Origin of the sequence: Enterobacter cloacae complex sp. 277I4 (assembly GCF_050031465.1) — a bacterium.
In the GTDB taxonomy this organism is placed as follows: domain Bacteria; phylum Pseudomonadota; class Gammaproteobacteria; order Enterobacterales; family Enterobacteriaceae; genus Enterobacter; species Enterobacter cloacae.
Genome location: NZ_JBLGWC010000001.1, coordinates 2969289 through 3026959, shown reverse-complemented (window position 1 = coordinate 3026959; position 57671 = coordinate 2969289). Strand labels below are relative to the sequence as shown.

General features: G+C 54.8%; 56 protein-coding genes and 1 pseudogene (2 of these 57 cut by a window edge). 32 read left to right on the top strand and 25 right to left on the bottom strand.

Annotated features, from left to right (window positions below):
- On the bottom strand, positions 1-363 hold the start of the coding sequence (yebS, locus tag ACQG19_RS14680) for a membrane integrity lipid transport subunit YebS (protein ID WP_038984489.1). The gene continues 921 nt to the left of window position 1, outside the view; 363 of the gene's 1284 nt are visible here — the first part of the coding sequence; the start codon lies at positions 361-363; its stop codon lies beyond the left edge, outside the window.
- Between the two features lie 132 nt (positions 364-495).
- Here yebS and ACQG19_RS14675 point away from each other — a divergent pair, with 132 nt between their 5' ends.
- The 4 genes from ACQG19_RS14675 (at position 496) to htpX (ending at position 4924) form a co-directional block, all read left to right on the top strand.
- Positions 496-993 (top strand): GAF domain-containing protein, encoded by a 498-nt coding sequence (locus ACQG19_RS14675; protein ID WP_013096117.1) that lies wholly within the window; start codon positions 496-498, stop codon positions 991-993.
- A gap of 96 nt (positions 994-1089) precedes the next feature.
- Positions 1090-1776 carry an RNA chaperone ProQ gene (gene proQ, locus ACQG19_RS14670; protein ID WP_020690828.1) on the top strand — a complete coding sequence of 229 codons (687 nt, stop codon included), beginning with the start codon at positions 1090-1092 and terminating at the stop codon, positions 1774-1776.
- A gap of 19 nt (positions 1777-1795) precedes the next feature.
- Positions 1796-3844 (top strand): carboxy terminal-processing peptidase, encoded by a 2049-nt coding sequence (gene prc, locus ACQG19_RS14665; RefSeq protein ID WP_013096119.1) that lies wholly within the window; start codon positions 1796-1798, stop codon positions 3842-3844.
- 192 nt (positions 3845-4036) lie between these two features.
- Complete coding sequence (gene htpX, locus ACQG19_RS14660) at positions 4037-4924, top strand: protease HtpX (RefSeq protein WP_426725928.1); 888 nt, start codon at positions 4037-4039, stop codon at positions 4922-4924.
- A gap of 44 nt (positions 4925-4968) precedes the next feature.
- Here htpX and ACQG19_RS14655 read toward each other — a convergent pair whose 3' ends face one another.
- Positions 4969-6342 carry an MFS transporter gene (locus ACQG19_RS14655; protein WP_246932670.1) on the bottom strand — a complete coding sequence of 458 codons (1374 nt, stop codon included), beginning with the start codon at positions 6340-6342 and terminating at the stop codon, positions 4969-4971.
- Positions 6343-6520: 178 nt separating this feature from the next.
- Between ACQG19_RS14655 and kdgR the strand changes: the two genes are divergently transcribed.
- Complete coding sequence (gene kdgR, locus ACQG19_RS14650; RefSeq protein ID WP_013096122.1) at positions 6521-7312, top strand: DNA-binding transcriptional regulator KdgR; 792 nt, start codon at positions 6521-6523, stop codon at positions 7310-7312.
- A 66-nt stretch (positions 7313-7378) separates the two neighbouring features.
- On the opposite strand, the gene ACQG19_RS14645 is transcribed toward kdgR, so the two are convergent.
- On the bottom strand, positions 7379-7618 hold the full coding sequence (locus ACQG19_RS14645) for a YobH family protein (protein WP_013096123.1): 240 nt from the start codon (positions 7616-7618) through the stop codon (positions 7379-7381).
- A gap of 159 nt (positions 7619-7777) precedes the next feature.
- Between ACQG19_RS14645 and mgrB the strand changes: the two genes are divergently transcribed.
- The 7 genes and pseudogenes from mgrB (at position 7778) to rlmA (ending at position 13011) form a co-directional block, all read left to right on the top strand.
- Complete coding sequence (mgrB, locus tag ACQG19_RS14640; RefSeq protein WP_013096124.1) at positions 7778-7921, top strand: PhoP/PhoQ regulator MgrB; 144 nt, start codon at positions 7778-7780, stop codon at positions 7919-7921.
- Between the two features lie 74 nt (positions 7922-7995).
- Positions 7996-8286: a YebO family protein gene (locus ACQG19_RS14635; RefSeq protein WP_023620462.1), complete on the top strand. Its 291-nt coding sequence runs from the start codon at positions 7996-7998 to the stop codon at positions 8284-8286.
- A gap of 23 nt (positions 8287-8309) precedes the next feature.
- Positions 8310-9299 carry an MBL fold metallo-hydrolase gene (locus ACQG19_RS14630; protein WP_075203482.1) on the top strand — a complete coding sequence of 330 codons (990 nt, stop codon included), beginning with the start codon at positions 8310-8312 and terminating at the stop codon, positions 9297-9299.
- A gap of 525 nt (positions 9300-9824) precedes the next feature.
- A pseudogene (locus tag ACQG19_RS14625) lies at positions 9825-9969 on the top strand (DUF2627 domain-containing protein).
- A gap of 12 nt (positions 9970-9981) precedes the next feature.
- Entirely contained in the window at positions 9982-10191 is a 210-nt protein-coding gene (gene cspE, locus ACQG19_RS14620) for a transcription antiterminator/RNA stability regulator CspE (protein WP_001062678.1), read from the top strand.
- A gap of 230 nt (positions 10192-10421) precedes the next feature.
- Positions 10422-12128 (top strand): peptidoglycan glycosyltransferase FtsI, encoded by a 1707-nt coding sequence (gene ftsI, locus ACQG19_RS14615; protein WP_072193823.1) that lies wholly within the window; start codon positions 10422-10424, stop codon positions 12126-12128.
- A 67-nt stretch (positions 12129-12195) separates the two neighbouring features.
- Complete coding sequence (rlmA, locus tag ACQG19_RS14610) at positions 12196-13011, top strand: 23S rRNA (guanine(745)-N(1))-methyltransferase (protein ID WP_129327374.1); 816 nt, start codon at positions 12196-12198, stop codon at positions 13009-13011.
- On the opposite strand, the gene mntP is transcribed toward rlmA, so the two are convergent.
- The 5 genes from mntP to manX form a co-directional block, all read right to left on the bottom strand.
- On the bottom strand, positions 13008-13574 hold the full coding sequence (mntP, locus tag ACQG19_RS14605; RefSeq protein ID WP_013096130.1) for a manganese efflux pump MntP: 567 nt from the start codon (positions 13572-13574) through the stop codon (positions 13008-13010). The genes rlmA and mntP overlap by 4 nt on opposite strands.
- Before the next feature lie 396 nt (positions 13575-13970).
- The gene (locus ACQG19_RS14600; RefSeq protein WP_129327375.1) at positions 13971-14429 is read right to left on the bottom strand and encodes a DUF986 family protein; all 459 of its coding nucleotides are present in this window, start codon (positions 14427-14429) and stop codon (positions 13971-13973) included.
- A gap of 54 nt (positions 14430-14483) precedes the next feature.
- Positions 14484-15335 (bottom strand): PTS mannose transporter subunit IID, encoded by an 852-nt coding sequence (locus ACQG19_RS14595; RefSeq protein WP_006175979.1) that lies wholly within the window; start codon positions 15333-15335, stop codon positions 14484-14486.
- 12 nt (positions 15336-15347) lie between these two features.
- Positions 15348-16148: a PTS mannose transporter subunit IIC gene (manY, locus tag ACQG19_RS14590; protein WP_003859914.1), complete on the bottom strand. Its 801-nt coding sequence runs from the start codon at positions 16146-16148 to the stop codon at positions 15348-15350.
- Positions 16149-16195: 47 nt separating this feature from the next.
- On the bottom strand, positions 16196-17161 hold the full coding sequence (gene manX / locus ACQG19_RS14585; protein WP_095450774.1) for a PTS mannose transporter subunit IIAB: 966 nt from the start codon (positions 17159-17161) through the stop codon (positions 16196-16198).
- Positions 17162-17425: 264 nt separating this feature from the next.
- Here manX and ACQG19_RS14580 point away from each other — a divergent pair, with 264 nt between their 5' ends.
- Together ACQG19_RS14580 and yoaE are read left to right on the top strand one after the other, a co-directional pair.
- Positions 17426-17635, top strand: coding sequence for a protein YoaL (locus tag ACQG19_RS14580; protein WP_071843273.1), 210 nt, complete (start codon positions 17426-17428; stop codon positions 17633-17635).
- Positions 17623-19182, top strand: a complete 1560-nt coding sequence (gene yoaE / locus ACQG19_RS14575) for a CNNM family cation transport protein YoaE (RefSeq protein WP_013096133.1) — start codon at positions 17623-17625, stop codon at positions 19180-19182. Before ACQG19_RS14580 ends, yoaE begins: the two co-directional genes overlap by 13 nt.
- 6 nt (positions 19183-19188) lie before the next feature.
- Here yoaE and ACQG19_RS14570 read toward each other — a convergent pair whose 3' ends face one another.
- The 4 genes from ACQG19_RS14570 to pabB form a co-directional block, all read right to left on the bottom strand.
- On the bottom strand, positions 19189-20787 hold the full coding sequence (locus tag ACQG19_RS14570) for an EAL domain-containing protein (RefSeq protein WP_246932668.1): 1599 nt from the start codon (positions 20785-20787) through the stop codon (positions 19189-19191).
- A gap of 130 nt (positions 20788-20917) precedes the next feature.
- Entirely contained in the window at positions 20918-22282 is a 1365-nt protein-coding gene (gene sdaA / locus ACQG19_RS14565; protein ID WP_038419892.1) for an L-serine ammonia-lyase, read from the bottom strand.
- Positions 22283-22466: 184 nt separating this feature from the next.
- Positions 22467-23045 carry a CoA pyrophosphatase gene (locus ACQG19_RS14560; protein WP_013096136.1) on the bottom strand — a complete coding sequence of 193 codons (579 nt, stop codon included), beginning with the start codon at positions 23043-23045 and terminating at the stop codon, positions 22467-22469.
- 3 nt (positions 23046-23048) lie between these two features.
- The gene (pabB, locus tag ACQG19_RS14555; protein WP_047023049.1) at positions 23049-24377 is read right to left on the bottom strand and encodes an aminodeoxychorismate synthase component 1; all 1329 of its coding nucleotides are present in this window, start codon (positions 24375-24377) and stop codon (positions 23049-23051) included.
- Positions 24378-24438: 61 nt separating this feature from the next.
- Here pabB and ACQG19_RS14550 point away from each other — a divergent pair, with 61 nt between their 5' ends.
- Positions 24439-24615 carry a YoaH family protein gene (locus ACQG19_RS14550; RefSeq protein ID WP_058678599.1) on the top strand — a complete coding sequence of 59 codons (177 nt, stop codon included), beginning with the start codon at positions 24439-24441 and terminating at the stop codon, positions 24613-24615.
- Positions 24616-24620: 5 nt separating this feature from the next.
- Here the strand turns inward: ACQG19_RS14550 and ACQG19_RS14545 are convergent, their stop codons facing one another.
- Positions 24621-24965, bottom strand: a complete 345-nt coding sequence (locus ACQG19_RS14545) for a RidA family protein (RefSeq protein ID WP_013096138.1) — start codon at positions 24963-24965, stop codon at positions 24621-24623.
- Positions 24966-25097: 132 nt separating this feature from the next.
- Here ACQG19_RS14545 and ACQG19_RS14540 point away from each other — a divergent pair, with 132 nt between their 5' ends.
- From ACQG19_RS14540 to rnd, 5 genes are all read left to right on the top strand, one after another.
- The gene (locus ACQG19_RS14540) at positions 25098-27008 is read left to right on the top strand and encodes an ATP-dependent DNA helicase (RefSeq protein ID WP_013096139.1); all 1911 of its coding nucleotides are present in this window, start codon (positions 25098-25100) and stop codon (positions 27006-27008) included.
- Between the two features lie 66 nt (positions 27009-27074).
- Positions 27075-27770 carry a tRNA (adenosine(37)-N6)-threonylcarbamoyltransferase complex dimerization subunit type 1 TsaB gene (gene tsaB / locus ACQG19_RS14535; protein ID WP_013096140.1) on the top strand — a complete coding sequence of 232 codons (696 nt, stop codon included), beginning with the start codon at positions 27075-27077 and terminating at the stop codon, positions 27768-27770.
- Between the two features lie 37 nt (positions 27771-27807).
- A complete protein-coding gene (locus ACQG19_RS14530; RefSeq protein WP_013096141.1) occupies positions 27808-28389 on the top strand; it encodes a Slp family lipoprotein in 582 nt (193 codons plus the stop codon).
- Between the two features lie 203 nt (positions 28390-28592).
- Positions 28593-30278 (top strand): long-chain-fatty-acid--CoA ligase FadD, encoded by a 1686-nt coding sequence (gene fadD, locus ACQG19_RS14525; RefSeq protein WP_072193822.1) that lies wholly within the window; start codon positions 28593-28595, stop codon positions 30276-30278.
- 71 nt (positions 30279-30349) lie between these two features.
- Complete coding sequence (gene rnd, locus ACQG19_RS14520; RefSeq protein ID WP_164987592.1) at positions 30350-31477, top strand: ribonuclease D; 1128 nt, start codon at positions 30350-30352, stop codon at positions 31475-31477.
- 73 nt (positions 31478-31550) lie between these two features.
- Here the strand turns inward: rnd and minE are convergent, their stop codons facing one another.
- The 3 genes from minE to minC are packed head-to-tail and all read right to left on the bottom strand — an operon-like array spanning position 31551 to position 33367.
- Positions 31551-31820 carry a cell division topological specificity factor MinE gene (minE, locus tag ACQG19_RS14515; protein ID WP_008500504.1) on the bottom strand — a complete coding sequence of 90 codons (270 nt, stop codon included), beginning with the start codon at positions 31818-31820 and terminating at the stop codon, positions 31551-31553.
- A 3-nt stretch (positions 31821-31823) separates the two neighbouring features.
- Positions 31824-32636 carry a septum site-determining protein MinD gene (minD, locus tag ACQG19_RS14510; RefSeq protein WP_013096144.1) on the bottom strand — a complete coding sequence of 271 codons (813 nt, stop codon included), beginning with the start codon at positions 32634-32636 and terminating at the stop codon, positions 31824-31826.
- A gap of 23 nt (positions 32637-32659) precedes the next feature.
- Entirely contained in the window at positions 32660-33367 is a 708-nt protein-coding gene (gene minC / locus ACQG19_RS14505; RefSeq protein WP_129327377.1) for a septum site-determining protein MinC, read from the bottom strand.
- A 123-nt stretch (positions 33368-33490) separates the two neighbouring features.
- Here minC and ACQG19_RS14500 point away from each other — a divergent pair, with 123 nt between their 5' ends.
- From ACQG19_RS14500 to ACQG19_RS14490, 3 genes are all read left to right on the top strand, one after another.
- On the top strand, positions 33491-33766 hold the full coding sequence (locus ACQG19_RS14500; RefSeq protein WP_013096146.1) for a YcgL domain-containing protein: 276 nt from the start codon (positions 33491-33493) through the stop codon (positions 33764-33766).
- Between the two features lie 47 nt (positions 33767-33813).
- The gene (locus tag ACQG19_RS14495) at positions 33814-34473 is read left to right on the top strand and encodes a fumarylacetoacetate hydrolase family protein (protein WP_038984664.1); all 660 of its coding nucleotides are present in this window, start codon (positions 33814-33816) and stop codon (positions 34471-34473) included.
- Between the two features lie 92 nt (positions 34474-34565).
- Complete coding sequence (locus ACQG19_RS14490) at positions 34566-35006, top strand: YcgN family cysteine cluster protein (RefSeq protein WP_014832353.1); 441 nt, start codon at positions 34566-34568, stop codon at positions 35004-35006.
- A 121-nt stretch (positions 35007-35127) separates the two neighbouring features.
- Here ACQG19_RS14490 and dsbB read toward each other — a convergent pair whose 3' ends face one another.
- Both dsbB and nhaB read right to left on the bottom strand, forming a co-directional pair.
- Positions 35128-35658 (bottom strand): disulfide bond formation protein DsbB, encoded by a 531-nt coding sequence (gene dsbB, locus ACQG19_RS14485; RefSeq protein ID WP_028028084.1) that lies wholly within the window; start codon positions 35656-35658, stop codon positions 35128-35130.
- Between the two features lie 46 nt (positions 35659-35704).
- Positions 35705-37243 (bottom strand): Na(+)/H(+) antiporter NhaB, encoded by a 1539-nt coding sequence (gene nhaB, locus ACQG19_RS14480; protein ID WP_246932666.1) that lies wholly within the window; start codon positions 37241-37243, stop codon positions 35705-35707.
- Between the two features lie 201 nt (positions 37244-37444).
- Here nhaB and fadR point away from each other — a divergent pair, with 201 nt between their 5' ends.
- On the top strand, positions 37445-38164 hold the full coding sequence (fadR, locus tag ACQG19_RS14475; RefSeq protein WP_013096152.1) for a fatty acid metabolism transcriptional regulator FadR: 720 nt from the start codon (positions 37445-37447) through the stop codon (positions 38162-38164).
- A gap of 81 nt (positions 38165-38245) precedes the next feature.
- Here the strand turns inward: fadR and ACQG19_RS14470 are convergent, their stop codons facing one another.
- Positions 38246-39778 (bottom strand): SpoVR family protein, encoded by a 1533-nt coding sequence (locus ACQG19_RS14470; RefSeq protein ID WP_149896324.1) that lies wholly within the window; start codon positions 39776-39778, stop codon positions 38246-38248.
- A 320-nt stretch (positions 39779-40098) separates the two neighbouring features.
- On the opposite strand from ACQG19_RS14470, the gene ACQG19_RS14465 reads away from it, so the two are divergent.
- Both ACQG19_RS14465 and dadX read left to right on the top strand, forming a co-directional pair.
- Entirely contained in the window at positions 40099-41397 is a 1299-nt protein-coding gene (locus ACQG19_RS14465; RefSeq protein WP_246932664.1) for a D-amino acid dehydrogenase, read from the top strand.
- A 9-nt stretch (positions 41398-41406) separates the two neighbouring features.
- Positions 41407-42477, top strand: a complete 1071-nt coding sequence (gene dadX, locus ACQG19_RS14460; protein ID WP_013096156.1) for a catabolic alanine racemase DadX — start codon at positions 41407-41409, stop codon at positions 42475-42477.
- Between the two features lie 47 nt (positions 42478-42524).
- Here the strand turns inward: dadX and ACQG19_RS14455 are convergent, their stop codons facing one another.
- Positions 42525-44258 carry a potassium/proton antiporter gene (locus ACQG19_RS14455; protein ID WP_246932662.1) on the bottom strand — a complete coding sequence of 578 codons (1734 nt, stop codon included), beginning with the start codon at positions 44256-44258 and terminating at the stop codon, positions 42525-42527.
- Between the two features lie 97 nt (positions 44259-44355).
- Positions 44356-45270: a muramoyltetrapeptide carboxypeptidase gene (ldcA, locus tag ACQG19_RS14450; protein WP_013096158.1), complete on the bottom strand. Its 915-nt coding sequence runs from the start codon at positions 45268-45270 to the stop codon at positions 44356-44358.
- A gap of 96 nt (positions 45271-45366) precedes the next feature.
- On the opposite strand from ldcA, the gene emtA reads away from it, so the two are divergent.
- The gene (emtA, locus tag ACQG19_RS14445; RefSeq protein ID WP_023621731.1) at positions 45367-45978 is read left to right on the top strand and encodes a membrane-bound lytic murein transglycosylase EmtA; all 612 of its coding nucleotides are present in this window, start codon (positions 45367-45369) and stop codon (positions 45976-45978) included.
- A 38-nt stretch (positions 45979-46016) separates the two neighbouring features.
- Here emtA and ycgR read toward each other — a convergent pair whose 3' ends face one another.
- Positions 46017-46748 (bottom strand): flagellar brake protein YcgR, encoded by a 732-nt coding sequence (gene ycgR, locus ACQG19_RS14440; protein ID WP_246932660.1) that lies wholly within the window; start codon positions 46746-46748, stop codon positions 46017-46019.
- Positions 46749-46954: 206 nt separating this feature from the next.
- Between ycgR and ACQG19_RS14435 the strand changes: the two genes are divergently transcribed.
- Together ACQG19_RS14435 and ACQG19_RS14430 are read left to right on the top strand one after the other, a co-directional pair.
- A complete protein-coding gene (locus tag ACQG19_RS14435) occupies positions 46955-47209 on the top strand; it encodes a GlsB/YeaQ/YmgE family stress response membrane protein (protein WP_426725927.1) in 255 nt (84 codons plus the stop codon).
- A 113-nt stretch (positions 47210-47322) separates the two neighbouring features.
- Positions 47323-49425, top strand: coding sequence for a TonB-dependent siderophore receptor (locus tag ACQG19_RS14430; protein WP_205919158.1), 2103 nt, complete (start codon positions 47323-47325; stop codon positions 49423-49425).
- Between the two features lie 67 nt (positions 49426-49492).
- On the opposite strand, the gene ACQG19_RS14425 is transcribed toward ACQG19_RS14430, so the two are convergent.
- Positions 49493-51178: an alpha,alpha-trehalase gene (locus ACQG19_RS14425; protein WP_246932658.1), complete on the bottom strand. Its 1686-nt coding sequence runs from the start codon at positions 51176-51178 to the stop codon at positions 49493-49495.
- 365 nt (positions 51179-51543) lie between these two features.
- Between ACQG19_RS14425 and ACQG19_RS14420 the strand changes: the two genes are divergently transcribed.
- Positions 51544-52902 (top strand): glycoside-pentoside-hexuronide (GPH):cation symporter, encoded by a 1359-nt coding sequence (locus ACQG19_RS14420; protein ID WP_246932656.1) that lies wholly within the window; start codon positions 51544-51546, stop codon positions 52900-52902.
- A gap of 94 nt (positions 52903-52996) precedes the next feature.
- Positions 52997-54376 (top strand): carbohydrate porin, encoded by a 1380-nt coding sequence (locus ACQG19_RS14415; RefSeq protein WP_214553094.1) that lies wholly within the window; start codon positions 52997-52999, stop codon positions 54374-54376.
- A 13-nt stretch (positions 54377-54389) separates the two neighbouring features.
- Here ACQG19_RS14415 and ACQG19_RS14410 read toward each other — a convergent pair whose 3' ends face one another.
- Positions 54390-55346 (bottom strand): AraC family transcriptional regulator, encoded by a 957-nt coding sequence (locus tag ACQG19_RS14410; protein WP_013096166.1) that lies wholly within the window; start codon positions 55344-55346, stop codon positions 54390-54392.
- 115 nt (positions 55347-55461) lie between these two features.
- On the opposite strand from ACQG19_RS14410, the gene ACQG19_RS14405 reads away from it, so the two are divergent.
- Complete coding sequence (locus tag ACQG19_RS14405; protein ID WP_013096167.1) at positions 55462-56649, top strand: MFS transporter; 1188 nt, start codon at positions 55462-55464, stop codon at positions 56647-56649.
- 41 nt (positions 56650-56690) lie between these two features.
- Here the strand turns inward: ACQG19_RS14405 and gap are convergent, their stop codons facing one another.
- On the bottom strand, positions 56691-57671 hold the 3' portion of the coding sequence (gene gap, locus ACQG19_RS14400; protein ID WP_020690860.1) for a type I glyceraldehyde-3-phosphate dehydrogenase. The gene runs 30 nt beyond the window's last position; 981 of the gene's 1011 nt are visible here — the last part of the coding sequence; its start codon lies off the right edge, out of view; its stop codon occupies positions 56691-56693.

Sequence of the window (57671 nt, the reverse complement as noted above, 5' to 3'; positions counted from 1 at the left end):
CACCATGGCTGCAGTCACCGGATCGCCCTGGCGCGTCATCTGCCAGATCCCCTGCAGCACGTTGGCATCAATGCGCACGCCGAGCAGGTAGAGCTTCAGCAGCGGCTCGCTCCAGGCAAAGGGCATCAACAGCAGCATGGTAACCGCCATGGCGGCGAGACGGGTTAATGACCAGTCCCGGCCATCACGAATTTTGGCGTCGCAGCGGGGACAAAAGGCGCTTTGGTGCGATTTCATCTTCGGCAACATAAAAAGCGTATCGCACTGGGGGCAACGCTGATAATGTGCACGAGGCAAAGCTGCGCTTACCGTATGGACAGTTATCTTTTTTGTCGGCGTGATTTTGGTTGTTTTTAAGGCCATCAGTTGCGCACAAATAGGTATTGTTGAAAGTTATAATAACTCATGAATGGATTCATCTTGAGCATGAGCGCATTTAATGCTTATTTTAATAGGCTATGCGGTAATTTTGTAAGACAACTAAGTGATTGAAGAATGAACAAAACAGAATTCTACGCGGACCTGAACCGCGATTTTAAGGCATTGATGGCGGGTGAGACCAGCTTCTTAGCCACTCTGGCAAATACTAGCGCATTGCTGTTTGAACGTCTCTCTGACGTGAACTGGGCCGGTTTTTATCTTCTGGAAGGTGAAACGCTGGTGCTGGGGCCGTTCCAGGGCAAACTGGCCTGTGTACGCATTCCGGTCGGCCGGGGTGTCTGCGGCACGGCAGTCGCCGAGAATCAGGTACAGCGTGTGGAAGATGTGCATGCGTTTGACGGGCACATTGCCTGTGATGCCGCCAGTAATTCTGAAATCGTGCTGCCGCTGGTGGTAAAAAATCAGATTATTGGCGTTCTGGACATCGACAGTACGGTCTTCAGTCGCTTTACAATCGAGGACGAACAGGGGCTGCGCGAGCTGGTGGCGAATCTGGAAAACGTTCTTGCAGCAACCGATTATCAAAAATTCTTTGCGAGCGTCGCAGGATAATCAACGGATAACGTAGCATTTACTGATAGCGTCATTATAATGACGCCTGTTCATGCCTGCGCTTGTTGGCAACGTCCGTTGTAATCAGGAAATTTCATGGAAAATCAACCTAAGTTGAATAGCAGTAAAGAAGTTATCGCATTTCTGGCCGAGCGTTTCCCACAGTGCTTCAGCGCTGAAGGCGAAGCTCGTCCCCTGAAAGTCGGTATTTTTCAGGATCTGGTAGCACGCGTTGAGGGGGAAATGAACCTCAGCAAAACTCAGCTGCGTTCCGCCTTACGTCTTTATACTTCGAGCTGGCGTTACCTGTACGGTATCAAACCGGGCGCGACTCGCGTGGATCTTGACGGCAACCCATGTGGTGAGCTGGACGAGCAGCACGTCGAGCATGCACGTAAGCAGCTTGAAGAAGCCAAAGCACGCGTTCAGGCACAACGTGCAGAACAGCAGGCGAAAAAACGTGAAGCCGCTGCGGCAAACGGCCAGGAAGAAGCGCCTCGCCGTGAGCGTAAACCGCGTCCTGCACCGCGTCGCACCGAAAATAACGATCGCAAACCGCGTGCTGACAAACCAGCAGCTAAAGCCCCGCGCGCGCCTCGTGAAGAGCAGCGCCACACTCCGGTTTCAGACATCAACGCCCTGAGCGTCGGTCAGGCACTGAAGGTAAAAGCGGGTAACAATGCAATGGACGCCACCGTTATGGAAATCACCAAAGATGGCGTTCGTGTACAGCTGACTTCTGGTATGTCAATGATTGTACGCGCAGAACACTTGTTGTTCTGAAACGGAGGCCAAGCCTGGCATGAACACTTTTTTTAAGCTCACCGCGCTGGCGGGCCTGTTTGCCATAACAGGCCATGCTTTCGCAGTGGACGATATTACGCGTGTTGATCAAATTCCGGTTCTCAAGGAAGAGACGCAGCACGCGACGGTGAGCGAGCGTGTGACGTCACGCTTCACCCGTTCGCACTATCGTCAGTTCGATCTCGATCAGGCCTTTTCGGCCAAAATCTTCGACCGCTATCTGAACTTGCTGGATTACAGCCATAACGTACTGCTCGCCAGCGATGTCGAGCAGTTCGCCAAACGTAAATCCGACGTCGGTGATGAGCTGCGTTCCGGCAAGCTGGATCTGTTCTACGATCTGTATAACCTGGCACAAAAGCGCCGCTTTGAACGTTATCAATATGCGCTGAAAGTGCTGGAACGTCCGATGGACTTCACCGGCAATGACACCTTTAATCTGGACCGCAGTAAAGCGCCCTGGCCGAAAGACGAAGCCGAGCTGAACGCCCTGTGGGACAGCAAAGTGAAGTACGACGAACTGAGTCTCAAGCTCACTGGCAAAGATGAGAAAGAGATCCGTGACACGCTGACGCGCCGTTACAAGTTTGCCATTCGTCGTCTGGCACAAACCAACAGCGAAGATGTTTTCTCGCTGGCAATGACTGCCTTTGCCCACGAAATCGACCCGCATACGAACTATCTCTCCCCGCGTAACACCGAACAGTTCAATACCGAAATGAGCCTGTCTCTGGAAGGTATCGGCGCGGTGCTGCAGATGGACGACGATTACACGGTGATCAACTCCATGGTTGCGGGTGGCCCGGCATCAAAAAGCAAAGCGATAAGCGTAGGCGATCGCATTGTCGGTGTAGGCCAAACCGGGCAGAACATGGTTGATGTCATCGGCTGGCGTCTGGACGATGTGGTTGCGCTGATCAAAGGTCCGAAAGGCAGCAAAGTTCGTCTTGAAATTCTGCCTGCCGGGAAAGGCACCAAAACCCGTATCGTTACCCTGACCCGTGAGCGTATTCGTCTTGAAGACCGCGCGGTGAAAATGTCGGTGAAAACCGTCGGTAAAGAGAAGGTGGGTGTACTTGATATCCCTGGCTTCTACGTAGGGCTGACCGATGACGTAAAAGTGCAGCTGCAGAAGCTTGAGAAGCAGAACGTCAGCAGCGTGATCATCGATCTGCGCAGCAACGGCGGTGGTGCACTGACAGAAGCCGTTTCTCTGTCTGGCCTGTTTATCCCGTCTGGTCCGGTCGTGCAGGTGCGCGATAACAACGGTAAAGTGCGTGAAGATGCCGACAATGATGGCGTGGTTTACTACAAAGGCCCGCTGGTGGTGCTGGTCGATCGCTTCAGTGCGTCAGCGTCAGAAATCTTTGCCGCTGCAATGCAGGACTATGGCCGCGCGCTGATCGTGGGTGAGCCGACGTTCGGTAAAGGTACCGTCCAGCAGTATCGTTCTCTGAATCGTATTTATGATCAGATGCTGCGTCCGGAATGGCCTGCGCTGGGGTCTGTTCAGTACACCATTCAGAAATTCTATCGTGTGAACGGCGGCAGTACGCAGCGTAAGGGCGTGACGCCAGACATCATGATGCCGACAGGCACGGAAGAGACGGAAACCGGTGAGAAGTTTGAAGATAACGCGTTGCCGTGGGATAGCATCAATGCCGCGACTTACGTGAAAGCCGGTGATATGACCCAGTTTGGTCCGGAGCTACTGAAAGACCACAACGAACGCATCGCGAAAGATCCTGAATTCCAGTACATCATGAAGGACATTGCCCGCTTTAATGCCCTGAAAGAAAAACGGAATATTGTTTCTCTGAACTACGCTCAGCGTGAGAAAGAGAACAATGAGGATGACGCAACGCGTCTGGCGCGTATCAACGATCGCTTCAAACGTGAAGGTAAACCGTTGCTCAAGAAACTGGACGATCTGCCAAAAGATTACCAGGAGCCGGATCCGTACCTGGACGAGACGGTACATATCGCTCTTGACCTGGCGAAACTCGAAAAAGCCAGGCCCGCCGAGCAACCCGCTCCGGCAAAATAATCCCCAACAGGCACAAGAAATTGTGCCTGTTTCTTTTTGTTCTGCATCCTTCCGTCAGGCAGATTTCCAATTGTGTAAAGTTGTGTCTTTCTGGTGACTTACGCCCTTCGTATGCTTGAAAATAGCCACAATACCCATACGATGTGGGTAATCGCATAGTGCGTTTTGTTAAACTGAGGTTAAAAGAAAATTATGATGCGAATCGCGCTCTTCCTGCTCACCAACCTGGCGGTAATGGTGGTATTCGGGCTGGTGCTAAGCCTGACAGGAATTCAGTCGAGTAGCGTTCAGGGTCTGTTGATTATGGCGCTGCTGTTTGGTTTTGGTGGCTCTTTTATTTCACTTCTGATGTCGAAGTGGATGGCGCTGAAATCGGTAGGTGGTGAGGTCATTGAACAGCCGCGCAACGATATGGAGCAGTGGCTGATGAATACGGTGGCGCAGCAAGCTAAGCAGGCGGGGATCGCCATGCCGCAGGTTGCCATTTACCATGCGCCGGACATCAATGCCTTTGCTACGGGTGCCCGTCGCGATGCGTCGCTGGTTGCCGTAAGTACCGGGCTGCTGCAGAACATGAGCCGTGACGAAGCCGAAGCGGTTATCGCGCACGAAATCAGCCATATTGCGAACGGTGACATGGTAACCATGACGCTGATTCAGGGCGTGGTGAACACCTTTGTGATCTTTATTTCCCGTATTCTGGCGCAGATCGCCGCTGGCTTTATGGGTGGAAACCGCGATGAAGGTGAAGAGAGCAACGGTAACCCGCTGATCTACTTCGCGGTATCAATGGTTCTGGAACTGGTGTTCGGCATTCTGGCCAGCATCATCATCATGTGGTTCTCCCGTCACCGTGAATTCCATGCGGATGCCGGCTCTGCGAAACTGGTTGGTCGTGAGAAGATGATTGCTGCCCTGCAGCGTCTGAAAACCAGCTACGAGCCGCAGGAAGCTAACAGCATGATGGCATTCTGCATCAACGGAAAATCAAAATCGTTGAGCGAGCTGTTTATGTCTCACCCGCCACTGGATAAACGTATTGAAGCGCTGCGCAGCGGGGAATACCTGAAGAAACGCTGAAGATACAGTCTCCCCCGGGCGGAGGTAACTCCGCCCGGCTTTTTTTACGCCTGTACGCTGGGCTGCGTGACGCGCAGGCCGCTGACGATCGCGGCAAGGGTGGCAAGTGCGCCTGCGGTGAGGAGCGCAAGGTGATTACCATTCTGCCCGGCGAGGTTGAACATCAGGGCGACCAAGGCCGCACCGGTGCTTTGCCCCAGCAGGCGCGCGGTACCCAACATGCCACTGGCTCCTCCACTGCGGTGGCGCGGTGCGGAGGTGATAATGGTGTGGTTGTTCGGCGACTGGAACAGGCCAAAACCGGCACCGCAGAGGATCATGCGCCAGATAATATCCAGGTCCGTAGGTTGCGAGGGAAGCAGCGCCAGCGCAAACAGACCCGCCGCCATGACTGCCAGCCCCAGCGCGCCCAGTAATCCGGCATGCACGCGCTCTATGAGATAACCTGCCAGCGGTGCCATCACCATCGTTGCCAGCGGCCATGGGGTCAGCAGCAGTCCGGTCTCTACTTCCGAACGTCCTATTACGCTCTGCAGGAAAAAGGGCAGAGAGACGAGGGCGAGCATCTGGGCGCAGAACGAACAGATGGAGGTGCATATTGAGAGCGAAAAAAGTGGAATACGCAGCAGATCCACCGGCAGTAACGGCACAGGCAAAGCGAGCTGGCGGCGAACAAAGAAGTAGCCAATGATCAGCAGAGCAGCAACCTCTGCGACGGTCAGCAGGAGTGATTGACCCTGCGCAAAGCCGCTCAGGGCCGTAATCAACAGGCCAAAGGTCAGCGCATTCATCACCGCACTGGCGATATCAAAACGAGGCATGGTGCTTTTGGGGCCGTTCCCCGGCAGATAGCGCAGGGCAAAGAAAATGGCCACCATACCCAGCGGCACATTGATGGCGAACAACCATTGCCATGAGGCGACAGACAGTATAGCCGCCGCAATGGTGGGCCCGGCGGCCGAGGATACCGCCACAATAAAGGAGTTTATTCCCATTCCGCGCCCCAAATGGCGCTGAGGATAAATTAAGCGAATCAACGCGGTATTCACGCTCATCAACGCCGCGCCGCCAAAACCCTGCGCAATGCGGGCCAGCGTCAGCATATGCAGCGAATCAGAGAGGGCGCAGAACAGGGAGGTTAAGGTAAACACAGCCAGACCGCACTGATATACCCGCCGGTAGCCAAACATATCGCCCAGAAACGAGAACGAGAGCAGTGAAATCACGATCGCTATCTGATAAGCGTTAACAATCCAGATTGAGCTGGCGGGTGAGGCATGCAGATCGCTGGCAATGGTGGGCAGGGCAACATTGGCAATCGCGCCGTCGAGTACGGCCATTGAAATACCGATGATAATCGTAGCGATAGCGCCATACCGCTGGCGTAAAGGCAGGCCATCGGACAGTTTTTTTTCCATGTGGGATGAATAGCTCAGTGTGAAATTATTCTCAGGGTAACTATTTTAGCACTGTTACAACCGCTTTATGTCGCAGATTTGTAACGAAGTAAACGCGGATTGATTGCAGCAGGCATGACGGGAATTTATAATAAAAACCGGTTCTGATTTTTATAAAACACTCTCTATGAGGTGATGAATGGCAATTGCAGATTTGGATAAACAACCCGATTCTGTTTCTTCCGTGCTGAAGGTGTTTGGCATCCTGCAGGCGCTCGGAGAAGAGCGTGAAATTGGTATTACAGAATTGTCGCAGCGTGTGATGATGTCGAAAAGCACCGTTTATCGCTTTTTGCAAACCATGAAGTCACTGGGGTATGTCGCGCAGGAAGGCGAGTCTGAAAAATATTCTCTGACGCTGAAACTGTTCGAATTAGGTGCCCGTGCGCTGCAAAACGTTGACCTGGTGCGTAGTGCAGATATCCAGATGCGTGAGCTCTCTCGTCTGACCAAAGAAACCATTCACCTGGGTGCTCTGGATGAAGACAGCATTGTTTACATCCATAAAATTGACTCTATGTATAACCTGCGCATGTACTCTCGCATCGGGCGTCGCAATCCGTTATACAGCACGGCTATCGGCAAAGTTCTGCTGGCCTGGCGCGACCGTGAAGAAGTGAAGCAGATTCTGGATGGGGTGGAGTACAAACGCAGTACCCAGCGTACCATCACCAGCACGGACGAACTGCTGACGGTGCTTGATAAGGTACGTGAGCAGGGCTATGGCGAAGATAACGAAGAGCAGGAAGAAGGGCTGCGCTGCATTGGTGTGCCGGTATTTGACCGCTTTGGTGTGGTGATTGCGGGCTTGAGTATCTCCTTCCCGACGCTGCGCTTCTCAGAAGAACGTCTGCATGAGTATGTTGCTATTCTTCATACCGCCGCGCGTAAGATTTCTGAGCAGATGGGCTATAACGCGTATCCGTTTTAACCCCTCTCAGCATAAAAAAACGCCGCAGACATTGCGGCGTTTTTTATCGGTCGTAAAAAAGGGTAATTAACCGTTATCAATGACGACGGAAGTTTTACGCAGGACCGGGCAGTTGGTTAACCCGATGATCCCGCTATCAGAATGCAGGTACTGGGCGGTGCTCATTCCCTGGGCAGTCAGGTATTTACACTGGATACCTAATCCAGCTGCGTTTTCGGTGCTCCCCACAAGCACGCCATATCCGGTTAATAAAAGGCCAATCCATACTACGGCCAGTGCAATAATTGTTCGAATGATTAAATGCATCATTGCCTCTTTATCTTTGTTGTCATGCCTCAAGACTAAACGGTTTACTCTATGAAACAAGTGCATGATTCTGAAAAGGGCTTACAGGCGTTACAGTTAGTCCTTGTTTAAGATAACCGTGATAACCTGTATGCAACAGGTGTTAAGACGGAGTGTGGAGTGAAAAAAATACGCTGGGTAATTCTGGTTATCGTGCTGATTGCATGCGTGGTGTTGTGGACGCAGACGATCAATGTGATGTGCGATCAGGATGTACAGTTTTTTAGCGGCGTTTGCGCAATCAATAAGTTTATTCCGTGGTAACAGGCATTTTTTCTTAAGGTGATTTCCTTCCTTCGCGCCAGTGGTAAAATGCGTGTTTTTATTGAGGTGGTGAAATGGGTGAGTTACTGAATTCAGGGCTGCTGAATATGGCATCCCTGATGGTTTCTGTCGTTGTTTTGCTGGTGGGACTTGTGATCTGGTTTTTCGTGAACCGTGCGAGCTCCCGGACGAACGAGCAGATCGAACTGCTGGAAGCGCTGCTCGATCAGCAAAAGCGTCAGAATGCGCTGTTACGCCGTCTGTGTGAGGCTAACGAACCGGAAGAGAAAGAAACGGCGAAAGAAGCTGCTGCGGAAGAGAGCGACGACAAAGACGACTTCATCCGTCTGGTGGCAGAGCGTTAATCTTTCTGACCTGGGAGGTAGTTGTGGTCTGGAAAAATCCCTGGTATGACGCCTCCCTGAAGCATCACACGCCGAACGGTTTTCAGAATACCTGTCCCGTTGGGCATCAGCCCGGCGACCTTGAGCGCTGGCGTAAAGCGCGTAAAGAAGCCGGTTTGCCCAAACCTCCTGCGCTCGGTTATGACGACTTTATCCGCCAGTGGTGGCAGCCCGTGTCGCTTAATCAACCTCATGAAGATGGGGTATGGTGGCTGGGGCATGCGAGTATGCTGCTGCAAATGGACGGCAATACTCTTCTCACCGACCCGGTGTTTTCCCGACGCGCCTCTCCCGTACCGTTCCTGGGCCCCCTGCGCAGAACGCCTCCCGCTCTCTCAGTGGAACAACTCACGCAGCTTGATGCAGTGGTTATCTCCCACAATCATTACGATCACCTTGATGACGCGACCGTTCGCCGTATCCTGAAGCGCTTTCCCGACGTCAGTTTCTTCGTGCCGTTAGGACTTGCACAGTGGTTTCGCCGCCGGGGAGCAAGGCGCATCGTTGAGCTCGACTGGTGGCAGAGTATCACCTGGCAGGGGATAACCCTGACCGCCGTTCCGGCACAGCACTGGAGCATGCGAACATTCTGGAACCGCAATCGCTCTCTGTGGTGTGGCTGGGTCTTTGAGGGACGACACCGCCGTTTCTGGTTTAGCGGCGATACGGGTTACTCTCCGGAGCTGCTTTTGATCCCGGAACGATTGGGCAAAATCGACGCCGCCGCGTTGCCCATTGGCGCCTATGCACCAAGATGGTTCATGGCGGTACACCATATGGATCCGCAATCTGCCGTCGCATTGTGGCAGCAACTGGGGAGTCCCTTAGCTTTTCCCATTCACTGGGGCGTGTTTGAACTGGCGGATGAATCACTTGATGAACCTGTCAGAGAGTTAACTGACGCGCTTGTTAATTTAGCACCGGTTAATAATTCCTTCAGGATACTGAAAATTGGTGAATATTTATCCTTGTAAGCGAAGCGATGATTTGTTGCATATATTCTGCTATTAAAGCCACTATCTAATGTTTTATTTTTATCGAAACGTTTTGCTTGCCTTCTTTTGAGGCAGAGTCATAAAAATTTCATTATTTTGGTGCATAACGTTTTTATTATCTGGTGATTTTTAACACAGTTTGGCCGGGCTTATTAGCTGTGTATTTTCTTTGTAACAATACAGTTGCGTTACAATGATTTGAGCATAACTTTTCACAAAATGTTCTAAATCAATCACTGTTTCCGGCTTTCTTTCGTGGGTTGCTGGACGCATTGTAATGATTGAGCTATGTTAAAAAAGTCTTTGATTACAGCGGGTGTGAAAGCGACGTTGAGTCTGTATAAGGACGAGGACTGGTTTGTATGCGGTAAGCATAAATGTGCAAATCCTTACAGGCTGTGTTCGAATTTGTGCGGCGGATCGAGACATGTTTAAAAATGGCTTGCCATATTAAACATAGTGTGTGATAACACGTTTTGGGTCAAACGAGGTACAGTTCTGTTTATGTGTGGCATTTTCAGTAAAGAAGTCCTGAGTAAACACGTTGTCGTTGAATACTGCTTCTCTGCCGAACCTTATATTAGTGCCTCAAGCAGTAATGTCTCAGTTTTATCTCAGTCAATGCCTGCGGGCTAAGAAAACACTCTAAGGAATTTTGCAAATGGCAAAGATTAAAGGTCAAGTTAAGTGGTTCAACGAGTCTAAAGGTTTTGGTTTCATTACTCCTGCTGACGGCAGCAAAGACGTGTTCGTACACTTCTCTGCAATCCAGGGTAACGGCTTCAAAACTCTGGCTGAAGGCCAGAACGTTGAGTTCGAAATTCAGGACGGCCAGAAAGGCCCAGCTGCAGTTAACGTAACTGCTATCTGATCGAACCGCTGCTGACTGAAGCGCGTAGCACTTCAATCTCAGACATAAAGCCTCGCAAACGCGGGGCTTTTTTATATGCCTTATCTTTCAAAATATTACCATCCCTGTCTCTGTTAGTAACTTGTTGCAAAGCTACGAGATTATTAGCACTGTTTTCCCCCCTCCACAGCGGCTTTTCCCGTTAAATCAGGGCGTTGTTCAACAGCCCTGGGGTTCAGGTGAAGAAGAAAATGATACCGAGTGCCGGCAGTTTCACCCCGGCACGTTTTGCTCTGCTCTGTTTTGCTATTTTTTGCAGCCTGGCATTTTTACTGGGACGCGTTGCCTGGCTGCAGATTATTAAACCTGACAATCTGGTAAAACAGGAAGATATGCGATCGCTGCGTGAGGTGGCGATTGATGCACCGCGTGGCATGATCATGGATCGTGAAGGCCGTCCGCTGGCGGTGAGTGTGCCCGTCAGGGCCGTGTGGGCCGACCCCAAAACGGTGCTGGCAAAAGGTGGGGTTGGGTTTGATGACCGCTGGCAGGCGCTGGCCAGTGCGCTGCATCTCTCCCTCAGCACGCTGGCATCGCGTATTAACAGCAATCCACAGGGGCGCTTCATTTACCTTGCCCGTCAGGTGGATCCTGCTCAGGCGCAGTGGATCGATAAACTCAATTTGCCGGGCATCAACCTGCGCGATGAGTCCCGGCGTTTTTATCCGGCAGGCCATGTGGCCGCAAACCTTATCGGTTTTACCAATATTGATGGTCAGGGGATTGAAGGCGTAGAGAAGAGCTTCAACGCGCAGCTTATGGGGAAGGCCGGGGTCCGGCAGGTGAGGGAGGACCGCTATGGACGCGTGGTGGAAAACCTGACCGAAGTGGCGCCCGTTCCTGCGCATAATATCCAGTTGAGCATTGACGAGCGTCTGCAAACCATCACCGAGGACGCGCTTGATAATGCGGTTGCCTGGAATAAAGCCGAGTCGGGTGCATCGGTCCTGATCAATATCCCCACAGGGGAAATACTCGCCATGGCGAGCTATCCCGATTTCAACCCGAACAACCGTGAAGGTGCAACGTTAAACGATTTTCGTAATCGTGCCATTAGCGATACCTTCGAACCCGGCTCCACCGTTAAGCCGCTGGTTCTGATGACGGCATTGCAGCAGGGGCTGGTGCAACCTGACAGCGTCATTGATACCCATCCGTATACTCTTGACGGTCACCGTATCCGTGATGTGGGTTACTACCCGGAACTGACGATGACCGGGATCCTGCAAAAATCGAGCGACACCGGTGTATCCCGTCTCTCTCTGGCGATGCCCATCCAGCATCTTATCGATACCTACCGGAACTTTGGCTTTGGCACCAATACCGGGCTGGGTTTAACGGGCGAAAGCTCAGGGTTACTGCCGCAGCGTAAATTCTGGAGTCAACTCGACAGGGCAACCTTTGCCTTCGGCTACGGCCTGATGGTTACGCCCCTTCAGCTGGCCCATGTCTACGCCACCATTGGCGGGTATGGGCTTGAGCGCCCGCTCTCGATCACCCGTATCGATCCGCCGGTGATAGGCCACAGAGTCATGCCAGAAGAGATTGCCCATGAAGTGGAACACATGATGGAAAGCGTGGCGCTTCCGGGCGGTGGAGGAGTGAAGGCCGCCGTACGGGATTACCGGGTGGCGGTCAAAACCGGTACGGCGAAGAAGATTGATGACAGTGGCAAGTACGTCGATAAGTATGTCGCCTATACCGCAGGCGTTGCGCCTGCCAGCGACCCGCGTTTTGCGCTGGTGGTAGTCATAAACGATCCGCAGAACGGTGCCTATTATGGTGGTGCCGTTTCAGCGCCCGTATTCAGTGAGATCATGGGGAATGTGCTGCGCCTGGAGAACGTGAAACCGGATGGCTTGCCGGCTGATTCCGGCCACCTTATCGTCATGCGTTAACCCTGGCGTTTTATAACGGGGCGAATAGCGGTACACTTCGCCCTTTGATTTATGCCCCGGAGTTGTCATGCCCTTCAGTTGCCCCCTTTGTCACGCGCGCCTGACGCGTTCTGAGAAAAGTTATGCGTGTCCGCAGGGACATCAGTTTGATATGGCGAAAGAGGGGTATGTGAATCTTCTGCCGGTACAGCATAAACGCTCCCGCGATCCGGGCGACAGCGCAGAGATGATGCAGGCGCGACGTGCCTTTCTGGATGCCGGACATTACAAGCCGCTAAGGGAGAGTGTCGCGCAGCTGCTGGACCACACGCTGACGCAGAGTGCCTCCGCTCTGCTGGATATCGGCTGTGGTGAAGGGTATTACACTGCAAGGTTTGCCGAAATTGCCGCCGGGAAGGGCGCGCAGACGACGGGTCTGGACGTGTCGAAAGCGGCGATCCGCGCAGCGGCAAAACGCTACGCGGGGGTGATGTTCTGCGTGGCCTCAAGCCACCGGCTGCCGTTTGAAGATGCCAGCATGGATGCCGTTGTGCGTATTTATGCTCCCTGTAAGGCAGAAGAGCTGGCCCGGGTGGTGAAACCCGGCGGGTGGGTGATAACCGTCACGCCTGGACCACGTCATTTGATGGAGCTGAAAGGGCTGATTTATGACGAGGTTCGCCTGCATGCTCCCCATTCAGAACAACTGGCTGGTTTTGTGCTCAGGCAGGAAGAAACCGTAGCATATGAGATGGATCTGACAGGGGATGAAGCCGTGGCGTTACTGCAAATGACGCCGTTTGCCTGGCGGGCAAAACCGTCTGTCCGGGAGACGCTGGCTGCACAGGCCACGTTTCGCTGCCAGACGGATTTCAGCATCCACTGCTGGCAGCGCGAAGGTTAACCCGCGAAGTGTGCCCAGAGTATCTGGGCACCAATACCGATTAACACGATCCCGCCCAGGATCTCGGCTCGCTTACCCAGCAGCGGGCCGATAAAACGGCCAACCATCATGCCCAGGGTGGACATAATCAGTGTGGCGCAACCAATGGCCAGCGCGGTGGCAATGATATTCACCTGCAGGAAGGCAAGACCAACACCGACGGCCATCGCGTCAAGGCTGGTGGCAATTGCGGTGGTGACCAGCAGCCAGAACCCGTGGCGGTGCTGAGGCTCTTCATCTTCATCGCTGTTGCCACGGAATCCTTCAATCACCATTCGTCCGCCGAGAAAAACCAGCAGCACAAACGCAATCCAGTGGTTCCACTCCAGTACAAACTGGCTGGCCAGCATACCCAGGCCCCAGCCGATAAGCGGCGTCAGGGTTTCGATAGCACCGAAAATCAGACCTGTGCGCAGCGCTTCAGAAAATTTTGGTTTATGGAGTGTGGCACCTTTTCCGATGGAAGCAGCAAAAGCATCCATGGACATGCCGAAAGCGAGAAGAATGGTGGCGGAGATGTTCATACAAGCGTCCAGACCGGGAGATATCCATATGACACATCACTGCCCCCAGTAAACAGCAGTTGATGTATCTATGGTCTCGCCTGACCGTCGCACAATGATGTGCAGAAAACGATCCGTACGCGCCACGTTTTTCAACGAGTATGTTGACACGTACATTTCCTGAGTACAGGAAATTAGCTACTCCCCAACGACGGGCGCAACCTTAACATATTTTGAGAATATAAAACAACAACAGCGGGGGTATTATTTTATTATCTTGTTGATAACGATTTTCATTTAGATTTATTCGTAAAAATAGCGTTAAAAAATAGGAAGGATAAAAAGAATGGAATATAGCTATGGCTATATTTCGTGAGCAACGTTAACACGGAATATAGCCGACGCTATAAATATAACTTATTGAGTTTTAATGAGTAATTTGTATATCTTTTCCAGGTCATCTATATTTTTGACCCGAATGAGCAGGCGGCGCTGTTCTAATTGCATCACCAGCACCCCGTCTTCAGATAAATTCATCTCTTTAATGCGGTTATATTCTATCCAGACATTGGCAAAGAAGAACCCGTGTTTTTTAAAAATGATTTTTGGCGAACGGATCCAGAACAGGTAAATCGCCATTAATGCCAGCGCACATAATAACCATGTGGTTAATATTGCACCATGGCTGGTCACGTTATTGTAAATCAGGATGACCACCAGACCGGCGAAGATAAACGCATCAATGCGTCCACGGCGTAAGAGGGGAAGGGTCAGCAGCGTCTCGCCGTGGCGGCGAGGCATAATGAACTCGTCATAGATCGCGTAAGCCAGAAGGGCAACAATAAACAAAACCAGTACGGTGTCCGTGACAGTCATTCATCCTCCAGATAAAAAAACCGGGGGCAAGCCCCCGGCGTATAACATAAAGCTTTACAGGCCCAACAGACCAACAGCGTAGCCCGCGATACCGATGACGAAGAAGCCAACGATGATCCACAGCGGGTTCACTTTCTTACGCAGCAGCCACATACAGGCGAAGGTCAACAGCAGCGGCACCAGGCCAGGCATCAGCTGGTCAAGGATGGTCTGCACGGTGGTCACACGGGTTTGCCCATCCTGTCCGGTGATGGTTGAAACCACCAGCGGGATGTTCACGTGCGTCCACTTGTTAACCAGCGCCCCCATCACAAACAGGCCGAGGATTGACGCCCCCTCTGTCAGTTTTTGCAGGAAGCCGCCGCCCATATCTTTAACGATATCCACCCCTTTACGGTAACCGTACGCCACGCCGTAGTAACGGGTCAGCAGACGCACCGCATTGAACAGGATGAAAAACAGCAGTGGACCGAGCAGGCTGCCGCTCATCGCGATACCCGCGCCCAGCGCTGCAAAGACCGGACGAACGGTACCCCAGAAGATCGGGTCACCTACGCCTGCCAGCGGACCCATCAGACCGACTTTAATACCGTTGATGGCACCATCGTCGATCTCTGCGCCGTTTGCACGCTGCTCTTCCATCGCCAGGGTAACGCCCAGTACCGGTGCCGCTACGTAAGGATGGGTGTTAAAGAATTCCAGGTGACGCTTAATCGCCTGGCGACGTGCTTCGTTGTTCTCCGGGTAGAGGCGTTTGATCGCCGGTACCATGGAGAAGCAGAAGCCCAGGGCCTGCATACGTTCGAAGTTCCATGAACCCTGAAACAGGTTAGAACGGATGAACACGCCACGAATATCACCCGGAGTGAGTTTCTTCTCAGGGGTAGTTTTAGTCATATCAACCATTTCGCTCACCTGTTAGTCCAGTTCGTTATCGAGATCGTTATTACCAGCAGCCTGCGCTGGGGCACCTGCAACGCGGTTATATTTCGGGCTGAGCTGGATGTAGAGAATTGCCATTACCGCACCAATCACACCCAGAGCAACCAGGTTGAAGTTGGTGAACGCCGCGGTTACGAAGCCCAGGTAGAAGAATGGCATCAGGTAGCCTGCGCGCATCATGTTGATGACCATCGCATAACCAACCACCACGATCATACCACCGGCGATGTTCAGACCGCTGGTGACCACTTCAGGGATGGCGTTGAGCATGCCCTGAACTTCGCTGGTGCCTACGGAGATAGCGACGATAACGGCAGGAATAGCGATACGCATCGCCTGCAGGAACAGGGACGAGACGTGGATCCAGGAGAGCGCCGTGAGGTTGCCGTTTTCGGCCGCCTTATCCGCCGCGTGCTGGAAAGCCACGGTGATAGTACGAACGATAATGGTCAGTACCTGGCCTGCGGCGGCCAGCGGAATTGCCAGAGCGATACCGGCACCGATGCTTTGATGACCGGCAATGACCAACACGGTTGAAATAATGGACGCCAGCGCGGCATCGGGCGCAACCGCCGCACCGATGTTCATCCAGCCAAGGGCGATCATTTCCAGGGTACCACCGATGATGATACCGGTTTTCATATCACCGAGAACGGCGCCAATCAACGTACAGGCCACCAGAGGGCGGTGGAACTGAAATTCATCAAGTACGGATTCCATACCCGCAATACACGCGACGATGAACACCAGCACAATCTGAAGAGTGGTAATCTCCATTGTACTTCTCCTATTGCATAATCTTTATGTGAAAAACCGGCGCGGGCTTATTTCCCAACTTTGCCGATCAAATCCATCATTTTCAGTTTCGGGTCCGTGGAAACCTTACGGGCTTCCAGTTCAATACCGCGAGCATTCAACTTGTTAAATGCCTCGATATCCTTCGCATCGACTGAAATCGCGTTGTTGACCTGCGTTTTGCCCTGACGGAAAGCCATACCACCAATGTTCACGGAGGTGATTTTCACGCCGCCTTCAACAATGCGCTCGACGTCTGTCGGGTTAGTGAACAGAAGCATCACGCGTTCACCGGCATATTTCGGGTTGTTATAGACGCGGATCATCTTGGCGACATCCACCACGTGTGCGGTAACGCCCGGAGGAGCAACCTGGGTGAGGAGGGTTTTACGCACCGTGTCGGCGGCCACTTCGTCACTGACCACGATAATACGTTGAACGTTGGTCTCTTTGGTCCAGCGCGTTGCCACCTGGCCGTGAATTAAACGGTCATCGATGCGCGCAAGGCCAATCACCATGTAATCGTTCGGGCCCATCGGTTTTGCGGGGGCAGCGGCTCTCGGTACCGCGGCAGCCGCCGGTGCGGGTTTCTCAACCGGCTGTGCCTTCAGCGCTTTCACGCCTTCGCGACCGGTTTCGACCGCCAGGGCAACCAGCTCATCAAAAGCCGGATTGTCGTCGCGTGCCATGAAGGTTTCCACCAGCATCGGGATATTGACCCCGGCGACAACTTCATAGTGCTCTTTATCGACGACAATGCGGCTGGCAGCGTTGAACGGGCTGCCGCCCCATGTATCAACGAGAAACAGCACGCCTTTGCTGGTATCCAGCTTCGACAGTTGAGCCGTGTATTTCTCAATCAGCGTCTCGGCGTTTTCACCGGGAACGAAATCGATCCAGCCGACGTTTTCCTGCTCGCCCAACAGCATCTCTGCTGTTTTGAGTAGCTGCTCTGCAGCCCAACCATGTGTGCCTATGACAATAGCAATGGTCACTTGCTACCTCCTTTTATTATCATTAATACCTCTGCCAGGCAGACGTACTGAGAATCGTATTGGCGAACCGAATCGATTCAGATAAGGGTTAGAGTTAAAAAAGCTCAGACTTACGCGAATTATTTTAGATAGTGAAAAAATAATTTATGTGATGAAGATCCGTAATTTAGGTTTCGAAAATCAGAAATTACTCAACACAAATTCTGCCTTTTCACGTTTTTGCAAAGGAACGTAAATCTTTGCTAAAAACGTAATGTCTCTGATATGTTTAGCCTCCGTTTAATTGATCAGGAGTATAGGGCTACAGCCCACTATATGGACCGTCACCGACGTCAGTCATCTATCAGGCCACTTCGCGCCTTTTTCACCGGCGATCCTCGCCACGTATCGACTCTGTTTACCGCTGTTTTGCCCACATTGAGTGGGGCACCGTTTCGTCATTCCTTTAGCAGGAGCTTGTCATGGAATTCTTAATGGACCCGTCAATCTGGGTGGGATTGCTCACGCTGGTGGTGCTGGAGATCGTTCTCGGCATTGATAACCTGGTGTTTATTGCCATCCTCGCGGACAAACTGCCGCCAAAACAGCGTGATAAAGCGCGTCTGATCGGCCTCTCGCTGGCGCTGGTTATGCGTCTGGCGCTGCTGTCCGTGATCTCGTGGATGGTCACCCTGACAAAACCGCTCTTTACCGTCATGGATTTCACCTTCTCTGGCCGCGATTTGATCATGCTGCTCGGGGGGATATTCCTGCTCTTTAAAGCAACGACGGAGCTGCATGAGCGGCTGGAGAACCGTCAGCACGACGATGGACATGGCAAAGGCTATGCCAGCTTCTGGGTTGTGGTGCTGCAGATCGTGGTGCTGGATGCTGTCTTCTCGCTTGATGCGGTGATCACAGCGGTGGGTATGGTGAACCATCTCCCGGTGATGATGGCGGCGGTGGTTATCGCCATGGCGGTTATGCTGCTGGCGTCTAAACCGCTGACCCGCTTTGTGAACCAACATCCGACGGTCGTGGTGCTGTGTCTGAGCTTCCTGCTGATGATCGGTCTGAGCCTCGTTGCGGAAGGTTTCGGTTTCCATATTCCGAAAGGTTATCTGTATGCCGCGATTGGCTTCTCGATCCTGATCGAACTGTTTAACCAGATTGCACGCCGTAACTTTATTAAGCAGCAGTCCAATCAGCCGTTGCGTGCCCGTACCGCGGATGCCATCCTGCGCCTGATGGGCGGTCGCCGTCAGGTGAATGTGCAGAGTGACACCGAGAACCGTAACCCGGTTCCGGTGCCGGAAGGGGCATTTGTGGAAGAAGAGCGTTATATGATTAACGGCGTTCTCTCCCTGGCCTCCCGTTCACTACGCGGCATCATGACCCCACGCGGCGAGATCAGCTGGGTAGATTCCCGGTTGAGCGTTGATGAAATTCGTCAGCAGCTGCTCTCTTCACCGCACAGCCTGTTCCCGGTGTGTCGTGGTGAGCTGGATGAGATCATCGGTGTCGTGCGTGCCAAAGAGATGCTGGTCGCGCTGGAAGAGGGCGTTGACGTCGAAGCCATCGCCGCCGCCTCACCGGCTATCGTGGTACCGGAAACGCTGGACCCCATCAACCTGCTTGGCGTTCTGCGCCGTGCCCGCGGCAGCTTCGTGATTGTCACCAACGAGTTCGGTGTGGTGCAGGGGCTGGTCACGCCGCTGGACGTGCTTGAAGCCATTGCCGGTGAGTTCCCGGATGAGGACGAAACACCGGAAATCGTGGCCGATGGTGAAGGCTGGCTGGTGAAAGGTACCACTGACCTGCACGCGCTTTCGCATACGCTGGGGCTGGAAAACGTGGTCAACGATGAAGAAGACATTGCCACCGTGGCCGGTCTAGTCATCGCCGTAAACGGGCAGATCCCGCGCGTGGGGGATGTGATCGAACTGCCCCCGTTGAGCATTACCATTGTTGAAGCCAACGACTATCGCGTTGATATGGTGCGTATTGTTAAAGAGCAATCCGTGCACGACGAAGATGAGTAACGCTTCTTAACGCAACGGCATTAAGGGCACGATGTGCCCGTTATGATGCGCTGGCGGAGGTGAACTCTCCGCCAGCCATTGTGGAAAATCCCGCAGCGGCATCGGCCGCGCATAGAAATACCCCTGCAGAGTATGAACACCGTGTCGGCGTAAGTAGCGCGCCTGCTCCTCCGTTTCGACCCCTTCCGCAACCAGCTCAATATTCAGCCGCTGACCCAGCGCAATAATGATATCTGTCACCGTTGAGTTCACGGCATCGGTTCCAATGGCGGTGGTAAAGGACTGGTCGATTTTCAGTACGTCAGGATGAAGCTTTTCAAGCCAGGAGAGCGAACTGTTCCCGGTACCAAAATCGTCGATAGCCAGTTTGACCCCTTTGCGATGCAGCTCGCGCACGATGCGATAATCTGCATCGACCAGCGCGTCACGCTCGGTAAGTTCGATAACCAGCCGCTGGCTCGGGTTTGCACTGAACCAGTAACGGTTCAAATCCTGAAGTAGCACGGCGTGACGGAAGTGGCTGGCCGCCACGTTAATACCGATGTGAAAGCCCGGGTGGGAGGGGAAATAGCCTATCTGGCGTACCGTCTCGGCAATCACGTAGCACGTCAGGGGAACAATCAGGTTATGTTCTTCTGCCAGGGGGATGAACACTTCCGGGGAGATCCAACCCTGACGCGGGTTGTTCCAGCGCAGAAGAATTTCCACGCCGATACACTCCTGCGTACGGGCATTCACCAGCGGCTGACAGAACAGCTCAAATTCCCGCGCCGCAATCCCCATATCGATTTCCCACGTGAAGCTCATCCGGTTTGCTGTGGCCAGCCAGGCCAGATACCCCAGAACCAGGCTCAGCATTAACCCCAGCGGCAGCTGTGCCGGCAGGCTTTTAAGTGCCAGCGCGCCAGGACCCGGCCCACTGACCGTGATGGTAAATGGAAAGCGTGTAGAGACTTCCTCTATTCGCGAGTCAGCCTCATTAAACTTCAGCGCGTCGGTAATACCTTGACCGTAGCGTAAAGAGCGATCTCCCACGGTTAACGCCACGTCAGTGATAAGCGGGCGGGGCGGCTCAAGGATCATTCTGGTGATGAGATCGATATTGATCACCTCCATCACCCCCTCTTCACCGCGTTGTGACGTCGGGTGCCACTGGATAAGAATAGGGCTGCCTTTAAGCAGCCACTTATCGGTCGATAAAATCAGTTTTGGCAGACCTGACGGCAGTTCGGGAAATAATTCATGAACCGGGACGGCGCGACTGCCAAAAATACTGGAGCAGTAGAGGATCCCCTCTTTAATCAGGGTAATCGAGCGGACGGTCTGTAAAATGGCGGCCTGCTTACGTAGAGTCAGATGCGCCTGCGGGCACGGCTGGCCGACAAGACCCAACAACTCCGGTCGGCGGTTATCCAGAGAAAGCAGGACGTTTTCAAGTGAGCGAACGGTATGGCTGGCGAAATCGACAATGCGTTGTTGATTAACATTGCGCTGTGAAATAAATCGAATGCCCAACGTCAGGATGAGCGTAAGGAGCGCAACCGTCACGCAGACGATAACGCGTTTTCGGCGATAGTTTTTAATGATCGTTTGTGCGGTTTGCATGAACGGTCGCCTGATACACCTCCAGCCCCAAAAGCCAGACGCAACAGTGAAAGTGTAGTGGGGAAAGTGAAAGGCGACGAGAATCAGAAGGAAATTTCGCCCATCCGTTGCAGATGGGCGAGGGGAGGTATTAGTCGCACTGTACCTTAATGGCCAGACCACCACGGGAAGTCTCACGGTACTTCGCGTTCATGTCTTTACCGGTTTCGTACATGGTCTCAATAACTTTATCCAGCGACACGCGAGGCTCGCTGGTACGGCGCATTGCCATACGGGAGGCGTTAATCGCTTTCACCGACGCAATGGCGTTACGCTCAATGCACGGTACTTGCACCTGCCCGGCAACCGGGTCACAGGTCAGGCCCAGGTTATGTTCCATACCGATCTCCGCCGCCACGCAAACCTGCTCAGGGCTTGCGCCCAGCAGTTCAGCCAGACCAGCGGCCGCCATGGAACAGGCCACACCCACTTCACCCTGGCATCCTACTTCAGCGCCAGAGATAGAGGCGTTCATTTTGTACAGCGCACCAATGGCACCTGCCGCCAGGAAGTAACGGATGTAGATATCTGGCGTAACAGGTTCAATAAAGTGATCGTAATAAGCCAGCACCGCCGGAACAATACCGCACGCACCGTTGGTGGGCGCCGTCACCACGCGGCCACCGGCAGCGTTTTCTTCGTTAACCGCCAGAGCGAACATATTCACCCAGTCGACCACGTTCATCGGGTCGTTGGAGAATTTATCGGTGGTCACCAGCATGCGGCGCAGGGCAGAGGCACGACGCGGTACGCGCAGCGGACCCGGCAGCACGCCTTCGGTGTTCATCCCGCGATCGATACAGGCGCGCATGGTCTGCCATACATTTGCAAAATAGTCTTCGATCTCTTTTTTGCTGTGCAGCGCCAGTTCGTTCTGCATCACCATGCCGGACAGCGACAGGCCGGTCTCTTTGCAATAACCCAACATCTCGGTGGCCGATTTGAACGGATACGGCACGTTGACGTCGCCGGTGCTCTCTTTACCGAAATGCTCTTCATCCACGATGAATCCACCGCCGATGGAGTAGTACGTTTTGCTGTAAATCTCTTTTTCGCCATTCCAGGCATGGATGGTCATGCCGTTTTCATGCAGCGGCAGGTTGTCGCTACGAAAACGCATCCCGTCATCCTGCGGGAAATCCACTTCGTGCTGGCCGTTAGCCAGCAGCAGACGACCGCGCGCTTCCACGTCACGGATGAATGCCGGGATGGCATCAATATCTACAGTGTCCGGCATATTGCCTGCCAGACCCATAATAATGGCGATATCGGTGTGGTGGCCTTTACCCGTTAATGACAGTGAGCCGTAGACATCCACGGCGACACGGGTAACGCTTTCCAGTAATCCTTTTTCGACCAGATCATCGACGAACTGTTTACCGGCCTTCATCGGCCCAACAGTATGGGAAGACGAAGGGCCAATTCCCACTTTGAACATGTCGAATATACTAATCACTTTCACACTCCTGACAGGGTTACCGGGGTTCCAGTAACGATGTTATAACTGCGCATAGTGTAAGAGGGAACATCGACCTCGGCTTAACTATTCACATGAATTAAACTAATGGTTAACGATGGTTTTGCTAATAGCGCGACGCCGATCGCAAACCTGACAAAAGAGGGTGGAATGTAAAGTATAGTCAAGGCTTCAGGCCGATTTGCAGAGCCAGTTCACGAATGATGCCCGCCGTCATGCCCCAGACAAAATAATGCTGATACCAGGACAACCAGACCCGATGATCGTGTCCACGGCGCTGAATATCCAGCGGGTGATAGCGGCTGAGGCGAAGGGCTTCTTCCAGCGGCATTTCAAACACCGCAGATACTTCATCAACACTGGCGTGATATTGCAGGCCGGGCGGAATAATGCCCACCACCGGTGTCACCTGGAAACCGGTCACGCTGTCCACCGGCGGGAGGACACCGACAATCTCGACGGCCTCCGGTGGGATCGCCACCTCTTCCTGCGCTTCACGCAGCGCCGCGGCAATCAGCGAGGCATCGCTGCTGTCTACCGCGCCGCCGGGGAAAGCGACCTGACCGGCATGTTTGCGTAAATGAGGGGAACGCTGGGTCAGCAGCAAACCGGGCTGCTCACGACGCACCACGGGGATCAGCACCGCCGCCTGACGTTGATTAAGCGCTTCGCGGCTCACCTGAGGCCGCAAAAGCTGAAAGCGCGACAGAAAATCATCCAGCGTCAGGTTCTCTCTCTCCACCCGTCAGTTCTCCAGTTGTTGCAGGATACGGTTAACTTTATCAAAGGTTTCCTGATATTCCGCCTCGACCTGGCTGTCAGCAACAATTCCGCCGCCTGCGGAACAGTAAAGCTGGCCGTCGCAGGCCGTCAGGGTGCGAATAGTGATGCTGGTATCCAGCGTGCCGCAGACGCTAACGTAGCCAATGCTGCCGCACCAGGCGTTGCGACGGTGCGGTTCCAGCTCATCGATAATCTCCATCGCCCGCACTTTTGGCGCGCCGGTGATGGAGCCACCCGGGAACGCGGCGCGCAGAAGATCGCAGGGGGTACGCGAAGCCGGCAGCTGTGCGGTAATGGTGCTGACCAGATGGTGCACCGCCGGGAAAGGCTCGACGACGAACAGCTCCGGCACGCGAACGCTGCCCGGTACCGCCACCCGGCCAATGTCGTTGCGCATCAGGTCGACAATCATTAAATTTTCGGCGCGGTCCTTCGGTGACGCGGCGAGCTTTTCCGCCTGCTGGCGGTCGGCAGCCGGATCGCTCAGGCGCGGCAAGGTCCCTTTAATCGGGCGTGTCTGGATCTTGCCTTCCGCCAGATGAATAAACCGCTCAGGCGAAAGACTCAGGATCGCGCCCTGATCGAGACGGATAAACGCACTGAAAGGTGCCCGGTTGCTGGCATTGAGGCGGGTAAAGGCCTGCCATTCATCGCCCTGATACGTCGCCTGGAAGCGCTGGGCAAGGTTCACCTGATAACAATCGCCGCTTTGCAGATACGCCTGCACGCGTGCGAATTTTTCCGCATAGGTCTGCGGGGTCATGTTTGAACGCCACGCAGAGGTCAGACGGAAATCCGGCGCGGCTGCGGGCTGCTGCGCGTTCAGCCACGCCAGGCGTGCCTCCACATCCGAATGGCTGAGCAAGGAGACCACCTGTTTATGGTGATCGACAATCAGCGCCCAGTCGTAAAGTCCCACCGCCATATCCGGCAGCGGAATATCCGCCTTCGCAACGGAAGGCAGCGTTTCAAAGCGGCGACCAAGGTCATAGCCAAACACGCCCAGCGCACCGCCCTGGAAGGGAAGATCCGGGTTCGGCGTGGCAGACAAACCCAGCTCGTCGATAGCCTCCTGAAGCTTGATCAGCGGATCGTGCGTGGAGGGCTGGTTTTCGGATGTTACCGTGCGCACCGGGTCAGCAACCACAATGTCGAAGCGGCTGTAAGGATGGTCCGCATGGCCGGAATGCAGCAGCATCGCCCAGGGAAGATGGCTCAGACGAGCAAACCAGAATTCAGCGGCGTCAGTACGCCACGGCAGGGTAATAACAGTGGGGAAGCGCATGTTCATGTGTGGCATACTACCGGGCAGCGTGAAATAATTAGCGCGAATAATTTAGCAGGAGTTGACGATGTTTGCAGGTTTACCTTCTCTGAGCCACGAGCAACAGCAGAAAGCGGTTGAGCGGATCCAGGAGCTGATGTCCCAGGGGATGAGCAGCGGGCAGGCCATTTCTCAGGTGGCGGAAGAACTTCGCGCCACCCATACCGGCGAGCGGATCGTGGCGCGTTTCGAGGATGAAGAGTAACCGGCTTACACAGCCGCGATAATCTTAATCTCTACCTTGTATTCCGGCTTCATCAGCGTGGCCTGTACGGTACAACGTACAGGCGCGTGACCCGCCACCACCCACGCATCCCAGGCTTTGTTCATGGCCGCAAAATCGTCTTTATTCGCCAGGAAAATGGTGGCGTCCAGAATACGCGATTTGTCGCTTCCTTGCTTTTCCAGCACCGCATCGATCTGCGCCAGGGTGTCAGCTGTTTGTTCAAAGGCATCCGCATCCAGATTGGACGGCACGCCAGTGTAATAGAGCGTCTGGTTATGAATGACTACATCAGACCAGCGGGCTTCGGCATCAATGCGCACAATTGTCATAAACGTTTCCTCGTTACTTTCGTCATCAGGCGGCAAGACTGCCATATTGTTTCGCCGTCGTCACTATTTGGGGTGGCACAGGAGAGGATGGGCTGACATAATCCCTGTGCAAAAATACAGTGAGAGAACACCGTGGCAGACGATTTTTCCCCTGAAGGGCAGTTAGCACAGGCTATTCCCGGTTTTAAACCGCGTGAACCGCAGCGTCAGATGGCGCATGCCGTCGCTCGCGCCATCGATAAGGCACAGCCGCTGGTGGTCGAGGCCGGAACCGGCACGGGAAAAACCTACGCTTACCTTGCACCGGCGCTGCGTGCGAAAAAGAAGGTGATCATCTCTACCGGCTCGAAGGCGTTGCAGGATCAGCTCTACAGCCGTGATTTGCCGACGGTGGCAAAAGCGCTGAAATACAAAGGGCGGCTGGCATTGCTGAAAGGGCGCTCCAACTATCTCTGCCTGGAGCGTCTCGAACAGCAGGCGCTGGCGGGCGGCGACCTGCCGGTGCAGACCCTGAGTGATGTGATCATCCTTCGCGCCTGGGCTAACCAGACGGAAGAGGGGGATATCAGCACCTGCGCGAGCGTGGCGGAAGACTCTCCCGCCTGGCCGCTGGTGACCAGCACCAATGACAACTGCCTGGGCAGCGACTGCCCGCTGTATAAAGACTGTTTTGTGGTCAAAGCGCGTAAAACCGCGATGGATGCAGATGTGGTGGTGGTCAACCACCATCTGTTTCTCGCGGATATGGTGGTGAAAGACAGCGGTTTTGGCGAACTTATTCCTGAAGCGGAAGTGATGATCTTCGACGAAGCCCATCAGCTTCCGGATATCGCCAGCCAGTATTTCGGCCAGTCGCTCTCCAGCCGCCAGCTGCTGGATCTGGCGAAAGATTTCACCATTGCTTATCGCACTGAATTAAAAGATACCCAGCAGCTGCAAAAATGTGCCGATCGCCTCGCGCAAAGCGCGCAGGATTTTCGCCTGCAGCTTGGCGAGCCGGGTTACCGCGGCAATCTGCGCGAGCTGCTGGCGGACAATAATATCCAGCGCGCGCTACTGCTGCTAGATGACGCGCTGGAACTCTGTTACGACGTGGCGAAACTGTCGCTTGGCCGTTCTGCGCTGCTGGACGCCGCCTTCGAGCGCGCCACGCTCTATCGCGGGCGGCTGAAACGGCTGAAGGAGATCAACCAGCCGGGGTACAGCTACTGGTATGAATGCACCTCGCGTCATTTCACCCTGGCGCTTACGCCGCTGACGGTGGCAGACAAATTCAAAGAGGTGATGGCGCAAAAACCGGGGAGCTGGATATTTACCTCCGCGACCCTGTCGGTGAATGACGATCTGCACCACTTCACTGAGCGTCTCGGGATTGAACAGGCGGAATCACTGCTGCTGCCGAGCCCGTTTGATTATGAAAAACAGGCGCTGCTCTGCGTGCCGCGTAATCTGCCGTTACCCAACCAGCCCGGCGCCGCACGCCTGTTGGCAGCCATGCTGAAGCCGATGATTGAGGCCAACAATGGCCGCTGCTTTATGCTCTGCACCTCTCACGCCATGATGCGCGACCTGGCAGAACAGTTCCGCGCCACCATGACCTTGCCGGTGCTGCTGCAGGGGGAAACCAGCAAAGGGCAACTGTTACAGCAGTTTGTCAGTGCCGGGAATGCGCTTCTGGTGGCAACCAGCAGCTTCTGGGAAGGTGTGGACGTGCGGGGCGATACCCTGTCGCTGGTCATTATCGATAAACTGCCTTTTACCTCGCCGGACGATCCGCTGCTCAAAGCGCGAATGGAAGACTGCCGTCTGCGCGGGGGCGATCCTTTCGACGAGGTACAGCTGCCGGACGCGGTGATCACCCTTAAGCAGGGGGTAGGACGACTGATCCGCGACGTGGACGACCGCGGCGTGCTCGTAATCTGTGATAACCGGCTGGTGATGCGCCCCTACGGTGCGACCTTCCTCGCCAGCCTGCCGCCCGCGCCGCGTACGCGGGACATTAAACGCGCGGTTCGCTTCCTGGCCAACCCAACGGCGGAGTAATTTGCCCGGGAGTGTGCTAAGATGCGCGCCATTTTGTGACTGACCATTGCGAGAGCGCGACGACTGATGCGAATTCTGGCTATTGATACCGCTACAGAGGCGTGTTCCGTTGCTCTGTGGAACGACGGTGCTATTTCTGCTCATTTCGAAGAGTGCCCACGAGAACACACCCAACGTATTCTGCCCCTGGTGAAAGCGATTTTGACCCAGGGCAACACCACCTTAACCGACCTCGATGCGCTGGCCTTTGGCCGTGGCCCCGGCAGCTTTACGGGTGTACGCATTGGGATCGGTATTGCGCAGGGGCTGGCGCTGGGCGCTGACCTGCCGATGATCGGTGTTTCCACCCTGGCGACGATGGCGCAGGGCGCGTGGCGTATGACCGGTGCTACCCGTGTGCTGGCAGCGATTGATGCCCGCATGGGCGAAGTTTACTGGGCTGAATACACCCGCGACGAGCAGGGCGTGTGGCACGGCGAAGAGACGGAAGCGGTGCTCAAGCCGGAAGCGGTAACCGAACGGTTGCAGAACCTCTCCGGTGAATGGGCGACGGTAGGGACCGGTTGGGCGGCATGGCCTGACATGGCAAACGGTACCGGCGTAACGCTGGTGGACGGCAACATGCTTCTGCCTGCCGCAGAGGATATGCTTCCTCTGGCCTGCCAGCTGCTCGCAGCAGGAAAAACCGTGGCTGTTGAACATGCCGAGCCGGTTTATTTGCGAAACACCGTCGCGTGGAAGAAACTTCCAGGCCGCGAGTGAATCTCAGTAACAGGAACTGAGAAAAAGGAGTCGCATCATGGCGGTTCAGACTAAAGTAGTACGCCTAATTATGGCAGGCGCTGTGGCCATAGCACTGAGCGGATGCGTTTCCGTTCCTGATGCGATTAAGGGCAGTAGCCCTACGCCACAGCAGGATCTGGTTCGCGTGATGAATGCCCCTGAGCTTTACGTCGGTCAGGAAGCGCGCTTCGGCGGGAAGGTGATTGAGGTGCAAAACCAGCAGGGGAAAACCCGGCTGGAGATCGCCACCGTGCCACTGGATAGCGGCGCGCGGCCGATCCTCGGCGAAACCTCGCGTGGGCGCATTTTTGCCGATGTCAGCGGCTTCCTCGACCCGGTTGATTTCCGTGGACAGCTGGTGACCGTCGTCGGGCCGATTACCGGCACGACACAGGGCAAAATCGGCACAACGCCTTACAAATTTATGACCATGCAGGTTAACGGCTACAAACGCTGGCGGCTGACACAGCAGGTGATCATGCCGCCTCAGCCTGTCGATCCGTGGATGTGGGGCCCACACCCGTATCGTTACGGCTACCCCGGCTGGGGCTGGTATAACCCAGGCCCGGCGCAGGTACAGACGATCGTTACTGAGTAACTTACTGTTATTGTTAGAAAAGAGACAGCGGCTCAGCCGCTGTCTCTGTTTTTTTACGGCTAAAACGAAAAAAAAGAGTGACGCGCTTCGCAACCTTAAATTTGGGCAATTAATAAACTGGTACGCTGAGTTAATATAATGTTAACAAACTGTTTATTATCGGGGTTGTGATGACGACGAACACTCAATTCAGAGGTGATGCATTGAACAAGGTTTGGCTTAACCGTTATCCCGCAGATGTGCCTGCGGAGATCAATCCTGACCGTTATCAATCCCTGGTTGAATTATTTGAACACTCGGTAAGGCGTTACGCCGATCAGCCCGCGTTTATCAATATGGGCGAGGTGATGACGTTCCGTAAGCTTGAGGAGCGGAGTCGGGCGTTCGCGGCCTATTTGCAGGAAGGGCTGGGGCTGCAAAAAGGGGATCGCGTCGCGCTGATGATGCCGAACCTGCTGCAATACCCGGTCGCGTTGTTTGGTATCCTGCGGGCCGGGATGATTGTCGTCAACGTCAACCCGCTCTACACCCCACGTGAGCTGGAGCATCAGCTGAACGACAGCGGCGCGACCGCAATTGTGATCGTCTCCAACTTTGCCCACACGCTGGAGAAAGTGGTCGACAGAACCCAGGTTAAACACGTCATCCTGACGCGCATGGGGGATCAGCTCTCCACCGCCAAGGGCACACTGGTTAACTTTGTCGTCAAATACATCAAACGTCTGGTACCGAAATACCATCTGCCGGATGCCATCTCCTTCCGCCGCGCGTTGCATGCCGGTTATCGTATGCAATACGTCAAACCGGAAGTGGTGTCAGAGGATCTTGCGTTCCTGCAGTACACCGGTGGCACTACCGGCGTGGCCAAAGGCGCCATGCTGACTCACCGCAATATGCTGGCGAACCTTGAGCAGGTGAATGCGACCTACGGGCCGCTGCTGCATCCGGGCAAAGAGGTGGTCATCACCGCGCTTCCGCTTTATCACATTTTTGCGCTGACCATGAACTGCCTGCTGTTTATTGAGCTGGGCGGTCAGAACGTGCTGATCACCAACCCACGCGACATTCCGGGGCTGGTTAAAGAGCTGGCGAAATACCCGTTCACCGCCATGACCGGGGTCAATACCCTGTTTAACGCGCTGCTTAATAACAAAGAGTTCCAGCAGCTTGATTTCTCCACGCTGCACCTCTCTGCGGGCGGCGGAATGCCGGTTCAGCAGGCGGTGGCCGAGCGCTGGGTGAAACTCACCGGCCAGTATTTACTCGAAGGCTATGGCCTGACCGAATGCGCCCCGCTGGTCAGCGTCAATCCGCATGATATCGACTACCACAGCGGCAGTATCGGCCTGCCCGTACCGTCGACGGAAGCCAAACTGGTGGATGATGACGACAACGAAGTTGCACCGGGCGAGCCGGGTGAACTGTGCGTTAAAGGGCCACAGGTGATGCTGGGCTACTGGCAGCGTCCTGATGCCACCGACGAAATCATCAAAGACGGCTGGCTTCACACCGGTGATATCGCGGTGATGGACGAAGAGGGCTTCCTGCGCATTGTCGATCGTAAGAAAGACATGATCCTCGTCTCCGGATTTAACGTCTATCCGAATGAGATCGAAGATGTGGTGATGCAGCATAGCGGCGTGCTTGAAGTTGCCGCGGTTGGCGTACCTTCCGGCAGCAGCGGCGAGGCAGTGAAGATTTTTGTGGTGAAGAAAAACGCCTCTCTTACCGAAGAGGAGCTCATCACGTTCTGCCGCCGTCAGCTCACCGGCTATAAAGTGCCGAAGCTGGTGGAGTTCCGCGATGAGCTGCCGAAATCGAACGTCGGGAAGATATTACGACGAGAATTACGTGACGAAGCCCGTGCCAAAGTGGACAATAAGGCCTGAGCTTCACGCTAATCGCCCAGACGCCGGTTTAGCCGGCGTTTTTTATGGGCGCAAACAAAAGAGAAACCGTTTTGAATTACCAGATGATCACGACCAACGACGAGCTGGCTTCGCTGTGCGAAGTGACGCGCGACTTTCCTGCCATCGCCCTGGATACCGAGTTTGTCCGTACCCGGACGTATTATCCGCAGTTGGGTTTGATTCAGATGTACGACGGCAAACACGTGTCGCTGATTGACCCGCTCGGCATTACCGACTGGACGCCGATGCGTGACCTGCTGCTTGATACTGCGGTCACCAAATACCTGCACGCAGGCAGTGAAGATCTGGAAGTCTTTCTGAATACGTTTGGCATCATGCCGCAGCCGCTGATTGACACGCAGATCCTCGCCGCGTTCAGCAATCGTCCGCTTTCATGGGGCTTTGCCGCCATGGTTGAGGAGTACACCGGCCTGACCCTGGATAAAAGTGAATCCCGTACCGACTGGCTGGCGCGCCCGCTCACAGAGCGTCAGCTGGACTACGCTGCGGCAGATGTGTTTTACCTGCTGCCGATTGCCGGACAACTGATGAAAGAGGCAGAAGTCTCCGGCTGGCTGCCTGCTGCACTGGATGAGTGCCGCATGACGCAGCAGCGTCGCCAGGAAATCGCTGACCCGAAAGAGGCCTGGCGCGATATCAGCAACGCGTGGCAGCTGCGTACGCGTCAGTTGGCCTGTCTGCAATTATTAGCCGACTGGCGCCTGCGTAAAGCGCGCGAACGCGATTTGGCCGTTAACTTTGTGGTACGCGAAGAGCATCTGTGGGCGGTCGCACGCTATATGCCAGGCAGCATGGGCGAGCTGGACAGCATTGGGCTTTCAGGCAGCGAAATCCGTTTTCACGGAAAAACGCTGCTCGCGCTGGTGGCCAAAGCGCAGCAGATACCGGATGACGCACTGCCAGAGCCGCTGCTGAATCTGATGGATATGCCGGGCTATCGTAAAGCGTTTAAAGATATTAAAGCGCTGGTGCAGGCTGTGGCGGCAGAAAGCAAACTGAGTGCGGAATTGCTGGCATCACGTCGTCAGATAAACCAGCTTTTGAACTGGCACTGGAAGCTGAAACCGCAGAATGGCTTACCGGAAATGATGGCGGGCTGGCGCGGGGAATTGATGGCCGATCGCCTGAATACGTTGCTGGAAGGGTATCCACGATGATCAATATGCCGGGCGATATACCCGGCATATTCCCCCGGTGGCGCTGCGCTTACCGGGGCTACGAAATCAAAAACTACGGACGCGACTCTTCCGCTTCCGGGAGCGTAACGTTCAGCTCCAGAATCGAAATATCCCCGTCTTTTTGCTCCAGCTGCACGGTGACCATCTCCGGGTCAATCTGCACATATTTGCAGATCACTTCCAGGATGTCCTTGCGCAGTTGCGGCAGGTAGTGAGGCTCGGCGTCGCTACGACGACGCTCCGCAACAATGATTTGCAGTCGTTCTTTTGCGATGTTGGCGGTGTTCTTTTTCCGCGAGAGAAAAAAGTCCAGTAATGCCATAACTTATCCTCCGAACAGGCGTTTGAGGAAACCTTTCTTCTCTTCTTCAATGAAGCGGAAAGGACGTTCTTCTCCCAGCAGACGGTCAACCGTATCCGCATATGCTTTACCGGCATCTGCTGTTGTATCAAGGATCACTGGCTCGCCCTGGTTAGAGGCGCGCAGCACGGACTGGTCTTCCGGGATGACGCCCACCAGTTTAATGCGCAGGATCTCCAGCACGTCTTCCATGCTCAGCATGTCACCTTTGTTTACGCGGCCCGGGTTATAGCGGGTCAGCAGCAGGTGCTCTTTAATCGGGTCTTCGCCATTTTCCGCACGGCGGGATTTGGATGCGAGGATCCCGAGAATGCGGTCAGAGTCACGGACGGATGACACTTCAGGGTTCGTGGTGATGATCGCTTCATCAGCGAAGTAGAGCGCCATCAGGGCACCGGTTTCGATACCGGCAGGGGAGTCACAGACAATGAAGTCGAACTCCATTTTTTTCAGCTCATCGAGCACCTTTTCAACCCCTTCGCGGGTCAGGGCGTCTTTGTCACGCGTCTGAGAGGCCGGGAGGATATAAAGGTTCTCGGTGCGCTTGTCTTTAATCAGCGCCTGGTTAAGGGTGGCATCGCCCTGAATCACGTTTACGAAGTCATACACGACGCGACGTTCACAACCCATAATCAGGTCGAGGTTACGCAGACCGATATCGAAATCGATAACGACGGTTTTCTTTCCCTTCTGGGCCAAACCAGTAGCGATGGCCGCGCTGGAGGTGGTCTTGCCAACGCCTCCTTTACCCGAAGTAACAACAATAATGCGTGCCATAGAAATTCCTTGTTAAAAAGGGATCAATTCAACGGTTGAACGGTCAACGCGTCGTCTGCCAGTCGCAGACGAGCCGCTTTGCCATAAAATTCGGCTGGGATCTTGTCGCTCAGCCAATATTCACCTGCGATGGACACCAGTTCCGCAGTCAGGTGAGTACAAAATATTTGTGCGTCCCGATCGCCACTCGCCCCGGCGAGTGCACGCCCACGCATCATACCGTAAACGTGAATATTGCCATCTGCAATCAGCTCAGCGCCAGCGCTGACGTGGCTTGTAACAATTAGATCACAGTTTGGTGCATAAATGCGCTGTCCGGAACGAACCGGGACATCAATCATTCGCGTTTTTGTGAGGGCGGTAACGTTTTGTACCGCAGGTGGGGGCGTTTCAACGGCAACGGGGGCCGCACGTGGGGCTTTTTCTTTGCCCTCGTTCAGAAGAGGCAGTCCCGCACGGTCGATTTCCGCTTTCAGCTCAGCATCTTTGCAGCCGCTGATGCCCACAATGCGCAAACCGGTAGAGGAGACGGCCTGCTGGAGTTGTTTCCAGTTAACCGGGGATTCCAGACCGCTGACATTGATAACAACAGGGGCGTGTTTCAGAAAGGCGGGAGCCTGAGCGATTTTGTCTTCTAACGCCTGACGAATAACCTCGGGTTTTGCATCATGCAAATGTACCACTGATAAGGTGAAGCTACTGCCTTTAAGCTCGATGGGCGTGTTTGACATCCTGGCCTTACTCAATTTGCTATTAACCGCAACCACTCGCTGCGATATTCCGAAGAGTATCAGGCATGTTATAGTCAGGAGTATATTGAGGCAAGCAACCACCTATGAATTCAGAGTAAAAACATGTTTTGTGTGATCTACAGAAGTACAAGCCGCGACCAGACCTATCTTTATGTCGAAAAGAAAGACGATTTTTCCCGCGTGCCAGAAGAATTAATGAAGAGCTTTGGCCGACCTCAGCTGGCGATGCTGCTGCCGCTCGACGGTCGTAAGAAACTGGTTAACGCCGATCTGGAAAAAGTTAAAACGGCCTTAACGGAGCAAGGCTATTATTTACAGCTTCCGCCACCTCCCGAGAATTTATTAAAACAGCATCTTGAGGCGACCGGTAAAAAATAGCCTCACCTGTTTTCGGGCATAACACATCAACCGTTTAGGGGTCGACCATGTATCAACATCATAACTGGCAAGGTGCATTACTGGATTATCCCGTCAGCAAAGTGGTTTGCGTGGGCAGCAATTATGCCAAACACATTCAGGAAATGGGCAGCGCGACGCCAGAAGAGCCGGTGCTGTTCATTAAGCCGGAAACCGCGCTTTGCGATATCCGCCAGCCGCTGGCACTGCCGCAGGGACTGGGTTCAGTGCATCATGAAGTGGAGCTGGCGGTGCTGATTGGCGCGACGCTACGCCAGGCCTCCGAAGAGCATGTGCAAAAAGCTATTGCCGGTTACGGCGTGGCGCTGGATCTGACGCTGCGTGAGGTACAGGGCAAGCTGAAGAAAGCAGGGCAGCCGTGGGAAAAAGCCAAAGGCTTTGATAATGCCTGCCCGATCTCGGGTTTTGTTCCGGTCGGCGAATTTACCGGCGATCCACAGAACACGTCCCTCAGCCTGAAAGTGAACGGTGAGATCCGCCAGCAGGGCACCACGGCAGATATGATCCATAAGATCGTGCCGCTGATTGCCTATATGAGCCGCTTCTTTACCCTTAAGCCGGGTGATGTGATCCTGACCGGTACGCCAGAAGGTGTCGGACCTCTTAACGGTGGAGACGAACTGGACGTGAGCTTTAACGGCCTGTCACTGAAAACCCGCGTGCTGTAAACGCATTTTGCCGCCCCTCAGGGCGGCAAAACTTGCATCAACGTGCCAGACTCGTTATAAGGTGCGCTTTCTTTTGACGTGTGGACATCCTGATGAACGACATCCCTTTCTGGCAACGCAAAACTCTCGACGAAATGACTGACGTGGAGTGGGAGTCGTTATGTGACGGCTGCGGGCAGTGCTGCCTGCATAAGCTCATGGATGAAGACACTGATGAAATCTATTTCACCAACGTTGCCTGTAAGCAGTTAAACATCAAAACCTGCCAGTGCCGCAACTACGAGCGCCGCTTCGAGTTCGAGCCGGACTGCATTAAACTCACCCGTGAGAACCTGCCGACGTTTGAATGGCTGCCGCATACCTGCGCGTATCGCCTGCTGGCGGAAGGGAAGGATCTGCCGACATGGCACCCCTTGCTGACCGGCTCTAAAGCGGCCATGCACGGCGAGCGTATCTCTGTGCGTCACATCGCGGTGAAAGAGTCCGAGGTGCGGGACTGGGAAGACCACATTATGAATCACCCGACCCGGTGATAAATAAAAACCCGCCGAGGCGGGTTTTTATTGGGGTGCGGCCTGATGCCCTCACCCCAACCTTCTCCCACGGGAGAGGGCGCAAAAACTAAAAACGGCAACTATCGTTGCCGTTTTGCTTTTACCTTCCGAACAGATCGCGCTTCTTCGGCTTAAACGGCTGAGCAATCAGCACCAGCAGCGCCACGACGAAGTAGGCCACAAAAATGCCCACCAGCCACTGCGGCATCTCCAGCGACAGGAATTCCCACTGACGTACAGAGCAGTCACCGGAAGCGACAAACACCTGCGGCAGCCATTTATCCAGCGGCAACCAGCTCGGGAAGCGGGCAGCGAAATCACAGGTCATGAACGGCGACGGGTGCAGTTGCATCATGGTGTGCTGCCAGGAAAGCTCAATCCCTTTCCAGGCGCTGTACAGCCAGACCGCGATAGCGACGTAACGGAGCGGTGTTTTAGGTGCAATCGCACCCAACAGACCCGCGCCCATGACGCCAAACAGCGCGCAGCGCTCGTAGATACAGAGCACGCAGGGTTTGAGTCCCATCACATGCTGGAACCACAGCGCGACCATTTCCAGCGCAAAGGCGGTCAGGGCCATTAACAACCATGCTCCGCGACCGCGGGAGCACTGGTTTAAAAATCTCAACATAATCATTTCCCTGGAACATGCTTAGAAAGCGCAGTGTAAACGAATTTTAATGCGCCGCAAGTATACCCGCTTGTATCAGCCATTGCGTACAGGGAATGAGGGTAATTTTGACGCAAAGCAATCCCACAATGGTGAGCACCAGCGTATAGGGCAGCGCCATCCAGACCATCTTTCCATAAGAAAGACGTATGAGTGGCGCGAGGGCCGAGGTCAGCAGGAACAGGAAAGCGGCCTGTCCGTTTGGCGTCGCCACCGACGGCAGATTGGTGCCGGTATTAATGGCAACCGCCAGCAGCTCGAACTGCCCGGCGTTGATAATGCCTTCTTCCATCGCCGCTTTGGCTTCATTGATGTAGACCGTGCCGACAAAAACGTTATCGGAGATGGACGACAGCAGGCCGTTGAAGAGATAGAAGAGCGACAGTTGCGCGTCGGGCGCCGCCTGCAGTACAAAAGTAATAATCGGGGCGAACAGGTGTTGGTCGATAATCACCGCCACCACCGCAAAGAAGACCGCCAGCAGCGCGGTAAACGGCAGGGCTTCGGTAAAGGCTTTACCGATAGCATGTTCATCCGTTACCCCGCTAAAGGTCGTCGCAAGAATAATAACCGAAAGACCAATCAGCCCGACTTCGGCAAGATGGAAAGCCAGCGCGACGATAAGCCAGATACCGATGATCCCCTGCGCAATCAGACGCAGCGTCTCCTGGCGCGTGCGCTGCGTACGGTTCTGCTCGTCAAATTTATGCAGCTCTTTGCGAACTGGCTCAGGCAACTGCGCACCGTAGCCGAAAACGTTGAATTTCTCGACCAGGATACAGGTCGCTAACCCGCAGACGAACACGGGCAGGCTGACCGGTGCCATGCGCAGGAAAAACTCGCCAAAATGCCACTCAGCCGCTTTGGCGATGATCAGGTTTTGCGGCTCACCTACCATGGTCATCACGCCACCTAATGCGGTACCGACGCCCGCGTGCATCATCAGGCTGCGCAGAAACGCGCGGAACTGTTCCAGCACCTCACGGTTATGCGCCTCGACGTGGCTGTCGTCCTGCAAATCCTCGCCCGGACGGGACGATGCCACGCGGTGATAAATGCCGTAAAACCCGACGGCAACGCTGATGACCACCGCCACGACGGTTAGTGCATCCAGGAAGGCCGAAAGGAATGCGGCAGCAAGGCAGAACGCCAGCGACAGCATCGTTTTAGACGGAATGCTAAGCAACAGGCGGGTGAAGATAAACAGCAGCAGCTGTTTCATAAAGTAGATACCGGCCACCATGAAGATCAGCAGCAGAAGCACTTCAAGGTTGGATGCCAGCTCGGCTTTGACATGTTCTGCGCTCGTCATACCGATAACCACGGCTTCAAAAGCCAGCAAACCACCCGGCAGCAGGGGATAACATTTCAGCGCCACGGCCAGGGTGAAGATAAACTCCGCCACCAGCAGCCACCCGGCGACGAACGGAGCGATACTAAAAATAATGGGATTAACAACCAGGAAAACCAGAAGTATCAGTTTGTACCAGTCAGGAGACTGGCCTAAAAAATTGCGCCACAGCGCGCGCCCAAAAGAAATTTCCACAACAGACGTCCTTCCCCGTCAGGTAAAACAAAACATCAGTATACGCAAAAAATGCGTGGCGGAGGCGGATAAGCGTGTATTGTAAATTTCACGAAAATAAAACAGCGATCCCTCTTTTCTCTCTTTCACGCGCTACCTGCCACAGCATGCCTCTGGTATGATGAGTGCAATTTGCAAAAGCTGTGTAATGGAAATCTCACTATGGTCATTAAGGCGCAGAGCCCGGCGGGTTTCGCGGAAGAGTACATCATTGAAAGCATCTGGAATAATCGCTTCCCTGCGGGATCCATTCTTCCGGCTGAACGCGAACTCTCTGAACTGATTGGCGTCACTCGCACCACGCTGCGTGAAGTGCTCCAGCGACTGGCGCGCGATGGCTGGTTGACGATCCAGCACGGTAAGCCAACGAAAGTAAACAACTTCTGGGAAACTTCCGGGCTGAACATTCTTGAAACGCTGGCGCGCCTCGATCACGAAAGCGTGCCACAGCTGATTGATAATCTGCTCTCGGTGCGTACCAACATTGCGACAATCTTTATTCGTACCGCTTTTCGTCAGCATCCGGAAGACGCGCTGCAGGTGCTTGCCAGCGCGAACGAAGTGGAAGATCACGCGGATGCCTTTGCCACGCTCGATTACAACGTTTTCCGCGGACTGGCGTTTGCCTCCGGTAACCCGGTGTACGGTCTGATCCTGAACGGCATGAAAGGGCTGTATACCCGTATCGGTCGCCACTACTTTGCCAACCCTGAGGCGCGCAGCCTGGCGCTGGGCTTCTACCATAAGCTCAGCAAGCTCTGTACTGAAGGCCTGCACGATCAGGTGTATGAAACGGTGCGCCGCTACGGCCACGATTCCGGTGAAATCTGGCACCGGATGCAGAAAACTCTGCCGGGTGATTTAGCCATTCAGGGCCGCTGAAATAAAAAACCTCTCAAGTGAGAGGTTTTTTTCGCCCGGTGGCGCTTCGCTTACCGGGCCTACAAAACCCGGCAAAAACCATTACAACGTATTCAACCGCGCCGGGCAACGATCCAGCAGCTCCACGCTGCCATCTTCATTCTGCTGCTCCAGTAGCACATCAAAGCCCCACAGGCGATGCACATGCTTCAGCACCTCTTTGCGTCCTTTATCCAGCGGCGCCCGGTTGTGCGGAATATAGCGCAGCGTCAGGGAGCGATCGCCGCGTAAATCCACGTTCCATACCTGAATGTTGGGTTCAAGGTTGCTCAGGTTGTACTGGGAGGAGAGGCGAGAGCGGATCTCTCGGTAACCTTCCTCGTTATGGATCGCCGAAATCTCCAGGTAGTTATTGCGGTCGTCATCCAGCACGGTGAAGAAGCGGAAATCACGCATGATCTTCGGCGACATAAACTGGCTGATGAAGCTCTCATCCTTAAAGTCACGCATCGCGAAATGCAGCGTTTCCAGCCAGTCAGAGCCGGCGATATCCGGGAACCAGTATTTATCTTCTTCCGTTGGCGACTGGCAGATGCGTTTAATGTCCTGGAACATCGCAAAGCCGAGTGCGTACGGGTTAATGCCGCTATACCACGGGCTGTTGTAAGGCGGCTGGAACACCACGTTTGTATGGCTGTGCAGGAACTCCATCATGAACCGCTCGGTGACTTTCCCTTCGTCGTATAGATGGTTAAGGATGGTGTAATGCCAGAAGGTGGCCCAGCCTTCGTTCATCACCTGGGTCTGTTTCTGCGGATAGAAATACTGGCTGACCTTACGCACGATGCGCAGGATCTCACGCTGCCACGGCTCCAGCAGCGGCGCGTTTTTCTCCATAAAATAGAGCAGGTTTTCCTGCGGCTCAGACGGGTAGCGACGCGCTTCGGCAACCGCTTTCTCTTCTTCACGTTTCGGCAGGGTGCGCCACAGCATATTCACCTGGCTTTGCAGATACTCTTCGCGGCTTTTCTGCCGCGCTTTCTCCTCCTGGAGGGAGATTTTCTGTGGACGTTTGTAACGATCAACGCCGTAGTTCATCAGCGCGTGACAGGAGTCGAGCAGTTTCTCCACTTCGTCCACGCCGTAGCGCTCTTCGCAGTCGGTAATGTACTTACGCGCGAAGATCAGGTAATCGACAATCGAGCTGGCATCCGTCCAGCTGCGGAACAGGTAGTTATTCTTGAAGAACGAGTTATGCCCGTAGCAGGCATGCGCCATCACCAGCGCCTGCATGGTAATGGTGTTCTCTTCCATCAGGTAGGCGATACACGGATTGGAGTTGATCACGATCTCATACGCCAGCCCCTGCTGGCCGTGCTTATATAAGCGCTCCGTTTCAATGAATTTTTTACCAAACGACCAGTGCGGATAATTGATCGGCATCCCGACGCTGGAGTAGGCGTCCATCATCTGCTCGGACGTAATGACTTCAATCTGATGGGGATAAGTATCCAGACGATACAGTTTTGCCACCCGGTCGATTTCGGCGAGATAGACATCCAGCAACTCGAAGGTCCAGTCGGGTCCATCGCTCAGACGTGTGCTGTCCTTATTCAGGGAATCAATAGTAGCCATTAGCGCGCCCTCGTTGTGGGAGCTCTCTCTGTCTGGAGAGCCTCCTGATAAGCATAGATCACCGTGTTAAAAAGCGTGCTGGAGCAGAAATTTTTTCTTTGCGATTTCCCGTTTTTGATGCGGCAAAAAAAGCGTTCTTCACAGAATTTTATACTGGTTAAAAATAACGCGCAGCAGGAGATCCCAAATTCGCCTCATCCCCTGATGGTGGGGGATGTGTGAGGTAAGTCACCATAAAAAAGTCGTATGTTGAATAATATTTTCAACTAGGTTATCAATCTGTAATTAGAAGATTGTTCTTTTGCACATATGGAGTGGCTATGCGTGTTGTCATACTGGGAAGTGGTGTCGTTGGCGTAACCAGCGCCTGGTATTTAAGTCAGGCGGGACATGACGTGACCGTTATCGATCGTGAGTCAGGGCCTGCGCTGGAAACCAGTGCGGCGAACGCCGGACAGATCTCTCCGGGCTATGCCGCGCCGTGGGCGGCACCCGGCGTTCCGCTGAAGGCAATTAAGTGGATGTTCCAGCGCCATGCGCCCCTGGCCATCAGCCTCGACGGCACACAGTTCCAGCTGAAGTGGATGTGGCAGATGCTGCGCAACTGCGACACCCGGCACTACATGGAAAACAAAGGTCGGATGGTGCGTCTGGCGGAATACAGCCGTGACTGCCTGAAAGCACTGCGCGCCTCCACCGGTATTGAGTACGAAGGTAGCCAGGGCGGCACGCTGCAACTGTTCCGCACGGCGCAACAGTATGAAAACGCCACCCGTGATATTGCCGTGCTGGAAGATGCGGGCGTACCGTATCAACTGCTCGAAGCCAGCCAGCTTGGGCAGGTTGAACCGGCGCTGGCAGAAGTGTCGCACAAGCTGACGGGCGGCCTGCGTTTGCCGAATGATGAAACTGGCGACTGCCAGCTGTTTACGCAGCGTCTCGCGCAGATGTGCGAGCAGGCGGGAGTAAAATTCCGCTTTAATACCGCGGTCGACAAAATGCTGTCTGAAGGCGGCAGTATCTACGGCGTGAAGTGTGGCGATGAAGTCATTAAAGCGGATGCCTACGTCATGGCGTTTGGCTCCTATTCCACCGCGATGCTGAAGGGCATTCTCGACATTCCGGTTTACCCGCTGAAGGGCTACTCCCTGACCATTCCGGTAAAAGAGGATAGCGGTGCGCCAGTTTCCACCATTCTGGATGAAACCTACAAAATCGCCATTACCCGCTTTGATAACCGCATCCGCGTTGGCGGGATGGCGGAGATTGTCGGCTTTAACACCGAGCTGCTGAAGCCGCGCCGTGAAACGCTGGAGATGGTGGTGGGCGACCTGTTCCCGCGTGGCGGTTTTGTCGAGCAGGCAACCTTCTGGACCGGGCTGCGTCCAATGACGCCAGACGGCACGCCAATTGTTGGCCGTACGCCGTTCAAAAACCTGTGGACCAATACCGGCCACGGTACGCTTGGCTGGACAATGGCCTGCGGCTCTGGCCAGCTGCTTAGCGATTTGATATCCGGGCGCACGCCGGCAATTCCGTTTGACGATTTAAGTGCCGCACGCTATCAATCGGGGTTTACCCCTTCGCGTCCACAGCACCTGCACGGCGCGCATAACTAAGGAGTTGTCATGTCCCGTCCTGTTCTGGCTCAGCTCGATTTGCAGGCCCTGAAGGATAATCTGCAAATTGTTCGCCGGGCGGCGCCAGGTTCACGCGTCTGGTCGGTGGTGAAAGCCAATGCCTACGGCCACGGTATCGATCGTATCTGGAGTGCGCTCAGCGCCACCGACGGTTTTGCGTTACTGAATCTGGAAGAGGCCATTCTGCTGCGCGAGCGCGGCTGGAAAGGGCCCATTCTGTTGCTTGAGGGGTTCTTCCACGCCGACGATCTGCCGCTGCTGGATAAGTACCGGCTGACCACCAGCGTTCACAGCAACTGGCAAATTAAAGCGATTCAGGATGCAAAACTGCATGCACCGCTGGATATTTATCTCAAGGTGAATAGCGGTATGAACCGCCTGGGCTTCCAGCCTGAGCGGGTCCATACGGTATGGCAACAGCTGCGCGCCCTGAAGAACGTGGGCGAAATGACGCTGATGGCGCATTTTGCCGATGCGGAAAAACCGGACGGTATTGCCGATGCGATGGTGCGCATTGAGCAGGCGGCAGAAGGGCTGGATTGCCCACGTTCGCTCTCCAACTCAGCGGCCACGCTGTGGCATCCTGAGGCGCATTATAACTGGGTGCGTCCTGGCATTGTCCTTTATGGCGCCTCTCCCTCAGGCCAGTGGCAGGATATCGCCAACAGTGGCCTTAAGCCGGTGATGACCCTGCGCAGCGAAATCATCGGTGTGCAGACGCTGAAGGCCGGCGACACGGTGGGCTATGGCAGCCGTTACCGGGCGACAGGCGAGCAACGGATTGGTATTGTGGCGGGCGGTTATGCTGACGGCTACCCGCGTATCGCGCCGAGCGGCACGCCAGTCTGGGTAGACGGGGTGCGTACGGGAACGGTGGGCACCGTCTCCATGGATATGCTGGCCGTTGATCTCACGCCATGTCCGCAGGCGGGCATTGGTTCCCCGGTCGAGCTGTGGGGTAACGAAGTCAAAATTGATGACGTGGCTGCCGCGGCGGGGACGGTAGGGTATGAACTGATGTGCGCGCTAGCCCCAAGAGTGCCGGTTGTGACGGTGTAACGTGTCTGTGTGCCGGGTAAGCGTTAGCGCCACCCGGCAAAAAACCACTACTCCACGTCCTCTTCCATCGGCCGCAAACCGACTTTCCGCACTGCGTTATCTTCTTTCTCTGCTACGGTCCAGATCATCCCGGCAAACTCCACCTGGTCACCCACAACCGGGGCCGCACCAAGGCGCTGCTGGATGATTTCGCCCAGCGTTTGCTGGTTATCGTCGCCTTCAGCACCTTCATCCAGCCCATAAATCAGGGCCACATCCGCAAACCTGGCGCTGGCTTCCAGAATAAAATCGCCGAAGAAACGCTGATCCAGCGCCACCGGAGGCGACTGGCTGAACAGTTTACCCAGGGCGGGCAGGTCCCGCTCGCGGCCAATCACACACAGAATATCGCCTTCGCGTAGCCGGGTGCTGCCGGTTGGGTGCAGCAGGACATTATCGCGGAACAGGGCGGCAATTCGCGTTTCCGCAGGCATGTGCAAATCGCGCAGCGATGCCCCCACGCACCATTTATCGGCGCTGAGTTGGTAAACAAATTGTTCCCACGGGTTTTCCGGGTGAATATCCAGCCCCACGCGGGAAACCGGCCAGCCCACAGGAGGAACCACCACTTTGGCTTTTTTCGCCGCCCACCCGAGCGAGGTTCCCTGGAACAGCAGCGAGATCAGCACCACGAAGAAGGCGACGTTAAAGAACAGCCGCGCGTTGTCCAGACCGGCCATCATCGGGAAGACGGCCAGGATAATCGGCACCGCGCCGCGCAGCCCCACCCAGCTGATAAAGATGCGTTCGCGCAGGTTGAAGCCGCGAAACGGCAGCAGACCGGCAAACACCGACAGGGGACGGGCGAAGAAGATCATCCACGCCGATAAAATCAGCGCCGGAACGGCAATCGGCAACAGGTCTGACGGCGTCACCAGCAGGCCCAGCACGAGGAACATCCCGATTTGCGCCAGCCAGGCCAGCCCGTCGAAGTTCTGCAAAATGGCGTGACGGTTGCGAATAGGGCGATTGCCCAGCAGGAAGCCGCAAAGATAAACCGCGAGGATCCCGCTGCCGTTCAGCGCAGTGGTGACGGCAAAAATCAGAATGCCGCCGCTCAGGGCAAGCAGCGGGTAGAGCCCCGAAGGCAGCGATATCCGGTTGATCGTCTGCTGAAGCAGGTAACCCCCGGCCAGGCCGAGCGCAATCCCCAGGCCGAACTGCTGCAGGATATGCAGGACAAACATCCAGCTTAAGCCTGTTTCATGCTGCTGGATCATCTCTATCAGCGTGATGGTGAGAAATACCGCCATCGGATCGTTACTGCCGGATTCAATCTCAAGCGTGGAGCCGACGCGTTCGTTCAACCCTTTGCCCCCCAGCAGGGAAAACACCGCCGCCGCGTCGGTTGAGCCGACAATCGCGCCAATCAGTAAACCTTCCATCAGATCGAGATGGAACAGCCACGCCGCCATCATGCCGGTCAGACCGGAGGTAATTAACACCCCGACCGTCGCCAGCGACAGGGCAGGCCCCAGCGCCACGCGAAATGAGCTCGCCTGGGTGCGCATCCCGCCGTCGAGCAGGATCACCGCCAGCGCAAGGTTACTGATCATGTAAGCGAAAGGGTAGTTATCGAAAGGAATACCGCCGATACCATCGACACCCGCCAGCATGCCGATGGCAAGGAAAATAACAAGAATAGGTATGCCGAGACGCGATGAAAATGAACTTAATAAAATACTACAGGTTACGAGCACAGAACCCAGAATGAAAAGACTGATTATCGCTGTGGCATCCAATGTTGTCTTACTCCCACCTCAATGTTAATGCTGTTACTAAAACCCTAACATATTAACGACGGAAACAGCGGTTTATTGAGGGGGATTAACGGCTTTTTTATGCCTTTAAGACCGGATGACCCCCAATCGTTAACCGACTGCCCGTTTCATCATGCTTCAGGATGGCCTGCGCGCCTAACGCCAGGGTGACGGTTTGCTGCTCGTGGCCGAAGTCCAGCCCGGTAATAACAGGAATATCAAGGCGTGAGCGGATGAAATCGACCATCGTTTCCAGCGAGTATCCTGCGTCATAGTCATTCGGTGCGGCACCGGTAAAACTGCCAAGAATAACCGCGGATTGACGTTCCAGAATACCGGCGTAATACAGCTGCAATAACATGCGCTCGACGCGGAACGGATGTTCATTGATATCTTCCAGCACCAGAATGCCGCCGTCAATTTGCGGCAGCCATGGCGTTCCAATGAGCGACACCAGCATTGCCAGATTTCCGCCCCAGAGTTGTCCTTCACACGACCAGTGCGGCCCGTTGCCCTGCCACTCAACGCTGTAGGTCGGGTTTTTCAGGGCGCGCCAGAAGTGTTCCACCGTAAATGGGTCAAGCTCGGGTGCCCCGAAATTACCGGCCAGCATCGGGCCGCTGAAGGTCACCACGTTATGCAGCGCGAGCAGCCCGAGCTGGATTACGGTAAAGTCGCTGTGGCCGCAGATAAGCAGCGGATCCTGCTGCTGACGCTTTGCCAGCCCTTGCCAGTCAATACTCTCCAGCAACCGGCTCGCACCATAGCCGCCGCGCACCGCCAGCACGATATTGTTCTCACCCTGCAGGTTCACCAGGCTGTTGATATCATTCAGCCTTTGCGCTTCCGTACCGGCAAAACGCTGCTGGCGGCGGGGGATAATTGTCTGATTTTCTACCGGGTAACCGAGTTCCAGTAAGCGCTCAACGCCCCGCTGTGCCGCCTCCTGGTTGATGCAGTACCCGGACGGCGCGATAAGATGAAACTGAGACATGGCAATTCCTTGCTGAATGAGAATCTAATTGTCTATATCATGCCGCTTATACGTTGCCTGCTTCAAGGGCGATGACCGGCTATAAGGATAGATGACGTGAAATTGAGATGGTTTGCTTTTTTGATTGTGTTGCTGGCTGGCTGTAGTTCAAAACATGACTATCAAAACCCGGCATGGAACCCGGAAGTGCCTGTAAAACGGGCCATGCAGTGGATGCCGATCAGTGAACAGGCAGGCAAGGCCTGGGGCGTCAGCCCGCGACTGATCACGGCGATCATTGCCGTGGAATCCGGCGGTAACCCAACGCTTGTCAGCAAATCTAACGCCGTGGGGCTGATGCAGCTTAAGGCCTCAACCGCAGGGAGAGAGGTCTACCGCTATATGGGCTGGCGTGGTCAGCCGTCAACCAGCGAGCTGAAAAACCCGGAACGCAACATCTCCATGGGCACGGCCTATTTGAGCATTCTGGAACACGGCGTGCTGAAGGGAATCGAGGATCCTGAAGTGATGCAGTATGCGCTGGTGGTCTCTTACGTGAACGGCGCGGGTGCGCTGCTCAGGACGTTCTCATCGGACCGTAAAGAGGCGATAGAAGAGATCAACGACATGGACAAAGACGAGTTCTTTGAACACGTGGTGAAAAATCATCCGGCACCACAGGCTCCGCGTTATATCTGGAAAGTTCAGAAAGCGATGGATGCCATGTAATGCCGTTGTCGGGCGGCCTGTGTGCTGCCCGGCTCCTGTCACAACACTTTATTCGCCCGCTCCCGCGCCTCTCGCTCCAGAGAATAGATAATCCGCTGCAGTTCACGCTCTGCGCCCGGCCCGACGTTCAGGAAGCGGAAGCTCAGACGCGGCGTGACGATCGTTTCATTTTTGCTGTCGACCACCTTACGCTCGCTGATGGCGATCAACTGCGCATCAAAGTAAAAACGCCCCCAGCCTCTCATATCCAGTTCGATTTGGGTAAATCGCATGCCTTCTACCAGTCCGTCAGGCTTTGGCGTATCCATCAGCGCACCCATGCCGCCCAGGGAGAGGTCAAAAAGGCGAAAGCGGATCTCTTTTTTGTCCGGCATTTTGGCCTTACCAAAATAGGCAGGATGAAGCGGGGCACTGATACGAAAATATTCACGGCGCTGAACAAACCAGAGGTTGGCCGGCAGCGGGGTGACAAACGCCGGAAGACCACCGTATTCGCTCAACTCCAGGCGCGGCAGGACAAACTCCACTTTTGCGCCGTGCGTTTCTGCCATCACCGAGATTTTCTCCGCCCGCAGCGCGGCGCGGTTTTCATGCTCCTGGCTGCCCAGGTCAATGACCAGCCTCTCTGCAGAAGCATCCAGGATCTTGCTGATGAATTGATTGTTTGACCAGCTGATGCGCAGCGGCACCTCGCCTTTTTGCAGGTCGCGCAATACCCCTAATACAGCCAGCGGATTTTGCTTCAGGAACTGCTCACTGTAATTACTCACGCCGGATGGCTCCTTGATAAATGACAGACTGTCTCTGCGTTATCGGCAGCGTGAAACGAAACTTAATACAAACCGGTGAGTTTTTTTCGCAGTACAGAGAAGTTAAGTCGGTGAGATGAAATCGGTTTTACCGTGATGACCTATACTTACGTTACCTGCGCGGAAGGTTTTCTGCGCATGCGTTAAACCTGCAAGAGGGCATCGCTATGGGTATTATCGCGTGGATCATCTTTGGTCTTATTGCCGGGGCTATCGCTAAACTCATCATGCCGGGAAATGATGGCGGCGGCTTTATATTGACCTGTGTTCTTGGGGTTGTTGGTGCGGTTGTCGGCGGCTGGCTGGCGACCATGTTTGGCTTTGGGGGCGACATCAATGGATTCGACCTGCACAGTTTCCTTGTGGCTGTGGTGGGCGCCATTGTTGTCCTGGGCATATTCAGGTTGCTCCGACGGGCATAGATGACACAAAACGGCTCTCGCGACAGGGCCGTTTTTTTTGTCGTGATATTGATTTGCTAATCGAAATGATAATAATTGTCGTTCCTAGTTACATATAATCACAAGACGACATTATGAACACCTCACGTTTTGCAGTATGCGCGTTGGCAGGAGCCGTGACGCTGGCATTACAGGCACAGGCATTTGCTGAAGAATCCACCATTCTTGTCACCGGCTCTGAGCAGGGCAGCGTTCTCCCCGCATGGACAAACAGCGCAACCAAATCGGCCGTTGCCGAAAGTAAAACGCCGCAGGTGATCGATACCGTCTCTGCGCAGCAGATCGCGCAACGCCATGCCAACTCCGTGAACGAAATCCTGCGCTATGTTCCGGGCGTTTCGACAGAGCTGCGTGGCAATACCACCTACATGAGCGAATATAAAATCCGTGGTTTTTCCGTTGACCAGGAGTTCTACAACGGACTGCAACTGCCGTATAACGTCACCGGAAATACCAAAGCGCGCATCGATCCACTGCTGATTGAAAGCGTTGATATCCTCAAAGGGCCATCTTCTGTGCTCTACGGCGGTGGCTCCCCGGGGGGGCTGGTAAATATTCAGGGTAAAAAGCCACAAAAAACCGCCCATACCGAGTTGGGTTTCAACACCGGCAATCGCAATCTGAAGGAGGGTTATCTCGACTCGACCGGACAAATTGCCGACAGCGACTGGAACTACCGACTGCTGGGCAAAGCCACGGAAAATGACGATCAGCCCCATACCACGCGCTATGAAAATTATCTGGTTGCCCCGTCCGTGACCTGGGAGCCGGACAGCAAAACGCGTCTTACGGTTGATGCACTGGCGCAAAACTCCCCGAGCCTGTCTCCATCCAACCCGTTGCCGCTTGCTTATCTGCGCTCGAAATATGCCGACCGCCGGGATTATGCCGGGGATGAGTGGAGCGGTTTCAAACAGCGTCAGTGGATGCTGGGCTACAGCTTTGAACATGAGTTTGACAGTGGCTGGGGCTTTAACCAGAAAGCACGGTACTTTGATGTCGACACCCACCAGCGCAGCGTTTATGCCACGGGGACGGGGAGCGCGGTCTACCAGCTTAACCGGTTTGCTTACACCACGGATGAAGATCTGAAGAGCTTCAACATCGATAATCAGGTAACCAAAACCGTGGCGCTGGGAGAGTGGAAACACCACCTGTTGGCCGGGTTTGACTATCAAAAGATGGACTCTCACTTCTACTACCGTTATGCCTCAACAACGCCTGGCATCGATATGCGAAATCCTGACTATTCGCAGATCAATGAACGCGATCTCGGGTTGTATACGGGGCAAAAAAATCGTCTGAGCTATCAGCAAAACGGCTATTACCTGCAGGATCAGGTGGAGTTTGGCGGTTTAAATCTGCTGGCCAGCCTGCGTTATGACGATTACCGCTCGGTAACCACCAATTATATGCAGAATGGCGACAAGGCGTGGGTCTCGCAGGACCGCGTGACCAAACGCCTGGGCGCGCTTTACGCGTTTGAGAATGGGCTGTCACCGTTCATCAGCTACTCCGAAGGGTTTGCCCCGGTGTCGCCGCAGGGAACGCTCACGGCTAAAGAGGTGAAGCCAACCACCAGCAAGCAGGTGGAAGGCGGGGTGAAATACCTGCTGGCGGATTACGCCACAACCTTTACCGCCTCGGTATTTAATATCCGTCAGAAAAATGTCGTCACCTCCGATCCGGGCTTCCTGAATTACAGCCAGACCGGAGAAGTGGAATCTAAAGGGGCTGAGCTCTCAATCGTCAGCCGCCCAGCAGATAACGTGACCCTGATTGCCAACTATGCCTACACCCATCTGATCAATACCGAAGATGACAAATACCAGGGCAAACGGCCAACGCAGGTGCCGGAGAACGCGTTCAACCTGTGGGGGGATTACACCTTTGACAACACGCCGCTGAGAGGGCTGATGCTGGGGGCAGGGGCGCGCTACACCGGACCCATGGAAATTTCACCGAACAACGATGCGGGCAAACTGGGCGGCACCATGCAGTACGATCTGGCGGCCTCCTATCGTATGGGGGAAATCCTGCCGTCGCTGGAGGGATTGACGCTGAAAGCCAGCGCGCAAAACATCACCAACAAAGAGACGCTGACCTGCTACGACGCGACAAACTGCTGGATTGGGCGTGACCGGACGTATCAGTTGGGGGCGAGCTACAGCTTCTGATTATCGTTTCCCTCTCCCGCAGGGAATGCAGGCCGGGTAGGCGTTAGCGCCCCCCGGCATTGTTCACTTACTGCGCTGTACTTTTCACCGGCGCAGCCTCATCATTCGCCGCAGGCTGATTCTGCGGCACGCTGTCACACGGTTTCTCTTTCGGACAGACCAGATCCAGCATCTTCAGCGTCACGCCGTTGCTCCAGCCGAATCCATCCTGTAGCGGATACTCACCGCCGCCGCCGCCCGTACCGGTGGAGGAGACATCATATTTCTCCACCAGTTTCTGCTCGCGATCGTAGGTATGCTGAACATTTTTCAGGAAGCGCCAGGTGACATCCATCGCGACCTTGTCCTGTCCATAATTCTGCAACCCTTCTGTGGCTACCCACTGCAGTGGCGCCCAGCCATTGGGGGCATCCCACTGCTGGCCGCTGTTCACGGTGGTGGTGGTGATGCCGCCCGGTTTCAGCAGACGTGAGGACGTCGCTGCAGCCACTTTATCCGCGCGATCCTGTGCCGCGGCCTTCACATACAGCGGGAAGAGGGCTGCAGCCGTGAGCTGATTACGCACCTTCTTACTCTTCAGGTCGTAATCCGCATACCATCCCTCTTTATCGTTCCACAGATACTTCTCCATCGCCTTCTGGCGCGCCGTGGCCAGGGCTTCATATTTGCTCGCGCTGGCGGCATCGCCGCTCTCCAGGCTTGCCCGGGCGAGCAGTTTTTCCATCTTGAACATCAGGGCGTTCAGATCCACCGGCACAATACTGGTGGTGCGGATGGTGCCCAGCTTTTGCGGATCGTCCATCCAGCGGGAACTGAAGTCCCAGCCTGAGGCCGCCGCAGAGCGCAAATCGCGGTAGATTTCGGTTGCCGGGCGGTTAGGGTTGCTTTTGGCGGTGGTGATATCGTCAAGCCACGACTCCGGACGCGGCGTGTCGCGGTCATCCCAGTAGCGGTTAAGCAGCGAGCCATCCTCCAGCTTCACCACGCGTTTGTTGGCCTCTCCGGCCTGCAGCGCATCTGCGCCCTCCATCCAGTAGGCGTACTCCTTTTCCATCTGCGGACGGTATTTCTTCAGCGCCTCGCTGTCGTGCGTGGCCAGCAGTTCCACCATCAGCGAGAAAAATGGCGGCTGGGAGCGGCTCAGATAGTAACTGCGGTTGCCGTTCGGAATGTGCCCCCATGTATCCAGTTCGTAGGCAAAGTTGTCCACCATATCGCTGATTTTGTCCCAGTGGCCGCTTTCCGCCAGCCCTAACATGGTGAAATAGCTGTCCCAGTAGTAGACCTCGCGGAAACGTCCGCCCGGCACAACGTAGGATTTCGGTAAGGGCAAGAGTGAATCCCATTTGTTACTGGCTTTATCAGTGGTACGCGTTAGCACAGGCCACAGCCCGTCAATATGCTCACGCAGGCTCTGCCCCGCAGGAGGAACATATTTTTCCCCTTCTGCGGGAAGCGTGAAGTTCATATCAACAAAATGGCGTAAATCAAACCCGGACTGACGACGCTGCATGCGGTAGTCGGCCAGGATCGTCAGGGGATCGCTTTTCGGTACGGCATCGGCAAAGGTTTTTTGATCGGGGAAGAGTTTGGCGCTCTGGACATCGTTGAAAAGAGGGCCGAGCAAGATATCCGGTGAATTTGTCTGGCCAGAGTTCATCTCTTCCGCGTTGCCTGTCGCGGCAACCGCGAGCAGCGCACTGCCCAGAACCAGAGGTAAGAGGCGAGGGCGCAGCTTTTGAGGTGTTATCATCGGTGCTTCTCCTTATTTCGCTGAGCAGCGGTCACGCTGTAATCATTCACCAGAAAACCTTAGTCGAATATTCCGCGCTTCGCGTGTCGAACATCGCACTTTGCACAAATCCAGACAATTTACCGTTGCGTTTAATGCCCCGGTGGCGCGGCTGAAATATTGATATTGTGAATGGCTGTAGGCGAGAAAATAAATTGCGATCCGTTACGCATAATTTTCCGGATAAAGGCTTTCTTTTAATTATCCCGATCACATAAAGCAAAAAACATAACTTCATGGTGAAAAAACATAATGGATCGCCTCGTTGCGCTCAGGCGAAATTATTGCCAAAGCAGAAACCGGTTTCATCAATAAGGAGTAACGTGATGTCAATGAGTGAAAAAATTCCGGTCCGGGAAAAAATAGGCTACAGCCTTGGAGATGCCGCGAGTCATATTGTTTTTGACTCCTCGGTCGCCATTCTGGCGTATTACTATACGGATATTTATGGCTTACCCCCGGCCGTAATGGGAACCATGTTTCTTTTGGTCCGCTTATTAGATGCCATTACCGACCCCGTTATGGGAGCGATTGCCGATGCAACATCCACACGCTGGGGACGTTTTCGTCCCTGGCTGCTGGCGATATGCGTTCCTTTTGCGGTGAGCTGCGTGCTGGTATATTCCATACCTGATTTTACTGAAACCGGGAAAATTTATTATGCCGTTGGCGCGTATATATTTATGACCCTGATGTATACAGCCATAAATATCCCGTATTGTTCTTTGGGGGCGGCGCTGACGTCCGATCCGCGTGAAAACCTCTCGTTGCAGTCCTGGCGCTTTGCCATTACGCCAATTGGCGGGGCGCTCGGCACCGCGCTGATTCTGCCCCTGGCGGACTATCTCTACCCCGGCGACAGGGCGACCGGTATCCAGGTGGCGATGGCGCTTTTTGGCGCAATCGGCTGCGTGATGTTTATCATTTGTTTTGTTACCACCAAAGAGCGCGTCCAGCCGATCAAAGAGGAGAATCTGAACATCGCCCGGGACGTTAAAATCCTCTTTCGTAACGATCAGTGGCGCATTCTCTCGATCTACAACTTTATGATGCTGGTGGCGGTGGTGATCCGCGGTGGCGCAGTGGTCTATTACGTGAACACTGTTCTCAACAAGGGGGCTGACGTCATCTCGTTCTTTATGCTGGGCGGGATGCTGGCCTCGATGTTTGGTTCGGTTCTGGCGCAGCCGTTCGGTACCCGTTTTTGCAAGGTTAAACTCTCGTTCTGGATCAATATTCTCAACGCTGCGTTAGGCGTGGCCTGCTTCTGGCTGCCGCTGGAGTTCTGGGTCATTCCACTGATTGCCCATGTGCTCATTCAGATTGTCCAGGGCGGTAACGGCGCGTTGCAGTGGTCAATGATCACTGATGCAAATAATTACGGTGAATGGAAAACCCAACGTCGTATTACAGGTATGAATGTTGCGGCCAATATTTTCGTGATTAAGTTGGGTGTCGCCGTCGGTGGTGCCATTCTGGGTTGGGTGCTGGCCTGGTTTAATTACCAGTCGAACAGTACCGTACAGTCAGAATCCGCCATTCAGGGCGTTATTTTATTGTTCACGTTAATCCCTTCACTCTTTTATTTACTCACCGCATTCTCGATCAAATTTTATAAATTAACTGAAAACGTCATGAATGGCGTGGTGAGTGATTTAAACAAAGGCGAATTCGCTAACTCTTAATAGTTGAAGCAGTAAGCCGATAATTCATTTGAATTATCGGTGAGGTTCTCTGTGTCCGTCAGGAAATAATGATTAACTCACGAGGATGGAGTCGATGAAAGTGAAATACCTTGCACTGCTCGTCAGTGCGTTTTGTTCTACCGCAGCAATGGCAGCAAATGATACCCAACGTCTGGAAGATAAACTGGCGCAACTGGAGGCGCGCCTCGAAAAGGCCGAAACAAGGGCAGCAAAGGCAGAAGCACAAATTCAGGTTCTGGAGCAACAGCAGCAAACCGTGGTAGCTGCAAATCCTGTGGTGGTTGAATCCACAGAGCCTGCGACAGCGCAAACGGCACCTAAGCTTACGTTATCCGGCTACGGTGATATTAAATTTTATGGTGACGTTGAATTTAATATGGATGCGGCCAGCAAGACCGGCAGTTTAACGTCCATGAAAACGACAGCCAATAAAGACTGGGCACCCGGTAACCATGAACGCTGGGATATTAACGGGCGTTTGCTGCTGGGGTTTGACGGTTATAAGCGAATGGAAAACGGCAATTTTGCCGGTTTCTCCGTACAGCCGCTTGCAGATTTAACGGGCAAAATGAACCTGGATGACGCGGTCTTCTTCTTTGGCACGGAAAACGACTGGAAGGTAAAAGTTGGCCGCTTTGAAGCCTATGACATGTTCCCGCTAAACCAGGATACCTTCGTTGAATATTCCGGCAACACCGCTAACGATCTCTACGGCGATGGTTACGGCTATATCTATATGATGAAAGAGGGGCGGGGGCGTAGCGACAGCGGCGGTAACTTCCTGCTGAGTAAAACCCTGGGTAACTGGTATCTCGAGGTTAACACGCTGCTGGAAGACGGCAGCTCGCTGTTTGTTGACCAGCAGTATCATGGCATGGACCTGGATAACGATAAAAACGTCGCCTACGTCCGCCCGGTGATTGCCTGGCAGGAAGGAAACTTCTCGACCGCCATCGCGATGGAGAGCAACCTCGTCAACAATGCCTACGGCTACCACGATGCGTCCGGAAGATGGGTCGACCAGTCTGACCGCACCGGCTATGGCTTTACCATGACCTGGAACGGGCAAAAAACCGATCCGGATGACGGTATCGTGGCGAACCTGAATACCGCCTACATGGATGCTACCGACGAGACGGATTTCACCGCGGGCGTGAATGCCTTATGGCGCAATGTTGAGCTGGGCTATATCTACGCGCATAACCAGATCGATAATTTCAACACCGCCAACTTTAATGCGGATTGTGATGGCGACTGCTGGGTGACCGATCCCGGTGATTATGATATTCACACTATTCATGCGTCGTACCTGATCCCGAACGTCATGAAGATGAAGAATTTCAATATCTATCTTGGTGCGTATGCCTCCTGGGTTGAAGCACATCCGAATGATGGCGATGGCCGTAACGACGATCGCTATGGCGGGCGCGTGCGCTTCAAATACTACTTCTGATGTCCTGCGCCAGTCAGGCCTCTTCCGGGGTCTGGCTGGTCTCCCGCAGCGTGCCCGGCGCATGGCCGATTATTCGCTTGAACGCCCGGCTAAACGCCGCAAGGGATCCGTACCCCAGGCGCAGTGCGACCGTTTCAATAGGCTGATTTTCATGGCGAATGTACTGAATGGCCAGGCGCATCCTCAATTCGCTGAGGTATTTCGCCGGGGTGGTGCCCGTCGCGGCGAGAAAACGTTCCGCAAACACCGAGCGGGAGGTGCCAGCCTCTTTTGCCAGATCCGCCACGCTCCAGTTCAGACCCGGCTGCTGGTGCATGGCGTAAATGGCCCGGCTCAGACGCGGGTCACGCAGTACCTGCACCCAGCCGGTGGCTTTTCCGCAGCCTCCTTCAACCCAGCCCCGCACGATTAGCGCCGCCACCACGTCCGCCAGCCGCGCGAGGATCCCGGCGAATCCGGCCTGACGCGTCATGGATTCGCGCTCCATTGCCGCCAGCAGCGGGTGGATCTCCGGCCAGGTGGACATCAACCGGCTCACCATCATTACTTCCGGCATCGCTTTAATTAGCGGCTGCATTCCGCCCAGTTCAAAGTCCATGCATCCGCTGAAAATCACGGTGTTCTCGCTGTCCGGGCAGGGTTCGCAGGTGATGGCGCAGACCGAGCCGCAGATAGGCTCGCTGGGAAACGCGCTAACCGGCGTGATGGTTGCCTTCTCGTCAGACAGCAGGGCGTGCGCATTACCGTTCGGAATAAAAAGGGCATCGCCGCCGCTTAAGGTGAACGTTGCGCCACTCTCCATACGCAGCAGGGCGCTGCCGCGGCTGACAAAATGAAACTGTGCTTTGCCCGGCGCCTGGTGGAACGCCACGCCGAAAGGTGCGCTGGCTTCAATGCGGCGGTATTTCACGCCCGACAGGCGCATTCCGCGCAACAGCTCGCTGATCAGATCGGGGGACTGAGCGGTCATGGCAAAACTCCGGACGAATAATCAATAAGTGGAGATTATATGTCATAGATCGTCCAGGGTGAACACTCTATCCTTTTGCGACAGTTGTCACATTTTCATAACGGGAGATCAACAGATGAGTTCATGTGTCGCGGCGAGAGAGGCTGTTGTGCCTGCAAAACCCGCCTGGCGGGCCGTCTATTCACTGGGGCTGGGGGTGTTTGGTTTGATCACGGCGGAGTTCCTGCCCGCCAGTTTGTTAACGCCCATGGCCGCAAGCCTGGGCGTAACGGAGGGGATGGCTGGGCAGGCGGTGACCGCCACCGCGCTGGTCGCGCTGGTCACCGGATTGCTGATCACCCCGGCGACTAAAAGTATCGACCGTCGCTGGGTACTGATGTTTTTCTCGGTGCTGCAAATCGTCTCCAGCCTGCTGGTGGCTTTTGCACCCACGCTGCACGTACTGCTGATGGGACGCCTGCTGTTAGGGATTGCCATCGGGGGATTCTGGGCGATGTCGACCGCCACGGCGATGCGTCTGGTGCCTGCCGATAAAGTGCCGAAAGCGCTGGCGGTGATCTTCTCCAGCGTGTCAATCGCCACGGTGGTTGCGGCCCCGCTGGGCAGCTATCTTGGCAGCCTGATTGGCTGGCGTAACGTCTTTATCCTCTGCATTCTGCCGAGCATGCTGGCGCTGCTGTGGCAGCTCTGGGTACTGCCGTCAATGAAGCCGGAGAGCAGCGGCAGCCTGGGCACACTGTTCCGCGTGCTGCGTCGTCCGGGAATGATCGGTGGAATGCTGGCGACCATTCTGATCTTCAGCGGTCATTTTGCCTTCTTTACCTATCTGCGTCCGTTCCTTGAAACGGTGGGGCAGGCAAGCGTGGAGAGCATCTCGCTGATCCTGCTGGGCTTTGGGATTGCCAACTTTATCGGTACCTCCGTAGCCGGACATCTGCTGGCGCGTAATCTGCGCCTGACGCTGGCGCTGGTACCGTTCGCCATGGGCGTGCTGGCACTCACCATGGTGGCGTTTGGTCATCTGGCGATACTGGATGGATTACTGGTGGCGATGTGGGGCTTTGCGTTTGGTCTGGTTCCGGTGGGCTGGTCAACCTGGCTTGCCACGACGGTGCCAGATGAAGCCGAAAGCGCAGGTGGTTTGCTGGTGGCCTCTATCCAGCTGGCAATCAGCGCCGGTGCGGCCGTGGGCGGGGCGGTATTTGACCTCAACGGCGCCAGCGGCGTCTTTGCCGGAAGCGGTTTCCTGCTGGTAACGGCGATGGTGATTGTGTTGATGGGCGTGAAGGTTAAGGCGGAGTGAATTATTAGCCGGGTAAGCGCAAGCGCCACCCGGCTTAAACCTTACAACCCTTTCTTATCCATCAGTACCGCCAGGTCCACCAGGCGATTAGAGAAGCCCCACTCGTTGTCATACCACGCCAGAATTTTCACCATCCGACCACCAATCACCAGGGTGGAGAGACCGTCAATAATCGAAGAGCGCGGGTCGCCCTGATAATCGCTGGAGACCAGCGGTTCATCGCTGTATCCCAGAATGCCTTTCAGTGGGCCGCTGGCCGCGGCTTTGCGGAACGCATCGTTCACCTCTTCGGCCGTAACGTCACGGCTCAGCGTCACCGTTAAGTCCACAATCGAGACCACCGGAACCGGTACGCGCAGGGAATAGCCGGTCAGCTTGCCGTCCAGAGACGGGATGACTTTCCCCAGTGCCTTCGCGGCACCGCTGGAGTACGGCACAATCGACAGGGCTGCTGCACGTGCGCCGCGTAGATCTTTTTCCGGCTGGTCGTGCAGTGCCTGGCTGTTGGTATAAGCGTGCGTGGTGTTCATCAGGCCATGCTCAATACCAAACTGCTGATGCAGGACCTGAGCAGCCGGGGCCAGGCCGTTCGTGGTGCAACTCCCGTTGCTTACTACCACATGCTTAGCCGGATCGTACTGCTCGTGGTTAACGCCCATCACCACCGTCAGATCGTCATTTTTACCCGGCGCGGAGATGATGACGCGCTTCGCCCCACCGTGGGTGATATGCACCAGCGCTTTTTCGCGCTCGGTGAAGAAACCGGTCGCTTCAATCACCACGTCAACGCCCGCATCGCGCCAGGGAATATTCGCCGGATCGCGTTCGCTAAAGACGGTAATGCGCTGGCCGTCAACCTGCAGCGCGCCGTCCGCCGCTTCAACGGGTGCCGGTAGCGTGCCGAGCAGGGAATCATGCTTAAGCAAATGGGCGAGGGTTTTGCTGTCCGTCAGATCGTTAATCGCCACAATCTGCAGGTCCGGATTGCCCAGCGCCGCGCGCAGGAAATTTCGTCCGATACG

Excerpts from the sequence above, each read along its gene's own strand:
- minD (WP_013096144.1), bottom strand. The coding sequence starts at position 32,636 with ATGGCACGCATTATTGTTGTTACTTCGGGTAAAGGAGGCGTTGGCAAG.
- ACQG19_RS14410 (WP_013096166.1), bottom strand. The coding sequence starts at position 55,346 with ATGACCGCTCAGTCCCCCGATCTGATCAGCGAGCTGTTGCGCGGAATG.
- pabB (WP_047023049.1), bottom strand. The coding sequence starts at position 24,377 with ATGAACATGCGCTTCCCCACTGTTATTACCCTGCCGTGGCGTACTGAC.
- ldcA (WP_013096158.1), bottom strand. The coding sequence starts at position 45,270 with ATGTCTCAGTTTCATCTTATCGCGCCGTCCGGGTACTGCATCAACCAG.
- yoaE (WP_013096133.1), top strand. The coding sequence starts at position 17,623 with ATGGAATTCTTAATGGACCCGTCAATCTGGGTGGGATTGCTCACGCTG.
- rlmA (WP_129327374.1), top strand. The coding sequence starts at position 12,196 with ATGCCCTTCAGTTGCCCCCTTTGTCACGCGCGCCTGACGCGTTCTGAG.
- ACQG19_RS14470 (WP_149896324.1), bottom strand. The coding sequence starts at position 39,778 with ATGGCTACTATTGATTCCCTGAATAAGGACAGCACACGTCTGAGCGAT.
- kdgR (WP_013096122.1), top strand. The coding sequence starts at position 6,521 with ATGGCAATTGCAGATTTGGATAAACAACCCGATTCTGTTTCTTCCGTG.
- proQ (WP_020690828.1), top strand. The coding sequence starts at position 1,090 with ATGGAAAATCAACCTAAGTTGAATAGCAGTAAAGAAGTTATCGCATTT.
- ACQG19_RS14420 (WP_246932656.1), top strand. The coding sequence starts at position 51,544 with ATGTCAATGAGTGAAAAAATTCCGGTCCGGGAAAAAATAGGCTACAGC.
- prc (WP_013096119.1), top strand. The coding sequence starts at position 1,796 with ATGAACACTTTTTTTAAGCTCACCGCGCTGGCGGGCCTGTTTGCCATA.
- ACQG19_RS14600 (WP_129327375.1), bottom strand. The coding sequence starts at position 14,429 with ATGACTGTCACGGACACCGTACTGGTTTTGTTTATTGTTGCCCTTCTG.
- ACQG19_RS14570 (WP_246932668.1), bottom strand. The coding sequence starts at position 20,787 with ATGCAAACCGCACAAACGATCATTAAAAACTATCGCCGAAAACGCGTT.
- ACQG19_RS14675 (WP_013096117.1), top strand. The coding sequence starts at position 496 with ATGAACAAAACAGAATTCTACGCGGACCTGAACCGCGATTTTAAGGCA.
- dsbB (WP_028028084.1), bottom strand. The coding sequence starts at position 35,658 with ATGTTGAGATTTTTAAACCAGTGCTCCCGCGGTCGCGGAGCATGGTTG.
- ACQG19_RS14635 (WP_023620462.1), top strand. The coding sequence starts at position 7,996 with ATGGGTGAGTTACTGAATTCAGGGCTGCTGAATATGGCATCCCTGATG.
- ACQG19_RS14415 (WP_214553094.1), top strand. The coding sequence starts at position 52,997 with ATGAAAGTGAAATACCTTGCACTGCTCGTCAGTGCGTTTTGTTCTACC.
- minC (WP_129327377.1), bottom strand. The coding sequence starts at position 33,367 with ATGTCAAACACGCCCATCGAGCTTAAAGGCAGTAGCTTCACCTTATCA.
- mntP (WP_013096130.1), bottom strand. The coding sequence starts at position 13,574 with ATGAACATCTCCGCCACCATTCTTCTCGCTTTCGGCATGTCCATGGAT.
- ACQG19_RS14645 (WP_013096123.1), bottom strand. The coding sequence starts at position 7,618 with ATGCATTTAATCATTCGAACAATTATTGCACTGGCCGTAGTATGGATT.
- ACQG19_RS14425 (WP_246932658.1), bottom strand. The coding sequence starts at position 51,178 with ATGATAACACCTCAAAAGCTGCGCCCTCGCCTCTTACCTCTGGTTCTG.
- dadX (WP_013096156.1), top strand. The coding sequence starts at position 41,407 with ATGTCCCGTCCTGTTCTGGCTCAGCTCGATTTGCAGGCCCTGAAGGAT.
- ACQG19_RS14580 (WP_071843273.1), top strand. The coding sequence starts at position 17,426 with ATGTTTAGCCTCCGTTTAATTGATCAGGAGTATAGGGCTACAGCCCAC.
- ACQG19_RS14435 (WP_426725927.1), top strand. The coding sequence starts at position 46,955 with ATGGGTATTATCGCGTGGATCATCTTTGGTCTTATTGCCGGGGCTATC.
- ACQG19_RS14595 (WP_006175979.1), bottom strand. The coding sequence starts at position 15,335 with ATGGTTGATATGACTAAAACTACCCCTGAGAAGAAACTCACTCCGGGT.
- ftsI (WP_072193823.1), top strand. The coding sequence starts at position 10,422 with ATGATACCGAGTGCCGGCAGTTTCACCCCGGCACGTTTTGCTCTGCTC.
- cspE (WP_001062678.1), top strand. The coding sequence starts at position 9,982 with ATGGCAAAGATTAAAGGTCAAGTTAAGTGGTTCAACGAGTCTAAAGGT.
- ACQG19_RS14405 (WP_013096167.1), top strand. The coding sequence starts at position 55,462 with ATGAGTTCATGTGTCGCGGCGAGAGAGGCTGTTGTGCCTGCAAAACCC.
- ACQG19_RS14490 (WP_014832353.1), top strand. The coding sequence starts at position 34,566 with ATGAACGACATCCCTTTCTGGCAACGCAAAACTCTCGACGAAATGACT.
- fadR (WP_013096152.1), top strand. The coding sequence starts at position 37,445 with ATGGTCATTAAGGCGCAGAGCCCGGCGGGTTTCGCGGAAGAGTACATC.
- manY (WP_003859914.1), bottom strand. The coding sequence starts at position 16,148 with ATGGAGATTACCACTCTTCAGATTGTGCTGGTGTTCATCGTCGCGTGT.
- ACQG19_RS14465 (WP_246932664.1), top strand. The coding sequence starts at position 40,099 with ATGCGTGTTGTCATACTGGGAAGTGGTGTCGTTGGCGTAACCAGCGCC.
- ACQG19_RS14430 (WP_205919158.1), top strand. The coding sequence starts at position 47,323 with ATGAACACCTCACGTTTTGCAGTATGCGCGTTGGCAGGAGCCGTGACG.
- ACQG19_RS14655 (WP_246932670.1), bottom strand. The coding sequence starts at position 6,342 with ATGGAAAAAAAACTGTCCGATGGCCTGCCTTTACGCCAGCGGTATGGC.
- ACQG19_RS14495 (WP_038984664.1), top strand. The coding sequence starts at position 33,814 with ATGTATCAACATCATAACTGGCAAGGTGCATTACTGGATTATCCCGTC.
- ACQG19_RS14530 (WP_013096141.1), top strand. The coding sequence starts at position 27,808 with ATGGCGGTTCAGACTAAAGTAGTACGCCTAATTATGGCAGGCGCTGTG.
- minE (WP_008500504.1), bottom strand. The coding sequence starts at position 31,820 with ATGGCATTACTGGACTTTTTTCTCTCGCGGAAAAAGAACACCGCCAAC.
- tsaB (WP_013096140.1), top strand. The coding sequence starts at position 27,075 with ATGCGAATTCTGGCTATTGATACCGCTACAGAGGCGTGTTCCGTTGCT.
- htpX (WP_426725928.1), top strand. The coding sequence starts at position 4,037 with ATGATGCGAATCGCGCTCTTCCTGCTCACCAACCTGGCGGTAATGGTG.
- ACQG19_RS14550 (WP_058678599.1), top strand. The coding sequence starts at position 24,439 with ATGTTTGCAGGTTTACCTTCTCTGAGCCACGAGCAACAGCAGAAAGCG.
- ACQG19_RS14545 (WP_013096138.1), bottom strand. The coding sequence starts at position 24,965 with ATGACAATTGTGCGCATTGATGCCGAAGCCCGCTGGTCTGATGTAGTC.
- ACQG19_RS14500 (WP_013096146.1), top strand. The coding sequence starts at position 33,491 with ATGTTTTGTGTGATCTACAGAAGTACAAGCCGCGACCAGACCTATCTT.